The sequence below is a fragment of the Actinomycetota bacterium genome, from assembly GCA_040757835.1.
GTDB lineage: Bacteria > Actinomycetota > Geothermincolia > Geothermincolales > RBG-13-55-18 > SURF-21.
On the sequence record JBFLWJ010000007.1, the window covers coordinates 61,451 to 119,121 of the forward strand.

Genomic DNA, 57,671 nt, shown 5'->3' on the forward strand with positions numbered 1-57,671 from the left:
TCGCCCCGCCGTCCGTCGAGACGTCCACCGCCGTCACCCCGCCGGCGTCGGGGGTGGGGTCGGAGGAGGTGCCGGTCACGGTATAGGCGTGGGCGTTGGTCTGCGTCCCGCTCGCCGGGGCGGTGATACTGGAAACCGGCGGCGTGATGTCGTAGACGAATCGGGCGCGCAGCATGTCGATGTAGACATCGGTCTGGGTGAAATCCCAGATGCTGCCGTTACCGATGCCGCCGTCCACCAGCCTGAGTTGGAAAGCACCCGCGGCGCTCACGAGAGTGCGCGCCTTCGCGGCGTCCCCCACCGCAACCGTCCGGGTCCCTTCGGGGGTGGTGGGAAGGCTCCCCAGGGAGTAATAGCTTGAGTCCCAGGCTCCGGTGTCGTAGTTGTAGAACTGCACGTACCATCTCTCGGAAGCGTCGGACTGGTAACCCACCAGCTCGATCTGGATGTCGATGAGCTTGCTGCGCGAGGTCTCGGTAAAGGGCTGCCAGCCCGCCCATATCGAGTTCAGGATGCAGAAGATCCACAACCTCCCCTCGCGTACCCTCATATAGGTGCCATCGACGGTCTGGACATTGACGTAGGAACCGGAGACGATGGAGCCGTATGTGAACGTGGGGTTGGCGGTGGGCGCCTTGTAGGCGGAATCCGCTACGCCCGGGACGGTCCACAGGACCAGGGCCAGGACAATAGCCAGTATAAACGCTGACCGCGTAGCCTTTCTCCCATGTGTTTCCCTTCTTTTTTTACCCATCGTTCCTTCGCTTTCGTCATCCTCCAGGCCACTCTTGCCGTCAATGCCGTTACATTCTCGGACGTCTCCTCTGTCTTCCTCCTACATTATGGAATATTATAGCTTTTTTGCTCAGCATTAACCATGAGCCCGACAAGGCGCTGACGCCATGGTCAAGTCAGACGTAACAGGGCCTTGGGTCCACCCCGTCACCCGGTCCGATCTTCGCCAACAGTGGCGAGGCCGCCCTTGCGGGCGGCCCCTTGTTCGTCGGCCACGCTTTTGCAGGCTGCTTTGTGTGCTACGGTTTTGCCTCTCTTCCTCGCCTCCTACGTTGTTGCGAGAAACCTCTTTTATCTCAACCCTGGCGGGAGCTTTATCCGTCCCGGTCTTTGCCTCCCCCACCTGCTGGAACTCCCTTGTGTTTCCCGTTTTTATCTCTCACCCCTATTAACGTCGATATCCGCTCCCGCGCAAACAAAAATCCGGGATGCGGGTCATATGGGGTGCCGGCGGTACAATTCTGGGGGTGGATGGGACGTCAGCTAGAGGTCGCTAACCAGGGGTTTCCGGTATTCAGCGGGAGGACGGGGCTCGCGGCCCTGGCGGGCGCAGCCGTTGCGGGGTCCGGCTGCGCCGCCTCCTCCATCGTGGGAGCCGTCGCCGAGGGCGTTCCCGCGGGCGTTTCCGCATACTCCGCGCCCAGGGCTTCCACCAGGCCTTCGCATGACGCGATCAGGCGGGACCCCAGGCCACCCGCATTAGCGGGGGCGGTAGGCGCGGCCACTGGGACCGCTGAAAAAGCGACGGCGAGCGCGCAGATTAGAAAGACCGCGGTTATGGACGTGCTTGCCGCTATGTGCCTCCAGAATCCCTTCATCGTGTTCTCCAACGCTCCACCCGGTCCTTGCCACCGATGTGTTCCCGGCCGACTGGTCCTTCGGCCCGGTTCACACCTCTATCCGGTATAACGGCATGCGCCGTTCACCACCATGTACTGGGAATAACAGGCGGGCCAGGTGACCTGGCATCCGCCGAAGAAAAAGCGGTTGATACGCATCACGCTCATCTGCGGCTTCTCGTATGTTTTCTTCTCTTTGCCCACAACCTTCATCTGCAAACTCCACCACGGTGGTCAACACCCTCGGCGACCTTTGCCTCCAGGGTTCTTTCATCCCGCTCCCCTGTCTTGTTGCCGGGTTTCGGTTTCCCGTTATTTCTCGGTATACCCCGAAGAGAACTGAACGGCCGATATCACTATTAACGTCCTTTTTTTCTGCGTCTTCCCTGTAAATCTGGGTTTCGGCTTTATAGGGCAGTAAGCGGATGTTTAGCCGGGGTGAACGGGTATTGGTATTGACGGGAAAAGGAGGGGTGCTTGCCATGGGCTTCGAACAGAGGCTCTTGGAACGTTCAATCCATCCATACGCGCGGGACTCGGGCGGGTTATCCGGTGTAACGGCAGGCGCCGTTCACCACCATGTACTGGGAATAACAGGCGGGCCAGGTGACCTGGCAACCGCCGAAGAAAAAGCGGTTGATACGCATCACGCTCATCTGTGGCTTCTCGTATGTTTTTTTATCGGTTGCTTCATTCATCATGTGTCAGCACTTTCACCAGCATGCGCGTCTGCCTGCATCTCTCCCCGCTCAAGGCCATCGCCTCACCTTCCTCTAGATAAGACAAAGCCATGCAAATCGCGCATTTCTCTAAGAGATCACATCCCTTACAATCTTCTGGAAGACCTTCCTCCTTCCCTCTCAGACGCTGCAACTGCGGGGAATTCTCCCATATTTCGGAGAAATCCTTCTCCAGCACATTACCTACCACAAGCGGAAAAGCGATACAAGGATATACATCACCAAAGGGATTGATGGCGAAAGCGGTGGTGCCGCCCCCACAGTAATGCCGGTACTCGCTCTCCACCTGTGCGGGGTCGATGGCGCATTTCCGTATGAAGGCCGTGAGGTCCTCTCGAGCCGCCCTCTTCACCTCTGGGCCCATGGACTCCCCCAGCTTATCCAGCATGTAACGGGTATGGAAGCGGACGAAACGCTCCAACCCCGCATCGTCCAGGCGCATGGAGAGGGGTGCGGGGTCGCGGTCGTTGCGCGGAAAGATGATGGACGAGAACACGGCCTGCAGCCCCATGTCGTCGGCCATGCCCGCGATATCCTCCACTTCCGCGAGGTTGAAGTCGCCCACCGTTACCTTTAGCAGCAGGGGGACACCGTTGTCATGAAGCAGTCCGAGTGCACGTCGCGTCGCCGCGAAAGAACCTTCCATCCCGGTCAAGCGGTCGTGCGTTTCGGGCCTGGCGCCATAGACGCTGACGTCCACCCTTACCGTGGGAAGCCCCCCCAGCATGCGGGCCATGGCCTCATCGATGAGGACGGCGTTGGTCTGCAGGGTGATCACGTAGCCCATGGCGGCGGCCGCGCGGATGAGCTGCGGCAGGTCTTCCCTCAGCAGGGGCTCGCCGCCGGTGAAGTTCAGATACAGGCACCCAGCCGCGGCGAGGTCCTCCATGACCTTTTGCCATTGCCCGCCGTCGAGCTCGTTCCTGCCGGCGGGCTGGAACTGGTAACAGTGGCGGCAGGTGAGGTTGCAGCGGTGGGTCAGCTCCAGGCTGCCCGAATACGGGACCCTTTCCCGGAAGATCCTGTCCACGAATTCAAGGTCTATCTTCTCTATCGCCCCCGACCTCCCGCGTGGAGACCCGCTGCAAATATGGCGTGACGTCGTCACCGAGCCTTATGCTCAACCTGTATATCGGGACGGCCTCCACCAGACTTGAAAATACCTCCAGGAGCTTGCTCTCCTCCCCCCCGTAGCCCATGCGGGGCGCATTGGACGCCAGTTCGGCCAGGGCTTCCGCGGGCGACTGGCGAAAGAGCCCTTCGCCGGACCCCGGGTGCAGGTTGAAGACCGCTCGCAGGGGCGCGCCCCCGTAGGCCACCGTCCCGCCCTCCCTGCCTGGCCAGGGCGTCCCGTACAGCGTGAAGCCGCTACCCTCCCGGCGCACCGCCACCAGGTCGTCCCCGAGCACCGCCGCTACGGAGAACCCGCGGCTCAAGGTGGTCTTTCCGGCCCGTGTGTGTCCCGTGAAGACGAACCCTTCGTCCTCCCATACGATCCCCGCCGCGTGCATCAGGGTCCCCCCTTCCGCCGTGAGGCGGCACTGCAGACACGCCCGCAGGAAGGCCTGCACGGCCTCCCGCACCGCTTCCTCCTCGCCAGTACGCCCGGTCGTGCCCGGGTGCGGCACTCCCAACTCAGCCTCCACATACCCGGCGTTTATAAACCCGAGGCGCGTCCTCCCTTCCTGTAAGCCGTCGAAGGAGAGCCCGCCTTCGCGGTTCTCCAGGCCGAAGTGGGACGGGAAGGGGTGGGGGAGCGCGGTCCGCGTCTCATCCAGGTAACGGAGGGATATGGCGAGGTCGGTGGCCCCCGGCTCGCCTGCGGCGAAGGAGGGCATGTCACGGAGGAGATAGGCGGTGGGGTCCCCTATGGACGAGGAGATATCGATACGTATCCCGGCGATTTGGTACACGCTATTCCAGTTCGACAACCTCTGCCGCTCCTTGCTCCACGAGGTCGGCCGCGAAGGCGACCGTATCGGCCAGGGCGGTGTCCATCTCCACGTCGAACTCTCCGGTCATGGAACTGGCGATCTCCTCGAGGGAGGCGCGTCCGTCCAGGCTGGACCAGAGAAAGGATGCGGTGGGGTTGAGGTGAATGACCTCGTCGCTGCGCACGTTGACCAGGACCGCTTCCCCCTCGATCTCGCGCCAGGCTATGCCTTCCACCCGCCGCAGCCTGGAGCCGCGTTCAAGTCCCCTGCCCGCGAAGGTACCCTTAGCCATATCCGAGTTCCTCGAAGCTCTGCGGCGCCTCGGTCAGCGCTCGCCCTTCCACCGCCACCCAGCAGTGCCCCTCCATATCGCCGTTATCGGATCGCACGCCGAAGGCCAGGTGGGCATCGTGGCCCTCCTCGCGAAGCACGCGTGTCAGGGCGATGGAGCGCACCAGGCAGGAAGGGTGCATTCCCAACCGGCCCAGGAGGGCGAACCATTTACCTGCCCTGCGCAACACGTCATCCTCCTGCGACCTCTTCCGGTCCGAGAGCCGCCGCTCGAGCCCGCGCATCTCCAGGGCCGGGAAGAGAGCGGAGAGCAGCAGGGCTACCCCGGAACGTGCGTAGATGCGCAGCGCTTCCAGCCATTTCCTCAGCTTGATGATCCACATCTCCAGCAACCAGGATCGGTGTTCGGTTTTCATGCCACAAGTATAAACCCTCACGCTGCTGGGGGGCATATGCCAGGTCAGGTGCTCGAGGGCCTCTGCTTTTCGGGTAGAATTAGGGTACGGGCAGTTTGCGGGTGGTGCTCGGACACGGTTAAGAGATGGGAGGTATGCGGCGTGGCGGCAGGGATCGAGGACGCGTCCGCGCGCTTTACGCTCGCCGCGACCGCCTATCGCTACGGTGACCCGGGCCAGGCGGCACAGCTCAACGGGCTGGCGGACGCGCTGACTCCAGGTGAAGCCGGCCGTATCGGGGCCAACGCCGCATACCACGAGCTGGAGCCCTTCCTGCACACCGTCGCCGCGGACTGCTCCGAACAGGGGTACATGCTGCCGCTGCCGCCGGAGATGCTGGAAGGGTGGTCGCAGGCCCATACGCGGGAGATGGCGCGCACCGCCGTCATCCATTACGGCGCCGTGAAGGCGCTCGGCGCCCTGGACGCGGCGGGGGTCCGGGCTATACCCCTCAAGGGCTTCTACCTCTCCTCGCGTGTCTACACGCGCAAGAGCGCCCGCGCCTTCAAGGACCTGGACCTTCTGGTGGAGGAGGCGTCGCTGGCGGACCTCCACGCTGCCCTGCTAGACGGGGGGTTCGAGCCCGCCCCCGGGCGGCCTGCTTTCGTGCCCGCCCCCGCCTATACCGTGTACAGGCTGCCCATGGAGGACGGCTTGACCGCCATGGAGATTGACGTCCATATCGGCATGCACTGGCCCGCTGAATACGAGCGCCGCACCGCCCTGAACGCAGGGGACCTGTGGGACGGGGCCTCCCCGGTGGAGGTGGAGGGCATGCGCCTCTGGGCCCTGAGCGCGGAGCACCTCTTCATCACCACCCTGCTGGACGCCGCGGTGAACCACCGCTACGCCCGCCTGGTCAAGTTCCGCGATGCCCTGGAGCTGCTGCGGTCGGCGGAGGTCGACTGGGGCGCGGTGGAGAGCTGGAGCCGCCGCTGGGAGGTGCGCAGCTTCGTGGGCCCGGGCCTCCGGTACCTGGTGGAGATCGACCCCTCCCTCTCCATACCGAGGGAAGCGCAGGACTCTCTAATGCCTTCCTACGCGACGATGCGGGGATTCATGCGCGCGCTGCCGGCAATTGGCCTGCCCGACCACCGCTCACGCTCTTTCTCCCCCGCCAACCTGCTCTTCTTCATGCTCTCCGACACCGCTCGCGAGCGCGCAAGAGGCCTGCTCTCCACGCCATCTCACCTTATCAGGGGCCGCCACAGGTTCTAGGGTTTGTGGGGTCAGGTCTTGTTTTTTGGATCTTCTTGCGTTATGTTCTCGCAGCTAAAAGTCTGTATTTTATGCGTTAGATACCGCGGTATCCGAGAAACAAGACCTGACCCCTAGAACGCGGGGATGCCGATGGAGCAATGGGCTCCCTGCTTATGGTCCGCGGTCCACATATACATGGCCCTTTCTGCCAGGATACCCACTGGGCTTGCTCCGATGCTCTCCACTACCGTGGAGACGTCGACCCCGCTCACCATGCCGTTGACATGGACTGTCTGGCGGCTGTTGGGCATCATGCTAAAGGTTTTCTGCGCTACCGGGCCGACCTGGCTGAGCAAGGTCACCCTGACCTCCGCCGCGGCGTCGTTGGGGTTCTGTATCAGTACCCACTCGTCGAAGCCGGGGAGGGTCGTGCCCTCCGGCAGATACCAGTAGGTGCTGGTCTGATAGGCACCGATGGAATCATGGGCGCCGAGCTTACCGTCCGCGGTATTCATATACATGGCCCGTTCGGCCATGATGCCCGCTCCATCCAGGGAGGTGACCACGGTGGAGACCTCCTGGTCCGGCAGATAGTAGTTGACGTGCACGGTGCCGCGGGAATTGGCCTGCATATACATCTCGTGGGTGCCGCCCACTCCTCCGGGGGTGAGGAAGGTCACCCGCACGGTAGTCGGGAAATCGTTGGGGTTCATCACCAGCACCCACTCGTCGAAACCGGGCAGGGTGGCGCCCTCGGGCAGGTACCATTCCGGCGCCGCGGTGGCGATGCCGATGGAGTCGTGGGCGCCTCGTTTGCCATCCGCGGTGTTCATGTACATGGCCCGTTCCACGAACACCGGGAGTCTCTCACCGCCCACCTCGGTCTGCGACTCTACGCGGGTCGCGATCTCGCGGTCGGGGAAGTAGTGGGTAACAGCGATGGTGACGCGGCTGTTGGGCCCGACCTCGATGGGCAGCTCTCCGGCTATACCTCCCGCCTCCAGAAACTGCACCATGGCCTGCACCGCCACGTTGTTGGGGTTCTGGACCAGCACCCACTCGTCGAAGCCGGGCAGGGTGGCGCCCTCGGGGAGATACCATACCGGGCTGGGGGTGAGGATGCCGATGGAGTCGTGGGCTCCCCACTTGCCATCCGGTGTCCCGTACATGTACATGGCTCTTTCGGACATGATGAACGAGCCGTCGATGGCGGTGACCATGGTGGAAACATGGGTCCCGGGGGGCAGCCAGTCGTTCACGTGCACATTGGTGCGTGAGCCGGGCGGTAGCATGAGTAACGGGCCTGCCACCAGGCCCGTGCCGGTCTGGAAAGCGACTCTCGTATAAGCGATATCCTCGTTGGGGTTCATTATCAACACCCAGGTGTCGAACCCCCGTCCGGTATATCCCTCCGGCATGAACCAGCTGTAGATCTGGAACTCGTAGACCACGCAGTCACCTGCATCGTTGATCCATGCCACGTTGTAGACCTCGATACCGGAGATGTCGTAGGTGCCGGTGAAGTCGTAGCTGTAGGCCCCGTTAGCGTCGCTCTGCAACTCGACAATCACCGGATCGCGGTAGGTGTTCATAGTGATGCGCATCTGGCGGTTGGGCGGGGCGGTGCCTTGGACCATGTTGGTGAGGGGGTCCGCCATCGCCACGATGTCCGCCACGGTTATGGAACGGGGTGCGCCCATGCTGTTGGAAGAGATCTCGTCACCCGGAACGATATCATGATCGAGAAAGAGGGCATCGAAAAACCCGTCTCCGGCCGTGCCCACCTTCTGGGTGGTGCCCCCGGCGTTCACGCTCACCTCAACTCCCGGCTTGTAAAACCCCATGACCTCATCGTACTGTGGGTATACCACCAAGACGGGACCACTCCTGGCCACGCTCATCACCACGGCGCCCGCGGCGTTGGTGGAGAAGACGTAGGCAATATCCCCGTTGCGGGTGTTGGTGCCCTCGAAGCTGGCATCGAAGGTCCCTCCCGATGCGATCACCTTCTTGTGGATCATTCCCGTTGGGATGTCCCCGTAATATCCGTAGTAGGTGTTCGGGAACTTTAGGTAGACGTCGACATGGTTGCCGGACGGCGTGTTCCCAGTAACGCTGTCGTTTGCGACGTTCAGATCCGCCGTGAGGAGGCAGTCCACGGTCACGGGAGCTCCCCCGGCGAGGTCGGTGACCTTGACGGCATCTCCCGAACGTATATCCTGCCCCGCTCCGCCGAAGTCGGCGTAGAACCACGCGTTGGCATTGGTGGTGGTGTCGATGGCGTGTACCAGTACGGCGCTCCGCCACAGCTCCACTCTTACGCCGGCCTCCGCGTGGTTGGTAAAACCCTCGACTGTGTCGTAGGGTATGGTGATACGCAGGCCGGAGCGCACGCCAGCAGTGAGGTAGCCGCCCTCACCGCCTTCCTCGGTGGGCCACCACGCCTCGTTGCCCTTGAGGCGCTCATGGGCTTCCTGGGGGCTGGAGGGAAGCTGGTCCAGGGGGTCCGATTTCGCGACCCTGTCCCACGGCGCATCCTCGCCCCAGGCCACGAGTGAGGCCTGGGGGGGGATGAGGAGAAGTCCGATCATAAGGGCTGCGAAAAACGCTGAGGCGAAGCCTTTCGCCGTTAATCTCTTCCTGACCATTGAACCGAACATCATACGCCCCTCGTGCTCCAGCGTGCCTTATCCGGGCGGATTAGTTATATAGGTGATGTGCCAGATTCCGTAGTCTTTGTGCAGGTACATCTCGGCGGGAACTGTAACCCCGTTCTTTCCCACCACCGCTCCGGTGAGGATGCTCTCGCTGTCGTTGGGCCTGTCGACCGCATGGACTTCCATGTAAGCGAAGCGGCCCTCCGCCACCTTGGTAAGGAAAGGCTGCAGCTCGGCGATCTCGCGCCCGAGGTCCTCCTCGAAGCTGTCCGGCACCATGTAGTTGGTGCCACCTCCCAGGTTCCCTGAGAGCTGGTTGATGGCGGCGATCCTCCACATGCCGTTATAGAATTTCATGACGAAGGTGCACTGGCTGGTGCCGGTATCGCTGGTGATGGTGAAATAGACGTAGGATGTATCGGGTTCACCCGCCGGGCGGATATTCGTGCTGGTCACCTCCATGCGGGTCACTCTACCCTCCGCGACGGCGCGCAGGAAGTCCTGGTGGCGCTGGGTCTCGGTCACGTAGCGCTGGTCCGGAGTGGTGTAGGAGAAGTCCTCTCCGCTCTGTGTGTCCGCCGCAGCGTCGTCTACATTCGGGTCTCCTGAGTCGGCCGAAGTCGTGTCTCCGCTGCCGGCTGCATCTTCCTGGGCTGAGGTAGTCTCCTCCAGCTCGGATTGGAAAGAAGTGCCTTCCCCACCCGAAACCGCGGTACTTTCGTCTCCCTCGTCATCAGTTATCCTCCAGGCGGCCAAAGCTACGCCTCCGGCGCACACAAGCACCACCATGAGGATGACGACCACTTTTCGCATCCAAACTGCCTTTCCCATGGCTTTTATCGCTATCGAAAGTCAATATACCACAACGGCAACTGCCGCATATTAACTGATATCGTCATTTTTACCGCCGGTGATTAGTGGTAGATATGATGTACGTCAAGAGGCCTATTGTTCCCAGTTCTTCCCCGGATGCCGCGGGACGCCCTTCCCTGCGCGCCTCGTGGGGATCAGGGGGGTTCATCCGCGGTGACGGCCATCCTTACTTCGCGGTGCTGTTGTAGTAATAATAGTAGCCGTAGTTCCTGGCTTCCTCCATGTAGTTGAGGACGACGCCGATGACGTTGCTGTTCACCTGCTGAAGGAGGTCGCGCGTCTTGCGGGCGTCGTCGCGCTTGGCGACGCCCATGCCGCACACCACCAGCACCCCGTCGGTTCGCGGCGCCAGCACGGCCGCATCGGAGACCGCCAGCACGGGCGGGGTGTCGATGAGCACGAAGTCGGCCATGGCCTTGGCCCGCGCCAGCAGCTCGTTCATGCGGCGGGAGCCTATCAGCTCCGAGGGGTTGGGCGGCAGGGGGCCGCTGGTGAGCACCTGCAGGTTGCGCTTTCCCGGGCTCTTCAGGGCTTCCTCCAGGGTCATCTTCCCCACCAGCACCGTGGACAGCCCCTCGGCGTTGCTGAGGTGGAAGAACTCGTGCATGGTGGGGCGGCGCATGTCGCAGCAGACGACGATGACGCGGTGTCCGGCCTCGGCCAGGGAGACCGCCAGGTTGGCCAGTACGAAGGTCTTGCCGGCGCCGGGTCCGGCACTGGTGACCATGATCGCCTTCAGCTGCCGCTCGTAGTTCACGTACTGGATATTGGTGCGCAGGGCGCGGAACGATTCGGAGATGGGCGCTTTCGGCTCCGACACCATCACCAGGGAGGAGCGTCGCTGCTCGCCCTCGAGGTCGCGGTAGCGTGGTATCTCGCCCAGCACCGGGGCATCGTAGAGCCGCTGCACCTCCTCGCGCGATTCTATGGCGTCGTCCAGGTAATCGACGAGGAAGGCCAGGCCCAGCCCCAGGATGGTCCCCAGGAAAAAGGCCAGCACGCCATTGCGCACCGGGCGTGGGTTCACCGGGCTGGTAGGCACGTCATCGTCCACGATGACCTCCAGGCCGCCGGACATGAGGTCCTCCGAGATAGAGAGCTCGCGGTAGATGCGCTGCAGGTCGACGTAGTAGTTGTAGGCGATCTGCTGCTCCACCTTCAGCTCCTCGGGGATGGCCTGGTTGCCGAAGCGCGATTCGATCTGGCGGGACAGATCGATGGCCTCGTCCTTGGTCGACTGCAGCACCTCCCAGACCTCCGCCCGGGCCTTGGCGATCTCCTTCACGTTCTCGGAGCGCCGCCACTCCTGGTAGACGACGGCGTACTGGTTGGCGATGTCCCGTGCCAGTTCCGGGTAACGGTCGGTGGCCTTGATGGCGATGATGTTGGTGTTGCTCAGCGGTTCCACGCTTATCTTGGCCATGAGGCCGGAGGGGGAGAGTTCGAGCTGCAGGGCATCCACCACCTTCTTGGCCATCTCCTTGGTCTTCAGCAGCTCGACCTGGGTCTGCAGCGACCTCTCGGGCTGGGTTGAGAGTTCACTTATCGTCTCCTCGAGGACCGTGCTCTCCAGCGGTTTCTCCTTGATCACCACCCACGAGGTGGCCTGGTAGACCGTGTTCTGCAGGAAGAAAGAGTAGAGGAGTGCCGCGCCGGTAACCAGCAGGATGGAGCCGATCACCCACCATTTCCTCTTCTTGATGACGTTGATATAGTCCTTGAGCTCCAATTGCGCTTCTCCGTTCTTACGCCCGCCGCGGCACGGGCACCCGTGTCAGAGCCCTTCTCCCGGGGTCGCCTGCCCCAGTGCGCTGACCCGCCATACTCCGTCGTTCTTCTCCAGGAGCAGGGACACATACAAGGTGCTGCCGTCGTTTAAGGCCATGGTCCCGTAAGCCCTGCAGGTGTCCCCCTCGATGGTGTACTCCTTGAGGACGAAGTTGGCCGCTCTGCCCTCGCCGATGGCCGCGAGCACCCCCTGTGCCTCCTCGCCCACCAGGCTCTCCTCGTCCCCCACCAGCTCTGCCCTCGCGGCCGCTTCCCCTGCCGCGTATCCCTTGCTGAACTCCTCCTCCAGCCTGCCGTCACCCGCGAAACAGCCTGTACACAGCAGGCTCACGGCGGTCAGGACCAGGGCGAGCAGGCAGCCTGAAACGGCAAGCGCGAGGCGGCTCGATGGCGGGGTCTTGTTCATCTTAGCTCGGGGTGCTTCCCTGCTCGGCGGTGACCTTCTGCATGTACCACATGTTGTCGATCATGACGAGGTCGACGGTGCCCGGGACCGTGGTCCCGTCCTTGAACACCGCGGTTATCTTGACCTGCGCGGTGGTGTCCTCGACGGTAACCGCATCGACGGTCACATTGGAGACCTCGCCGTTGAGCAGTCGGCCGATACTCTCCTGGCTGGCCTCCTGTTCCTCGATCATGGTCCGTGCCAGCTGCAGCTTCTCGTCGCTCCACTTTGCCTTCTCGGCCTTGACGCCGTCCTCGTAGCCACGCTGGTACTCTTCCTTCAACTCGGCCTCGTCGCTCCCCCCGAAACAGCCGGGTACCGCGACCAGGACCATGGCGACCAGCGTCACCATTGCCGCTACGACCGTGACCTTGCGCGCCATCGACATCGTGCGTACCTCCCCGTTATCCGACAGTCGTCACCGCTTGATAATACTCAACCTGTATCGGCCCGTTCTTCCCAAGGGTTAAAGCTCTCCCATAAGGGCCCGCCTCCTGCAACCGTGCAGCAGGGTGCCCGTCTTCGCCTCGATACGCAGACATTATAGCAGGGGCCTCGTTGCATGAGCATTGACCGCTGCAGCCCTCGGTCGGAGCTTCCCTTGTCTATTCGCCCCCATCCCCGTTCTCTTCGCCCCCGTGAGCATCGTCCCTGGCCGAGCCCTCGAGTTCGGAGAGGAAGCTCCTGGCGGCCTCGCCCTCCAAGACGGGGACGACTATGCGCGCGGTCCCGATGGGGCCCGCATAGGACGGCACCGGCAGGTCGGCCCACTCCCGGGGGTGGAAACCTTCCTGCTGCAGGATACCCATGACCAGCTCCGCCTCCAGGCGGTCCCCGGCGAACACCACCGCCTGGTCAGCGGGTCTCTTGCGAAAGAAGCCAAACAATCCCATATGTAAAGTCTACACCAGGATGGTCACGCGGTCTCAGCGGGCTGCCGCTCCGCTCCCCGCACGGTCCCGGTATCCCCGTGTGGCACATTGCAGCGCCAGGTAGAAACAGGGATGGTTATTGCAGGTGATGAACGGGCATTCCCTGCAATCGTCTTCGCTTTGCATCAGGCACACCTTTGCCACCCCCCTTGTCGACGATCTGGAGCCACGCTCATTCCTTCCACACGCGGAGGGAATAACCTTCAGCCTCCGCGTGGTGGCGGAAACCCCCCGGCAGCGCGGATGGGCCTGCAGGGGGGCGGGGCGCGGTTTAAACGGGCGGCGGCTGGGTAAGAATAGGGAGATGGTGGCCGCTGAAAGGAAAGGCCGGGTGGGCACAGCCACGTGGAAGGGCTGTGTAGATCGGGGGTTTGAGATGGGAAGTCGGTCGATCCTGGTATTGTTGCTGATCTCGTTGATGCTGTCCGCCTTGATATTGGCCGGATGCGGCGGAGAATCCGGGACGGAGGCGCCGGCAGGCGATGAGACCGTGGACGGGGGGAGTTCCGACGGGAGCGGCACGTCGGAGGGCGATACCTTTACCCTGGCCGAACTGGCCGAGTTCGACGGCAAGGACGGCAGGCCGGCATACGTTGCCGTGGACGGCGTCATCTACGACGTCACCGGCTCCTCCGAGTGGCCGCAGGGCGACCACGCACCGTGCGACCTGGACGCCGCAGCGGGCAAGGACCTCTCCGAGGTCCTCGAGCAAGCCCCCGCGCGTATGCGCGCGCTCATCGAAGCCATGCCGGTCGTGGGCACGCTCGAGTAGACGACCGGCCCAACCGGGCAGCAGGACACGGAACGCGGGTCATGACCCTGGCGGAACTGGTCGCATGCAACGGGCAGAACGGAAATACAGCCTACGTGGCCTGGACGGCGTGGTCTACAACGTAAGCAACAGCGTACGCTGGCACGATGGGCACCACCACGATTGCCACCTCGACTGCAAGGCCGGCCAGGACCTTTCCGATGAGATCGCCCAGGCACCGGCCGGAATGCGAGCGAGCCTGCAGCAATTCCCTGTTGTGGGCACTTACTCGCCATGATCTGAAAACACGCTACAAGGCCCGTGCAAACGGGTAGCCGAAGACACTGCCGGCAAGCTCGCTCCCCGGCGACGTGTATGACTCCGGAGTGGAGATAGAGTGTATGGAGGGCCTGGCAATGATGGCGGTCAGGATGATCTGCTCAGGCCGCTTTCCGGGCCTGGCCCCCGGGCTTCTTACGGTGGCAGGGTGATGTTTATCTGGTAGGGGCGGGTCTGTTCCTCCACCTTGATGCCGCTGAGGATGATATCCAGCATAGGGTCGATGAAATCGACGACCTTTTCCTTGCGGCCCTTGAGGTGCCAGCGGAAGAAGTAATGCTCGATGGTCCCCAGGATCATGGAGCGCACGAGGTAGGGATCGACGCCTTCCTTGAACTCACCGGATCCGATGCCCTCCTCTATGGCCCCGAGCATGAAGGCGGCCGAGCGCTTCACAGCCCCGTAGCCCTCGGCCTCCATGAACTTGCGGTTGTGCTTGAGGTCGAGCAGCACCAGCGACGAGTAATTGGGGTTGTCCCGGTAGAGGTTGAAGTAGCCATAGGATATGGCCCTGACCTTGTTCTCCGCCCCCTTGATGTACGGGCTCATGGCCTCGAGGAAATCCACCGCCTCGCTGGTTATCTCGCCGGGGATGGCGAAGAGCAGGTCCTCCTTGCTCCCGAAGTATTCATAGATAGTGGCCTCCGATACTCCGGCGCTGCGCGCTATCTCGGAGATGGTGGCGTTGTAGAAGCCTTTTTCCCCGAAGACCTCAAGGGCTGCGTCGATGATGGTTGAGAATTTATCCTTGCTTTTACGGTTATTCCCCATTATCTTACCTTATTTTCATAGTATGACTTTGAATTTGACAACATTATTGTAATTTATCTATACTGATAAGGCAAGTTTCCAAACACGATTTTTGGAGGGGAGTGTAATGATACGCACTGTCGAGGAATACCACGACAGCCTCAAGGCCATGAAACCCAACGTCTACATGGGGGGCGAGGTGCTGGGAAGAGACGGTCTCCCGGGTACGGACATCATGGACCTGACCATCGAGCTGGCCCACGCCAAGGACGTCCAGCACCTGACCACCGCCAAGTCACACCTGAGCGGGGAGACCATCAGCCGTTTCTGCCATATCCACCAGAGTGCCGAAGACCTGCTGGCCAAGCAGGAGATGACGCGCATGGCCTGCCGCCTGGTGGGCGGCTGTATCGCCCGCTGCATGGGCATCGACGCCATGAACTCCCTGTCGGTCATCACCTACCAGTGCGACCAGGCCTATGGCACCGAATACCACCAGCGCTTCCTCGAGTACCTCAAGTTCTGGCAGGCCAACGACATCGTGGGCTGCTGCGCCCAGACCGACGTCAAGGGCCACCGCAAGCGCAGGCCGCACGAACAGACCGACCCCGACCTCTACCTGCGCGTGGTAGAGCGGCGCCCCGACGGCATCGTGGTGCGCGGCGCCAAGGCCCATAACTCCTTCGCCCCCCTGGCCGACGAGATCATCGTCACTCCCACCCGCTTCCTCACCCCCGAGGAGAAGGACTGGGCCGTGGCCTTCGGCATCCCCGGCGACTGGCCGGGCGTGAAGCTGGTATGCCGCGGCGCCAAGTACCGCGACCGTGTCCCCGAGGTGGCAACAGCTCTCTCCGGCAAGGGGGAGATCGAGTCCCTGACCATCTTCGACGACGTCTTCATCCCCTACGAGCGGGTCTTCCTCGACGGTGAGACGGAGTTCGGGGGCCAGCTGGCCCTGCTGTTCTCCCTCTACCACCGCCACTCCTACACCGGATGCAAGCCGGCCATGTCCGACGTGATCATGGGGACCACCGCCCTGGCGGCGGAGTATAACGGCATCGAGCGCGAGGGCCACGTGCGCCACGCCCTTGCCGAGCTCATCAGCGTGGCGGAGCTGGTATACGGCTGCGGTATCGCGGCGGCGGTAAAGTCCTCCAAGACCCCCTCGGGCACCCAGATGCCCGACGTGGTCTTCTGCAACGTGGCGCGAAAGCACGCCGGGGTAAACCTCTACCACGAGTACGACCTGCTCTCGGAGGTGGCGGGCGGGCTGCCGGCCACCCTCCCCTACAGCGAGGAATTGACCAGCCCCGAGGTGGGCGAGCTGGTGAAGAAGTACATCATGCGCGCTGACGGCGTCAGCGCGGAGGATGTCTATAAGTGCTTCGCGTGGATCAGCGACTTCTCCTGTTCGTCCATGGCCGGCGTGATGCAATACGCCGGCGTGCACGGCGGCGGCTCCCCCATCATGGAGGACATCGCCATCCTGGGCACTTACGATATCCAGGAGAAGAAGCAGATCGCCAAGAACCTGGCCGGCATAGAGAGCTGATACGGGAGCCGCTCGCTCGCGGACGAGAAACAGAGGCGGAAAAGGGACGTGGGAGACCCGCGTTCCTTTCGCTTCTTCTTCATGGGGGTGCAGGTACAGCGGGCTTACGCGGTACCGCCGCCGTCGCGCAGGGGCATGGTGAAACGGAATACGGTTCCGCCCTCCTCGCGCGCCTCGCACCATATCCTCCCCCCGTGCGCCTCCACTATGCGCCTGGCGATGTACAGGCCCAGGCCCAGGCCCGGGGTGGAGTGGTGGAGCACCCCCCCGGACTGGTAGAAACGGTCGAAGACGCGGTCGCGCTCTCCCTCCGGTATGCCAACTCCGCGGTCGAACACCGATACGAGCGCCTCCCTGCCGCCCTGCCCGAGGTGGACCTCGACGGGAGATTCCGGCGGCGAGTACTTCGCCGCGTTGTCGAGGAGGATGATCATGAGTCTCACGAACTTCTCGGGGTCAAGCCATGCTTCCCCGGGGTCCTCTACGCTGGAGATCTCGATGCTCCTGTCGCCTATCCTTGCCGACATCTCCTCGACTGCGCCGCGCACCAGGGGTTCCAGGGCGTGCCCGCTCCGCTCCAGGGACATGAAGCCGCGCTCGATGCGGGAAACGTCCAGCAGGTCCTCGACTACGCCGGTGAGTTTGTTCGCTCCCTTGACTATCCCCGCCAGGGAAGTCGCCAGGTCCTCGCGGGTCATCCCCATCCCGTATCTCTGCAGGGTATCCGCATAGCCCTCGATGAGCGTAGCCGGATGTCGCAGCTCGTGGGCGGCGATGTCCAGGAAGTCCCTCAGCTGGGCGGCCCTGGCCTCCAGCTCGAGCTCGTAGGTCTTTTTCTCGGTGATGTCCATGATGGAGGCCACGCTGCTGTCCATGCCCGGGAGCGTGCTGACGACGATGATGGTGTTGAGGATGCGGCCGTCGCGCCGCACCGTGCGCGCCTCGTACCTCACCGGTCCTTTCAACTCACCCTTAAGGAGGCGCAGTGAGTAGCGCTTGATGAACCCACGGTCTTCGGGGTGGACGAACTCCAGGTATTTCCTCTTGCCCACCACCTCTTCCCTGGAATAGCCCAACAGCTTGCCTATCTCCTGGTTGGCATCGAGGATGGTGCCGTCTATCCCCAGGATGACCATGGCACTGCCGGTCGATTCGAAGGTCACTCGGTATTTCTCCTCGCTTTCCCGCAGAGACGACACCAGTTCGTCGTGTTCGGTGATGTCCCGGACCACCGCGATAACCTGGTCCTCGAGGGCCGGCAGCATCCTCGCCTCGTACCTCTTCAGGGCTTGTGGTGACGGCAGGGTGTACTCGAAGGAGCGCGGCTCCCTGTTCTCGCCGACATCGCGGATGAGGTTCGCGGCGATATCACCGACCCCCGGGGGAAGCATGTCGAACACCTTCTTGCCCAGAAAGTCCTCTGGCTTCGCGTAGAGATAGGCGGAACGGCCGGCCCCGTAATCGAGGATGGTGCCGTCAAGGCTGAAGCGGAAATACAGGTCGGGCAAAGCCTGGAAGATGGCCTCGATCTCGCGGCTGCGGAGGGAGAGCTTGTCCTCCGCTTCCTTGCGCTCTGTGATGTCGCGGGAGTTGATGACCATTCCCTGCACGGCCGGATCGTCCAGGAGGTTGAAGGAGCTGGCCTCGTGGACGCGCCAACCTCCATCCATGTGCCGTATGCGCAGCTTGATATTCCCGGAGATCCCGGGGTGGCCAATTGCATAATCAAGTGCAGCCCGCGCCGCCTGCCGCTCGTCGGGGTGGATGAATCCCATCAGGTCCCTGCCGACGATCTCCCCCTGCCGGTATCCCAGCAGGCGCTCAACGGACGGGCCGGTATAGACGATCCTGCCATCGGCACTCAGCACCGTGACCAGGTCGAGGGCGTTCTCGATGAGCATGCGGAAGAAGCCCTCACTGCTGGCCAGGGCCTCCTCCGCCAGGCGCCGTTCGGTGATGTCCATGCCCACCGCGACGATGATGTCCCGCCGGCTCTTCCCGGCGCTGACGACGGCCGCCTTCCAGGATATAATCCTCTTTTTTCCATTCTTGGTAGTAATTGGCAACTCCACTGCATCGGGCAGTTCTCCCTCTCCATAGCTGTCCAGGTATGCGCCGACCGCCTCTTTGGTCGAGTCCGTGACGGAGAATTCCGAGAAAGATCTTCCCAAGACTTCCGCACTGGTGAGACCAGTTAATTCCTCCATGGCGGAATTGAAGACGAGGATGCGTCCCTCCGGGTCGAGGGCTGAGAGCAGCAGCCCAGTCTCCTCGAAGATAGCTTCAAAGGATATGCCCAAACGCTTCTTCATACCCATTCTACCCTTTCTGCACTGCTCGGCTTGCTTCGCCTACAACATATATTACTCCCGCCGCGCCCATCCTGCATGGGCGGTGCCGCGTGGAACCGGCACGTCCGGGATCAACCCCGGCCCGTGCAACGATCACGGTGCGGCGGCCACCGCGCTTTCGTGCCGTGAAGGAAAGCGCAACAAAGCCGGCGAAGAAGGCGTAGAGGCCATCCGCGAGCAAGGGGGGAGATCATGGGAATCCTTAGACACAGGCTGCTGGCGGCCGCGCTCTGCCTGGCCGTCCTGTCGCTGCTGCTCACCATGGCCCTGGGATGCGGGGGCACGACAACGGCGGAGAAGGTCAGCAGGCCGGGCGAATATTCCGGCTACTCTCAGCCCGATTACGCCTCCTGGGAGACCACCTCGCAGTACGTGCCCATGCGCGACGGCACCAGGATCGCCGTGGACGTCTACCGGCCCACACAGGGGCCGGAGGGCAAGGTCCCAGCCGTGCTCATCATGACCCCCTACCACCGTGCCAGCGTGAAGGACGGCGAGGTCATCGACCTCATGACCGACCCCGGATCCCCCACCCGCACCATCGTATCCTACGGCTACGCCGTTGTGTGCGCCGACATCCGCGGCACCGGCGCCTCCTTCGGGACGCGTTTCGGCATCTTCTCCCCCCCGGAGGTCGAGGACGGCAGCGACCTGGTGGACTGGATAGCGGCGCAGGAATGGTGCGACGGCAACGTGGGCATGATGGGCCAGTCCTATCTGGCCATCATCCAGTTCATGAACGCCTCCAACCGTAACCCCCACCTCAAGGCCATCGTCCCCCGCTACGGCGCCCTCGACCTCTACGACTTCGTCTACCCCGGGGGCATCCTAGACTTCAACTTCGTGCAGGTCTACGACATGGCAATGAAACTGCTCAACGGCAACCGCTCCGCGCCGGGCGTGGGCGTCTATCCCAGCAAGCCGGTGGACGAGGACTCGGACGGGAGTTTGCTGGCCGCGGCGACGGCGGAGCACGCGGCCAACACCGACCTGGTGGTGCTGGCGGACCAGATGGTCTACCGGGACAGCGTGGTGGACACCCCGTACGGCGAGCCCATGGGCTATCCCGCCGCCAGCCCGTCGGGGCACCTGGAGGAGATAGAGGAGTCGGGCGTGGCCATCTACAACATGGGCGGGTGGCTGGACTGCTACTCCACGGATACCATTTCCTTCCAGCAAACGCTGAGCAACGATAGAAAGTGCCTCATCGGCGACTACGACCACACACAGGGCTTCGAGGGATCGGCCATCGAGTGCGTGCGCTTCTTCGACCGCTACCTCAAGGGCATCGAGAACGGCTTCGAGGAGGAGGAGCCCTATTACATCTACACGACCGGGAGCGGCGAGTGGGGCTTCTACGAGGAGTGGCCACCGCCCGGGGCGGAAGCGACTCCGTACTATTTCGAGGGTGGCGGCTCCCTCAGCAACACTGCGCCAGCGGATGGGGAGGCCGTGGGCACCTACGAGGTGGACTACACCACCAGCAGCGGCAAGCAGACACGCTGGCTGGCCATGACCGGGGAGCCCAGCGAATACGAGGACCGGGCGGCGGAGGACGAGAAATGCCTTACCTTCACCACGGAGCCCCTTGCGCAGGATATGGAGGTCAGCGGCTTTCCCGTCCTGGTCCTGAAGGTGTCCTCTACCGCCACGGACGGCGACTTCTTCGTATACCTGGAGGATATCGACGAGGAAGGCTACGCGCAGTACAAGTCCGAGGGACAGCTGCGGGCTTCGCTGCGCGCGCTCAGCGAGCGCCCCTGGTCTCCGCTGCTGCCCTACCACCGCAGCTTCCAGGCGGACGTACAGCCGCTGGTGCCAGGGGAGCAGGCTGAGCTGGTCATAGGGCTCTTCCCCGTCTCCCATGTCTTCAAGCAGGGGCACAGCATACGCATATCGCTGGCCGGAGCGGACAAGGACAACTTCCGCACGCCGCAGCTCAGCCCTCCCCCGACCTGGCAGGTCTACGGGGGTTCGTACGTGGAGCTGCCGCTCGTCTCCTCGGACTAGCAGGCTGAGGGGTCAGGCCTATTTCCGGGCCTGACCCCTCGGCTTTTCAGGTGCCGCCGTTGAAGAGTATTGTCCCGCTCGACCCCACAGCCCACATGTGGGTGGGGTCGAGTATATCGATGTCCATGATGTCCACGCCGGAGTCGGCCACGTCCTGGACTATCCAGTCGGAGCCGTCCCAGAAGCGGATAGTCCCGTACCATGCACCCACCCAGGCCTGGCTGTCGGAGAGGGCGGCGGTACTGACCAGGCCCTCCGAGAGGCCGGAAAAATGCGTATCCCATGTAGAGCCGTCATAGTAGTAAAGGTTCACTCCCACTACCCATATATTGCCTTCGTCCGCGACCCATATATCGCCCAGATCGTCGCTGGGTGCTCCTGCCACCGGGCTCCAACTGCTTCCGTCATAGAAGATCATGGTGTCGTTGGCGCCAACCGCCCACACGTGGCTGGCATCTGTGCCCATGACGCTGTAGAGATCGTTGGCGGTGCCGCTGGCCTGGTTGCCCCAGGAGGTGCCGTTGAAGAAGCGGACGGTCCCGTTCGACCCCACCGCCCATACGTGGCTGGCGTCCGCGGCATAGACGCTGTTGAGATCGTTGGCGGTGCCGCTGGCCTGGTTGCCCCAGGAGGTGCCGTTGTAATAGCGGATGGTCCCATTATACCCGACGGCCCACACGCGGTTGGCGGCCGCGGCGTAGACGTCGTATAGCGGCATGGTAGTGCCGCTGGCCTGGTTGCCCCAGGAGGTGCCGTTGAAGAAGCGGACGGTCCCGTTCGACCCCACCGCCCATACGTGGCTGGCGTCGTACGCGGACACACCATTGAGATATTCAGTGGTCCCGGAGGACTGGGCGTCCCAGGTGCCGGGGCCTCCGCCCCCTCCGCCCGACGAGGTGAAATCCACACCGTTGGAGGTGATCTTGATCTCGAGCGGTCCCCATTTGTGGAAGATGTGGGTCACCTTGACCTTGACCGTGCCGGAGACGCCCGCCGGCACCCGGCACTTGATCTGGTTATCTGACCAGGAGACATATTCGGTCGGCTTCTTGCCCCCGAAAGAGACATAAGAGCCGTTCTCCCTCGTGTTGCCGAAGCCGGTGCCGTTTATGGTCACCAGCGTGCCCACTTCTCCCGTCGGTGGTGACAGGCTGTATATCCGCACCGACTTGAAGAGCAGCATATCCCATTCGATGGCGCGGAACTTCTCGTTCACCAGCCAGTAGGTCCAGACCCACTTGTAGATACCGACCTCGATGCCGAACTTGATCCCGATGTCGATATCCAGCGCGGCATACATGGCCAGCAGCGGGTGACCGGGGTGGGCCGTGTTGGGATCACCGGTTATCCTCTCCCCCGCCAGGATATTCAGGTAGGGGCCCAGGATATCGTAGAGAAGTATCCCCACCTGAGGACCGAAGGAGAAAGTACAGTCCGAGGCGGTGAAGGGACCCGCCAGCTCTGGATACCTGATGGTGAAAGTGCTGTCGAAGTCCTTGTCGGTCGACCAGCCAGAGGCGCTGTTCCAGGAACAGCCGGCAGAGATGGTGGAGGTCTGGGTCACCCCCGCGGTGATCCCCATGTCTATATTTCCGTCCACCCCCACGGCCAGCTGGATATACGGGGTCAGCCATACCGGGACCGGACCCGCCATGAACTTGATCCGTGTCAGGTCTATTTTAGTGCCCGGAATGGTCATCACGAATTCGTCGGCGCTGAAGTCGCCGTGGATGGTGACGTCTATGGCCACTTCCTCGGTGAAGGAAGCCCCGAAGGCCACGCTCTTCAGCTCCACCGAGGGCGGTGTGACTTTCGGCACCCAGTAAGGCACTCCCCATTTGTATTTCTTGACCCATTCCAGGTCCGGCGGCGTGTAATCGATGTCGATGGTGAAATCGAGGTCCAGCTCGATGCCCACTGAGCCGGTGAGGTCCACGTAGTTGCCCCCGGTCCCTACCTGCTGCGAGACGCTCAGCTCCTTGTCGAAGTGGACCAGGGAGGCGGTGTTGAAGGCATCGGCCGCCGCGACCCCGGCCACCTGGCTCCCGGAAAGAGAGATATTACCCTGCCAGATGGCTTCCTCCAGGCCGGCCGAGATGACGGTGAGGGTAGTCTTGCCGCCCCCACGGTCCACGCCGACGATCTTGTAGAGGAAACCGTCCGGAGCGTCCGGGGAATCGCTGAGGATGACGTCGCCCGCCATGAGGTCTGCTATGACCGAGGTGCTGCCATCGAAGGTGACGATCCTCTTGTCCCCCGACTGCACCACGCTCTCCAGGAGGTCGATCTCGGCCTGGGTCAGCACCTTGGTGGTTGCGGGGATGACCGGGGGCTCGTAGAGGGCGCCGGTGGAACAGTGGCCGCCGCTCTTCCCCTCGTAGGTGAAATACTCCGACCTCTCCGCCACCACCGGGCCATCGGCGTCCACCCAGGTGGAGACGTCGGTGCTGGCGAGGCCGGGCAGGCCGTCCAGCATGATGGACCTCCTGGTACCGGCCTCGAGGGTGAAGGAATAGGGGGCGGCGGAGGAACCGGGGGGAAGCTGGAAGTGCAGGGTCACCTGCTTGTCGGTCTCCCCCGGGTTCTGCACCAGGACATAGGTGTCGAAATCCCCGCCCGTGTAGCCCTCGGCCAGGTACCAGTCGCACTCGGGCCGGATGGCTCCGGCGCAGTCGTGGCCGTCCTTCTTGCCAAAGTAGTCGAAGTAGACGGCACGCTCCGCCACCACCGGCTTGTCCGCCGCGACCGTGGTGGAGACGTCGGTTGAGGCAAGGCCGGGCAGGCCGTCCAGCATGACCGACTGCCTGGTCCCCGCGGGCAGGTCGAAGGAGAAGGGAGGCGCGGAGGCACCCGGCGGGAGCTGGAAAGTGAAAGTGACGCGGGTGCTTTCCTCCCCGGGGTTCTGCACCAGCACGTAGGTGTCGAACCCGCCGCCGGTATAGCCCTCGGCCAGGTACCAGTTGTTCGAGGTCTTGGGGACGCCGGCCGAGTCGTGTCCCCCGGGCTTGCCGTTGTAATCGAAGTACATGGCCCGCTCCGCCACCACGCCGATGGGGCTGGAGACCTTGGTGGCCACGTCGGTTGAGGAGAGGCCGGGCAGGGTGTCCAGGTTGATGGACTTCCTGGTGCCGGCCGGGAGGTCGAAGGAGTAGGAGGGCGCGGAGGCGCCGGGCGGGAGCTGGAAATCGAGGGTGACTGTGGTATCTGCGGCACTCGGGTTCTGTACCAGCACCCAGGTGTCGAAGTCTCCGCCGGTGTAGCCCTCGGCCAGGAACCATTCGCTGGCGGGGTATTTCACCCCTATGGAATCGTGACCGCCCGCCTTGCCGTTGTAACTGAAGTACATGGCCCGCTCCGCCACCACCGGCCTGGTGGCCGTGACCTTGGTGGAGACGTCGGTGGAGGAGAGGCCCGGGAGCCCGTCCAGCCTGATGGACTGCCTGGACCCGGCGGGGAGGTTGAAGGAGTAGGGATCGGCCTTGCTGCCCGGTGGGAGCTGGAAGTTGAGGGTGACGTCGGCGGCCTCCTCCCCCGGATTCTGCACCAGCACCCAGGTGTCGAAGTCCCCGCCGGTAAAGCCCTCGGCCAGGTACCAGACGGTGGCCTCCTCGCTGGTCAGCGTCCTGGCGATCTCGGCTGCCGCCTCAACCTCGTCCGCGGAGGCTTCCGCCCGGGCGGGAGGGAGCAGGGGCGTGAGGAGAGCCAGGGCCAGAAGGAAGCATAAGAAAAGAACGGCGGCGGAATAGCCGCGCTTACCACCGCCGCGGTGTGAAACCTGTGAGACCCGCCGTGAAGACATCGCAGCCACCTCCCGCATTCGGTAGTTCCTCCCCGATTCCCTTCCTACGACGATTATTCTCTAACCCGACAAGGCGGTCAACAAAGCGCAACCCGACCCGGTGGCAGGCTCGAATCCCTGTCTTCGTGAGGAGGATCTTCGGCGGTGTTGCCTGAATACGCGCGGATCGCCGTCGGCGCATATACGACTGTAGCGACAACAGCACGATCCCGTGACAGACCAGGCTACCCTGCAGCGATCCCAGATGTGCCACGTTCGTGTTTAGCGTCCACGCGGCAGTGCAATAATTAATAAAGCGTCGGGCCTTTATGGGGCCGCAGTTAGCGAAGTAAGGAGGCGAACTCTTCCATGGACAATGAATTTCCAGGCTTCGTGAAGAAGGCGCAGGAGATACTCGACGGCGTCTCCGGGCTTGACGACATCGAGGACTACCGCGCGCTCCTCTGCACCGACTGTGCCTTCTATCACCACGGCGAGGAGGAGAACGAGGAGTGCGGGAGTTTCCTGCTGCTGAAGGCATTGCTGGAGCGCAACGCGTTCGACCTGGAGAGGGCCCTGCGTGAGCTCGGATAACGGCGGACCCCCCGGCGATCTCTTCCTCGGGCTGAGGGAAGGGTTCTTCCTCAAGCAGCTGGAGGAGCCCTGTGTCTACAACGTGGAGTCAGACGACCTCTACGAGCTATCCCCGGAAGCCATGGAGGTCCTTGTGCGCTGCGACGGCACGCACACAATAAAGGAGCTGAGACCCGAGGAGGCGTTCCTCTCCTACTGCCTGGAGGAAGGCGTGCTCGAAACCCTGGCCACACCGCGCGAGCGGGCCGTTAATATTGGCCTCAACGAGACGCCCTCCCTGCGCTACCTCATGCTCGAGGTGACCGACCGCTGCAATCTGCGCTGCCGCCACTGCTACCTGGGAGACGCGGGCGCGGCGGATATGGCATGGGAGACGGCGCGGCGCCTCCTCGACGACTTCGAGGATATCGGGGGGCTGCGCCTTATGGTTACGGGGGGAGAACCCCTGCTCTATCCCCACCTGGACATGCTCGACCGGGAGCTGGCGGGGAGGTCCTTTCGCGGCGTGCTCATCACCAACGGCACCCTCGTGGAGGACCTGGACCTGCAGAGGCTCAATTTCAAGGAGATACAGTTCTCCGTGGACGGCCTGGAGGAGGGGCACGATCACCTGCGAGGGAAGGGCGGTTACGGCAAAGTCATGGAAGCGGTGCGCCGCGCCATGGACGCTGGAGTAGACGTCTCCGTGGCCACGGTCATCCACTCCCACAACCTGCACGAACTGGAGGGCCTGGGGGAGACGCTCTACACCATGGGCGTATCGTCCTGGACCCTGGAGTACCCGGTGGAGTGGGGGCGCATGCGGGACAACCGCGAGTTCATGCCGCCGCTGGAGGAAGCAGCGCCCCTCTTCGAGCTGGAGTGGGGATGGGGCGCGCACGAGGGCGCCCCGGGGTATGCATGCGGGGCCCACCTGGCGAACGTGGAACCCGGGGGCCGCCTGGTGAAATGCGGCTACTACCGCGAGGCGAGCGGAGGTTATGTGGGCGCGGCGGGAGGCCTGCGCCGTGCCTGGCTGGAGCTGCCCAAGATGCCCATGGTGGGGGCTTGCGCGGCCTGTGAGATGCTGGAGGAATGCGGCGGCGGGTGCCGCTTCAGGGCCGAGCTGATGGCCGGCGCGGAGGGTCCCGACCCCCTGATGTGTGCCCGCATGGGACGCCCGCTCGGAGGTTGACGGTTGTGGTTTATCTACCCCCGGGCACGTGTATAATTATCTTGAGTACCACACTACCAAGGAGGTGGTGAAATGAGGATCACGAAGATCCCCAGGCGGAAGGGCGGCACTTGCAAGTGCAATAAGAGCTGTGGCTAATACGCCCTGAGCATTGAGGGGGCCCGCGGGCCCCCTCTCTCCATGGGGTCAGGTCTTGTTTTCTGGTAGTAAAATCCCTGGAACGAACTGGGAACATACCGGAGTATCCAAAAAACAAGACTTGACCCCATGTATGTCATGGCGCGGGGTTGGTGGTTTATATACTTCGTGATATATTGTATGGTGAGGTTGATTGCCGGGGGATACGAAAGAACTCTGCCGCTTCCTTGCAGCGCAAAACGCAGCTGTCTCCCAGACACGTAATCACGGGTATCGATCGAGGGGGGAGAGATGTTGCGTCACCATCCTTATAAGATCATCGCCTGTATCGTCGTCTTTCTTATGCTGGTCATGGGGTTCGGTACCATCATCGCCCCTGCCGCCGAGGAGACGCCATCCCGGGCCGGCGCGGAACTGCAGTCGGGAGGAACGCCCCAGGCCGTACCATCCCGGGTGGAAAGAATAGACGAGACCTGGACTATGCGGGACGGTGTCAAGCTGCCAGTGTCGGTATTCTACCCCGGCGGCGAGGCCGCCGAGGGGTCCGCGGCGGCCGCATATCCCGTGATCATCTTCATCCACCCCTGGGACTGCGAGAAGACCTTTTTCGAGGGAGCGGCGAGCGAGTACGCCGCCCGGGGCTACGTATGCGTCACCTTCACGGTGCGGGGATGGTTCGGCGCGGAGGGCCAGATAGGTTGCATGGATCCCGCGAACGAAGTACGCGACATCAGCGATATCATAACCCTGGTCTCGGAAGACGGGCGTTTCCCGGTGCTCTGGGACGACAAGGGGCCGGTGGTCGGCTCTATGGGTTATTCCATGGGCGCATGCCTCTCCTACCTTATCGCCCCCCGCAAGGACCCCCGGCCGGGAGACCCGGGCGACCCCAGGTTGCGCGCCGTTGTCCCCATGCATGGCGGTACGGACCTCGTCTACTCCATCCTGCCCAATGGCGGCGCCAAGGCCTTGTGGGGAGTGCTCCTTACGGCCGGCTCCTACATCGGCAACATCTCGGGCCTCTTGCTGAGCACCATCAACCTGTTACTGCGCCAGGACCTCAACGCGTGGCAGAAACTGACCGGCCTCTTCGGACAGCTGGGGAAGTTGACCTCTCCTTTCAACAACGTCGACAACACACTCGCCTGGATCGTCGGGGCGGCCCTGGAACGCAGGGTCGATGACATCGAGAAAGGCCGGCAATACCTGCGGGAGCGCTCCACCCGTTACTGGTGCGACGCGGAGTACGACGGCGTTATCGAACACCCGGTCACGGTCCCCATGCTCATGGTGGCGGGGTGGAACGACGACATCTTCTATGCCAACGAGGCCCTCAAGCACTTCTCCACCAGCATGGCCGCCCCGGCGCGCGTGATCGTTACCAACCATGGGCACCTGGGGGGCATTGGGCCCAACTTCTCCATCCCCCTCCCGGGCAACGCCGAATACGACTGGGTGAACGGCCAGATCGCGGCGTGGTTCGACCACTACCTCAAGGGCGAGGAAAACGGGGCGGACGAGGCTCCGCGCGTCTCCTTCTACCGCGGCCCCGGCGACTACGGCGCGGCCGACTCCTTCCCCCTGCCCGGCACCAGCGCCAAGTCCCTGTATCTCGACGCTTCCGCCACAGGGAGCAAGCTCTCTTCGGGCGCCCCGGCGAGCCCCGCAACCGCGGCCGACCTGCTGATCAACTTCGGGATCACCGGCTCCATCTCCCTCCCCTACTACCAGGACGTGACGGAGATGCTCGGGGGCGAGGCCATGCAGATACCCATCAGGCTGAAGATGCTCACCATCCCCCTGACGGAGCGCAGCTACCTCTCCGACCCGCTCAATGAAGACCTGACCATCATGGGCGCTCCCCTGCTGGAGGTCTTCTACCAGTCCTCGGCCCCCTTCACGCAGCTCATCCCCTGGATCTACGAGGTGGCGCCGGACGGCACGGAGACCCTGGTCAGCCGGGGGTATTACGAGGGTTACGACCCTGGGACCTGGACCACCCTGAACACGGCGGAGGAACCGGTGGAGATGCAGGCCTGCTACCACCGCTTCGCCGCGGGCAGCAGGATAAAGCTGGAGATATCCACGGCGGACCTTCTCTCCTGCCTGCCGCATTTCGGGCTCTCCTTCATCCAGCTCTTCCGCGGCCATGGGGTGGCTTCCCGTCTCATCCTGCCCGCCGTACCATGAAGGGGTCAGGCCTTGGATTTTGGATACCCTGGTATGTAATGGCATATATTGGCTGATATATCCTTGTTGTACCGCAATTCTAAAAACGGCATTCTGGCTCCTAAATCCAAAATCCAAGACCCCTTAGACGGAGATTAGAGAACGGGGGTCTTTGAGGCCGGCGGTCCAGCCGGGAAACGCGGCCGGCATCCCGCGAACGGTCCGAGGGGGCACGCGGGATGCCCGCCGCCATGCGCGGCCTGCCGCTCAGGAACCCGCGAGCACTTCCATCAGGTCCACGTGCACCCAGGGGGTGTCGTAGTAACCGTGCAGGGACCACATCTCCAGGTCCCCGTTGTCCATGAGCACGTGGTGCCCCTTGACGGACTGCGAGGTATCCGTACCGTAGTAGTCGCAGCGGGCCGGGTTCAGGAAATCGATGATCCACATGGCCCTTGCCTCGTCGATGTCCCCGTAGCCCTCGTCCAGGAGGCCGAGCATGGTGTCGTACCTCCACAGCGAAGTGCTGTCACTGCTGCAGGCCAGGGAGGGGTATGTCAGCGCCATCAGGGGGATGATGTAGTGGTTGGTCATGGCCACGAGGTCGGGGTATTCCTCCGACTGCCTGGGGAAGAAACCGCAGGCCAGGCCCGGGGGGACCGCTCCCGGAGCGTCAAACCATTCCGGATCGACGTAATCCGGCCATCTCACCATGACGCCTTTGTCCAGGCTGGGGCAGGACGGGTGCGGTGAGGGTTCCAGGAGGTCGTTGCCCACGACTTCACCCTTCACTATCTCCCACCCCCCGTCAGCGGCAGTCCCCGTGGGCGAAACGGCCTGCCCGCCTTGGTTCAGGCCGGGAAAAAACATGCCCAGCAAGCCCAGGAACAGCCGGTTGAGATATCTCTGCAGGTAGTCCCCGGGGGGCAGAAGACTCGAGGCGAAAGTCTCGAGCACCGCGGCTTCGCACTGCTTGCCGTCCGCGACGAGATAGAGCCAGGGCACCGCCCGGTCGCTGTCCCGGATAAGCGCGATCCCCTCGTCGAGGGAGCCGGCAAACTGCACCATCTCCCGGCACAGGATCATAGTGCCTTTGCCGCTTATCAGGGGCCGGGTGAAGATGGAATACACCACGTCCATGGCGCAACTGACACCCTGCGTGTTCAGCCCCGTGGGGATGCCCACGAGTCCGGGAGCGGCCGAGGTAACGAATGGATAGCCCTGCGTGGGTCTGTGCACCATGATCAGGGATTCGTCCGCCAGGACGTCCCCTCCCGTGGCGAACATCAGGTCGCGCCCATGCAGGAGGCTGCCGTCCTCCGTCGCATCCCCGAAGACCGCGAACTCGTTGCAGAACAGGGCCTGGAACCCGGTGAGCACGCTTTGCAGGGTGTCTATGCCTGCGTTCAGGGTCAGCACGTCCCTGTAGCTGACGTCGTATCCCAGGTCGCGGCAGGCGTCCGATATGCCCCGCATCTCCTGGAGGAATTCCTCGGGGACGGCGTCCTGGTTGGCCATGACCAGTATCTTGAGGATGTTCCACATCAGGTCCCATAACCATGGATACTGCCTGAAGTCCAGGTCCAGCCCAAATTCCTCGCCCATCTCCAGGAGAAAATTCTCAAGGTAGTCCCTGGTCATCCTCTGTGCGCCCTGCGGACAGAGATAGCCCTCGGCATAGCCCCTCTGGTAGGCGTCCCCCTCCAGGTACAGCAGTCTCTTTCCCGCGCTGTTCTCGGCAAGGTAGCTCTCGCCGTAGCTGGCGACGCGTTGGAAATCGTCCGGGGAGACGGGGTTGGAGAGTTCGAAGGCCGCCGACTCCGCCGGGGCTTCTCCGCTTCCTCCCTCTCCGGGACCGCGGCCTTTCTCCCCAGGTGCTTCCTTGGGGAAACCGCGCCTGGGTGTCCCCTCCGCCCCGGCCGCCGCGGCGAGGGGGATGAGCATGACCGCCAATAGCAGGGCCATGATCACGGCAAGGGCCGCAGCGGCCCTTCTTTTTCCCGGGATCCACGCGAGAAATGTGTGCGGTCTCATCGTTACCCCCCTGATCTTTGAAACGGACCGCTATCCAACCGGCCATTTTTTATGAAAAACGTACAGGAGAAAAAGATTCCCCGTTAGCATGTACCGGCTTCCCCAATAATTGCACAAGCATAGAGATATTATCATAGAGGACGCAATCCGCGCACCGGGGGGTCAGGTCTTGGGTTTTGGATCTTGGAGTCAGAATACTGCTTTTAAAATCGCTGTACAACAAGGATATAGTTGCTAATTTATGCCATTACATACCAGGGTATCCAAAATCCAAGACCCGTCCCCTTAGACGGAGGGTTCCTCGACCAGGAGCTTCCAGTAGCGCATGGGCATGTGGTTCTTCTGAAGGCGGGGGTTGCGCCTGCCGGAGACGGCGATGGTCTTGAAATATTCCCTCCACATCTCCTGGCACCGCTTCTCGCGCTCGCTCAGGCGCGGGTCGAACCCGGGCAGGTCAACGAGATGCAGCTCACCGCCGTGGCAGAGGGCGGCATGCCCGCGCCCCAGGTCATGGATGACCCAGTCCTGGTCGCCCATGCGCCCGAGAAAATACCCCACCACCAGGCAGAGCACGTCGCAACGCGTCTCCATGGGGGCGTAGTACAGACCCCCCTCGAGCTGGCGGAACCGCAGCAGCCCCTGCATTCGGTGGGCCTCGCACCCCGTGCGCCTGCTCATGCGGTGGACCGCATGCACGTGCTGGTCGCCCAGGCGGGCGTCCACGTCCGCCCCTACCTCCCAGCCCAGCCGCAGGTAACGGTAGATATGGTACCCGGCGCCCTCCTCCTCCGAGAGGAAGGCGCGGAAGGCGTGCCGGAGGGCATTGGGTGAGATGCTCTCGCGCAAATCACCGCACAGGCGCTCCGCCCGCACCGTGTCCGCTTCGACCCGCACCGTGTCGGCCAGCAGGCTCACCTGGACGGCTTTCCCGGCGGCCACGATGTCCTCGGGCTCCTCGTCTGCCTCCCGCAGCATGTCCAGCACCGTGAGCAGCCCCGGAAAGCCGTCCTCATAGAGGTAGAGCCGCGGCACGGTCACAGCTCCCCACTGGCGCTGGAGAACGCGTCCTCCACCCCAGCGAGTATGCCCGCCTGCGCGAAGAGGGACAGCTGCCGCGAAGCCGGCGGTCCCGGGGCTGCCGGATGGAAGAAGGTGGTTATGTTGCGCCTGATCTCCTCGTCCCCCACTTTCTCCCCCGAGTAGTACCTCCCCCCGCAGGTTATGAAGTACCGGGCACGCTTCAACACCACCCCGATCTTTCGCAGGGCGTCGAAGTCGAGGGAATGGATACGCCGGGCGTAGAGTATCCTCTTCGCCGACCTCACCCCGAGGCCGGGCACGCGAAGCAGGGACTCGTAGTCGGCGCGGTTGACCTCCACCGGAAAGAACTGTGGGTTGCGCAGGGCCCACCCCGACTTGGGGTCCAGCTCCTCGTCCAGTTGCGGGTTATCCTCGTCGAGGATCTCGCCCGCGGTGAAGTGATAGTGGCGCAGCAGCCAGTCCGCCTGGTAGAGGCGGTGTTCGCGCAGGAGGGGCGGCGTTTCCAGGCGGGGCAGGCGCGGGTCGTCAGACACCGGCATGAAGGCGGAGTAGTAGACGCGTTTGAGGGAGTACCTGCCGTAGAGGGCCTCGGCCAGGCTCACGATGCGCAGGTCGCTCTCGGGCGTGGCTCCCACGATGAGCTGGGTGCTCTGACCCGCCGGGACGAAAGCAGGCGCCCTCTTGAAACGTTTCCTCTCCTCCCGGTTGCCGTCGATGCGCTCCGCCACGTCCCCCATGGGGCCGAGTATGTCCTCCTTCCGCTTGTCGGGGGCAAGCTTGCGCAGGCTCTTCTCCGTGGGCAGCTCGATGTTCACGCTCATGCGGTCGGCATGGATGCCCGCCCGCCGGATGAGCTCCGGGCTGGCCCCGGGGATGGCCTTGAGGTGGATGTAGCCGTTGAAGCCTTTCTCCCGCCGCAGCTTGCTGGCGGTGAGGAGAAGCCGCTCCATGGTGTAGTCGGGGCTCACCCACACGGCGGAGCTGAGGAAGAGCCCCTCGATATAATTGCGGCGGTAGAAATCCATGGTCAGCTCGGCGAGCTCCTCGGGGGTGAAAGAAGCACGCGGCCGCGACACCGACGCCCGGTTGGCGCAGTAGGCGCAGTCGTAAATGCAGTGGTTGGAGAAGAGCACCTTCAACAGCGAGATGCAGCGCCCGTCGTCGGACCAGCTGTGACAGATGCCGGCACTGGCGCAGTCCCCCAGCCTCCCCTTGCGGCCGGGTCTCCTAACGCCACTGGAGGAGCACGATACATCGTAACGCGCCGCGCCCCCCAGTATCCTGAGTTTCTCCTCCACGTCCATGGTCCGCCCTTGTCTTTTCATACTCTCCCAGCATCAGTATGGCCGGCGGCAGTGACACGGACAGCCCGTGCGCTCCCATATGCTCCGAGCCCCACGCCTCGGGAGGCATTTCTGTCAGCGCTTGTGGGTAATATATAGGATGCATCGTCCGGGTCGGAGAGAGGCGGACGGCAAGGGAGGGCAGCACGGCGGTCATGGGTGGCGACCTCTTCAGCATCGGGGAGTTCTCCCGGGTCAGCAAGATGAGCGTGAAGGCGCTGCGCTTCTACGACGAGCGCGGCCTCTTCAAGCCGGGCCACATCGACTCCAGGAGCGGCTACCGCTACTACAGCTCGGCGCAACTCAACGAGGCCAACCTCATCCGCCTGCTGCGTTCCCTCGAGTTGCCCCTTGAGGATATCCAGCTCTTCATCAGGGAGCGCGACCCCCACATGCAACGGGCCTTGCTCGAGTCACACCGCCAAGGGCTGCAGAGGCGCCTTGAGGAATACCGCTCCATCGTCTCCTCCATCGAGCGCCTCATCGATGGAGAGGAACAGGTCCCGGGAAGGCAGGTGAGCCTCAAGGAGATGGCGGACCAGTTCATCCTGGGCGTCCGTTTTCATACCACTTATGGAGAGCTGGACGCGTCCATAGGTTCCGCCTTCGGGGACATCTTCGCCCGGCTGGGGGAGCGGGGGGAGTTCCCGGCCGGCCCACCCTTCAGCATCTACTACGGCGAGGAGTGGGACGAGAAAGACATCGACATGGAGATCTGCGTCCCGGTGGTCCGCCCCATGGGCGGAGGAGGGCGCGTCAGCGGGAGGGAACTCCCCGGCGGTCTCATGGCTTCGACCATGCACATGGGCCCCTATCACGAGGTCGCCGAAGCCTACCAGGCCCTGGACCTCTGGGTGAAGGAGAAGGGTTACGGTTATACCGGACCGCCGCGGGAAGTCTATCTTGTGGGTCCGGACCAGATCGACGACGAGGCAGACCTGCGAACGGAGGTAATGTTCCCGGTCGGGCAGGGCTGAGCCTCGAACCCGGCACACACCGCGGCCGGGCGGGTGACCCGTGACGCCTGCCGCCACGCCTCCCACAAGCGGACCGCTTGTCACTAAAACGGGCTTGACTCTCCCCCTGGGGGAGGCTCGATGCTCGGGGTGAAGGTTCAGTCGCGGATGAAAGGAGCGTGAGATGGAGAGGAAGATCGAACTGCAGGAGCAGCCCGCGCAGATGGTGCTGGGGAAGCGCTTCCGCACCTCCATGGAGAAGATCCAGGGGGACATCGGCGCGGGGTTCGGCGCCATCTTCGGCTACCTGGGTGAGCTGGGCGAGTACCCCAGCGGGGCGCCGTTCGGCCTGTATTTCGGTGATATGCAAGGGTTCGATCCCAACGATTTCGAGATGGAGCTGTGCGTGCCGGTGAACCGCCTGCTGGAGAGCAAGGGGGAGATCGAGGCGCGCGAGGTCCCCGGGGGGCTCGCGGCGGTGACCATGCACAAGGGCCCCTACAACACGGTGGAGTTGGCCTACAACGACATGGAGGCCTGGGTAAAGGAGAACGGCTACCAGTACGCGGGGCCCGCCCGCGAGGTCTGGCTCAACGACCCAAGCCAGGTGGCGGAGTCGGAGCTGCTCACCGAGGTATCCTTCCCCGTCTCCAAGGCCTGAGCGCGACCCGTACCCGGAGGTGGACATGGACCTGTTGGACGCGCTGAGGGAAGCGGCGGGGACGGAGCTGTTCGGGGTGGCGGACGCGCTGGCATATGGGGAAAAGGCGCCGCCCGGGCACCGCCCCGGCGAATACCTGGCGAGCGCCCGCTCCATCGTGCTCATGGGCATGCGCATGTTGGACCTCCCCCTGGACCAGCTGCCGGCGACGCGCAAGGAGTACACGGTGAACTTCCACATGGCCAACACGCGGCTGAACCACGCCCTCTTCGACGCGGCCGCCTGCCTGCAGGACCGCGGGCACAAGGCCTTCCCCGTCCCCTACCTGGAGATGCCGGGGTGGAACCTGGACAAGCGGCCGGCCCTGCTGCTCAAACTGCTGCGCCACCTGGCCGCCGTCCCCCGCGTCCACGACCTGCTCAACGCGAAGGTGCTGTGGGAGAACCTCTCCTTCCGGCACATGGCCGTGGAAGCGGGCCTGGGGGAGATCGGCGTCAACAACCTCCTGCTCCACCCCGAGCACGGCGCCAGGGTGCGTTTCGTGGCCCTGCTCACCGACGCGGAGCTGCCGGCGGGAAGCCCGCGCGAGGCGACGCTGTGCCGGCCCGAGCGCTGCGGCTATGCCTGCGTAAAGGCCTGCCCGGTGGGCGCCCTCAGCGAGGACGGCAGGGGAACGGACAAGGCGGCCTGCCTCAAGTACTACATCAAGCTGGGCCTGCCGGGGATGAGCGGCGTGCGTTGCGGTCTGTGCGTGGCGAAATGCCCAGTATACCGCCCACGCTTTCGGGCGGGCGAGGAAAAATAGCGGGCCCAGGGGCTTCCCGCGAGGTAATGCCCCTATCCAGGCGACCTGGAAGTTCCAGTGCGTGCCATACGCACAACCCGGGGATCCGGGCTGCTCGCGATCATGCGTGCCATCAAGTTCAACTCTTCTTGCTCACCTCGGCTACGAGGTCGTTATCGGCGGTGACCTCCCACTCCATTTCGCTTTCAGTACCGAAGGCGCGCTCGTAGAGGCCCTGGACCAGTCCCGCTACCATCGGGTGGAGGCAGGCGTTCTCCAGGCGGAAATGCAGGTGGTCTTGGTCGAGCTCGACTTCTACCAGGTTGCCCAGGCCACGGTAGGCGAACTGGGTACGGAAGTCATCGACACCCTTTATCTCCTCGCTCGAGAAGAAGCCGGTCGCGACCAGGCTGCGCTGTGCCTCCATCGCCGCCTGGATGATAGAATCGCCGAGCTCTGCCTGCAGCTCATCGATAATAGCTTCCTGGGTCGCCGTGCTTACCAGTACCATGCGGCGCTTGCTCTCCCTGTTCTCTATGACCCCCCGGTCCAGCAGCCAGACGTAATCGGCCAGGATCCCGGGGCCACCGCAGACCCCGCATCTCGGAAGTTTAAAATCCCCTTCCTTGTAGCGGGGAGCTTTCCTCTGCAGTCTCTCCGTTAATTCCAGGGGATGGCCGGAGATCCTCGCCGTGAGTTCGTATTCGTCGGGCGCGGTCTCCACGTAGGTGACCTCGATCTCCCTCCCATCCACCGCTTCCATGGCGCCGACGAAGTTTCCGCTGAAGTGGGACAGCGAGAAGGGTTCACGGATGCGCAGCTTGATATAGTCATCCTCGCCCTTCCGCCTCTTAAAAGACACCACCTCGATATCACCGCGGCCGGTCAATCTGCCGATGTTCGCGATATACCGTGATATGAGCCCGGTGCCCACATAACGGAAGATAGCCTTGACCGGTGCCGGCAGAGCATGGTCGATGGAGTCATATGTGGATCTGCGCTGGCTCTCGATAATGATCCTCGCGATGGAGATGCCCATGATGCCCTCTATACCCGAGAAAGTATCCCGCAGGCTCTCGCTCTCGATGAATACCATGCGGTGGTCGAGATTGCCGTCTTCAAGGATGGTACCGTTGGGCAACCAGGTATGGTGCTTGGTGACGCTGAGGGGCACCCCGCACTCCGGGCAGATCTTTGCTCTTGCCATATCAGATCAACTCCATCCTCGCCTGCCTGAACTACAATTTTCTGAACTGCCGCACCATACATCCCGTGACCGCGGCAGACATCTCTACAACTATCGGCAGATCGATGCGGTGGGCTGGAGGCGACACGGCGGGACGGCTCAGGCTCGGGGCCGGTTTCCCGCACGTGCCATCCGGCCTCTACGATGAGATGAAGTCGGCGCTTTGTGCGATGACGGGGGATGCCTCGGGGTCCAGGGGGTTCATGCGCGCGGCGAGGGAGAAGAGGTAAGGGTAGTTGTTCTTGAGGTGCTCCAGGTAGACCAGCCATTCCCGCAGCAGCAGGCGGTAAGCCCTGGCGATATCGTTGCAGAGGTGCTTGTGGTCCGCCTCCGGCAGATCCTCGATGAGGTAGCGGTACTTCAGCTCCTCGGTGAGGTGAAAGACGGCCCACAGCAGGTCGGTGAAGGTCTCGTGCTCCAGCAGGGTGGGGTTTTCCAGCAAGGCCAGCAGGAAGTCCCTTTCGGAGAGGAGGAACTCGCGCATCTCCTCAAGGAGTTTGTCGTCCCTGCCGATGGCGCATTCGTATTCCGAGACCGATGTCTCCGCGCGGCGGAAATCATCGTCCTTCCAGGCCTCCTTCACCTCCAGGCAGTCCTTGATCTCCTGGCAGGTGGTATCGAACTCCGCGAAGGAGCGCAATAGCTGCATGCCCATCTCGCTGAAGAAGGCGCCTATGACCATGTTCAGCTTCTCCATGCGGTTGCGCTTCTCGCGTATGTCCAGGACGCGGTGGACGATGAGCGTGACCAGCAGCACCTCGATTGGGAGGAAGGCTATGTCCCCGAGCATGTAGATCCAGATATGGTGAGCGTCCCTAAAGATAGCGTAATGGACGAGGTAGAGGACCACCGTGAGGAAGATGAGGGATGCGCCCAGGATGACATACCAGTTGCGGTACCATTTAGCGTCTTTTTCGTAATCGATAAGGCATCCTCCCTTCCGCTGTCGGAGCTGCCGGACCTCACAACGCTTATGATTTTATAACATCCGCGCCACCGTTGCGGCTGATCCTCCTCAATCGGCCCATGGCGCCGTGCCCCTAGGCTTTGCCGCGACGGCGGGATATCATAGAGGAGCAAGCGACCCGGTGATGTCGGTGATCACAGAGCCGGAAAGCGCGGCCAGGCCGTCTTCGCCCACGTACGGCTCCGCGCCCCGGCAATAGGGGAGGGGGACATGGAGGACTACGACGTCGTCATCGTGGGGGCCGGTTTCGGCGGACCGGTTGCCGCGAAAAAATGTGCCGAGGCGGGCCTGCGCACCCTGATGCTCGAACGCTCGCAGAAGGTGGGAGAAAAGGTTATCTCCGGGCTGACCATCCCCTTCTACGGCTTCCTCTTCGGTCCCGCGTTCATCCGCGACGGCAACCCACCCATCGAGAGGCCGGTGGACGGCATCATCAACTTCATCATCAAGGACGTGGACAGCGGAGATATCGAAACAGACGGCTCCCTGCGCGTCCCCAAGCCCCTCTCCCCCGTCATCAGCTTCGGATACAACGCCTACTGCCAGCCCTTCTGCCAGTGGGAGGCGGAGAAGGCGGTGGAGGCCGGGGCGGAACTGCGCACCTCCGTCACGGTAGTGGACGTGCTGCGCTCCGGTGGCTGTATCGCCGGGGTGAGGACGGACAGCGGCGAGGAGATCCGCGCGCGCATCGTCATCGACGCCGAGGGGTCCCAGGGGCTGCTGGCGGTCAAGGCCGGGGTGCGGGAGAAATATCCCCCGGAGGCCATCTCCCTGGCCGACGTCTACGACTACGAGATAGACAAGGACGAGCTGGACCGGCTCATGGGGCACACCCTGCGTTTCTGCTGGGCCTGGGACGAGCAGAAGCTGGCCCCTCCACTTGGACAGGGCAACGGCCTCATGGTGTGGCCGTACCGCGGCAGCATCCACTTCATGCAGGACCAGTGCCTGCGCCTGTCGAGCGGGGAAGTCCCCAACCTGAGGAAGCTATTCAAGGAGTACCACGACAACATCACCAGCAAGCTGCCGTGGTGGAGAGACGAGGTGGCGCCGCGCATCAAGCTGCGCGCCCGCACCTGGGAGAGCTTCGAGATCTTCGTGGGCCTGGACCGCGAGCTGCGCGAGATGCCCAACCATACCGATGGCATGATCCTCATCGGCGATGCGGCCGGGCTGGAGAGCACGGAGCTGTGCGACGGAGTCCCAGCGGCCTGGTTCTCCGCCGATATCGCCGCCGACGTGGCCATCGAGGCCCTGCGCGCCGGGGACACCTCGCGGGAGTTCCTTGCCCGCTATGACGAGCGCATCCGCGGCCACCCTATCCTGCAGTGGTCCATCACCGCCCCCAACCGCTACAACCTCCGCTTTGCCCAGGAGCACCATGACTTAGGCGAGTTCAGGGGCTACGTGCACGACGGCTGGGGACTCGGGGGCTTCGCCCACGTGAGCACACCGCTGATGCAGAACGTCCTGCGGGCACTGGCGGAGGACCCCACCGTCATCACCGCCTGGATAAGGATGTTCTTCCGCTACTACTTCAACTGGATCTACGAGCGCTATGACTACAGCGGCGGTAAGGAGCTCCCCCCGCGCGACCCTTCCTCGCAGCCACGCGTGGCACAGGCGGTATTCCGCGGCGTGCTGGCGGCGGCCGACGCCGTGCTGCGTCCGCTGGCGCCACTGGTGAGGGCGGGGGTCGGACTGGCCGAACCGCTATGCCGTTTCGCCAATCCGGCCATGAAGGCGGTGCTGCCGCTGCTGGAGGCGGCCCTCCGGGGCATGGAAAGACTCGAGGGGTTCACAGGCCCCGCGAGCGACAGGATCGTGGACTTCGTACGCCGGGCCGACCCGGCCACCTTCGACCCTCCGGGCAGGGGAGGTGTTTGAGATGGCCCGGTCTTACGAGGACCTGCCGGGAGTGGAATGGGTCGAGGGCGCCGGCGACTTCATCCAGGTCATCGCGGAGAACTGCGACGGCTGCGCCGACTGCGTACGGGTATGCCTGGGGGACTGCTTCGAGATCTCCGGCCGCAAGGCGAGGGTGAAAAGCCTGGAAAAGTGCATGGAGTGCGCATCGTGCTGGTATGTCTGTGCCGCCGGGGCCATCGCTTTCTCCTGGCCCCCGGGGGGGAAAGGCTTCCGCACCGATTGGGGATGATCGCGGCTAGGCCAGGGCTTTCCTCACTACCTCAATGACCTTCTCGGGCTGGAAGGGCTTGGTGATGAAATCCATGACGCCCCCCTGCAGGGCCTCCAGCATTAGTTGTTTCTCGCCCAGGGCGCTGCAGATGATGATCTTGGCCTGCGGATCGGTCACCAGGATGCTCTTGGCCGCGGCCATACCGTCCATCTCCGGCATGTTGATGTCCATGATCACCAGGTCGGGCTTCCAACGCTCGTAGGCCCATATCGCCTCGGTCCCGGTCTCCGCCTCCACGATGGCGTTGAAACCGTTCTCGACGAGGATATTGCGCAGCATCATGCGCGTGAAAAGGGCATCGTCCGCTATAAGTATGGTCGCGGTCATATCCTCGATCTTCCTCTTCTCCGCCACCCAGGCTGGCGGCCTCGGTTATCTCCGCAGGCCCGGCATCTACTACCATAGACTCATACAGCCCTGCCCGCAACAGTCCCTAATCTATCGTCCAAACCCATTACATGATTGAGCTGTCTTGCAGCGTTATCTCGAAGCGTGCTCCCTCTCCGCCCGCGATCCCGATGGTGCCGCCATAGACCTCCACCACCTTCTTGACGATGGCCAACCCGACCCCCGCTCCCCCGCCTCTCCCCTTGACCAGAGGCAGAAATACCCGCTCCCTGTCCTCCGGCGGTATGCCGGCACCGTTGTCCTCGACGGTATAGCGGTGTACGCCTCCCCCCAGACCCCGGTAACGGATGACCAGGCGCGGGTCCGGGCTGTCATTGTACTTCACGGCGTTCGCCACAAGGTTGCTGAAGAGCTGGTAGATATGGACGGGGTCGGCGACCACGTGTCCCAGGTCGTCGTCCACCTCCACCCTCATGTTCTTTCCGGAGATGGAAACTGACCTCTCCGCCAGCACCTGGCGCACCACCTTGCCCACGTCCACTTCCACCGGCCGCTCGGGACGTTGGCCCGCCTGCGCCAGGCTCAGGAGGTCCTCCACCAGCCGTTGCGCCGTCTCGGAGCTGCTGCGGATTATCTCCACCGCGCGCCCGGCCTGTTCCACGCTGCCTTCATGCATGGGGGCCCGGATCATCTCCCGCAGAGCGTCGCTGGCGGAGATGATGATGGAGATGGGCCCCCGCAGGTCGTGGGAGACGACGTGGGCGTACGCGTCCAGCTCCCGGTTGATGCGCATCAGTTCCTTTTCAGCCAGTTTCTGTTCGGTGATGTCCCGGGTGATGCTGCACATCATGAAACCCTCATAGGTCTGGATGGGAAAGGTCACCGCCTCGATGGTGCGCCGCTGCCCGTCTGGTCGCCATATCTCGTGTTCCCGCTTCTCCCCGAACCAGTCGGCATGGCCGCTCTCCAAGGGTTGCAGCACCAGTTCCCGGAGGCGTTCGTAGGCATGTTCCGTCCTGCGTTCCTCGGGCGCCAGGCTGAACTGCAGGTCCCACAGGTGCTTGCCCAGGGCTTCTCCCCGCGACAGCCCCACTATGTCGGCCTGGGCCTGGTTCCACCCCACGACGATTCCCTCCCTGTCCACCAGCACGATGCCGTCGTGGGACTGCTCGACGATGCTGCGGAACCTGTCCTCGCTTGCGAGCAGGGCCAGTTCCACCTGTTTGGCCTCGGTGATGTCCCGGGCCACGTTGGTGAAGGCGATAATCTTTCCCTCCTTGTCGAACAGGGGCGCGCCGGTAACGCTACCGATGGCGACGGACCCGTCCTTCTTGACGAAACGCAGTTCGTCATTGACCACCTCGCCCCGGAAGAGCCTGGCAATGTCTTCCAGCGTACGCTCGTAGTCGTCGGGGTGGAGGATGCCCAGCTCCATGATGTTACGGCCCACCAGCTCGTCCTCAGCGTAACCGATGAACTCGCAGGCCTTCCGGTTCACCCCGATGAGTACGAACTCGGTATCGTAAGTGTAGATGGCCTCACCGGTGTAGTCATAGATGAGCCGGTAGCGCTCCATGCTCTCCCGGAGGGCTTCCTCCATGCCCTTGCGCTCGGCCACCCTGCCCAGCCTCTCCGCCAGGGCGTCGATGAGGTCCCTCTCCTCCTTCAGGAAAGGCCCTTCGTCACGATCTGGCCTCTGCTCGAGATAGAAGACATCGAGGGACCCCGCCCTCTCTCCGTGGACGAATATCGCCGCCGACTGTCTCCACGGGCTCTCCGCGAAATCCCCGCTGGGATAGTCCTGCCCGAAGAGGCGTATCCTGGCGCGGGCGATATCGACGTGCCGCCAACCGGGCGGTATCACATCGGCGGCTCTGATCAGTATCTCCTCCAGCGTAAGGTCCCGTTGCTCGATGATGTTGGAGATGCCGTAGAGGCACCTCAACTCCTTCATCCTCTCCTCTAGGTCTTCCGAGTACTTGCGCAGGGCCTCTTCCGACTTCTGGCAGCTCTCGGCGAGAGCGGCGCATCGCTCCCTCTCCTCCGCCAGCTCCCTTTCCGCTTCCGCCAGGCGGCGGCGCAATCGGTCAAGCTCTTGCTCCAGCCTTCTCACCCTCCGGTCCTCGCTCGTGGACGCCGCCACTGCTTCCTGCCCGATATGCGGTGCGGCCATCCTTCCCGGTGCTCAAGAACCTTATCACCTATATGATACCCGGTTGGGGTACGCTGTATTTCTGGTAATTTTCCGGTAATATTATTCTTGGATGACTCCGCATGGAGCGCCGCGCGACGGGGAGATGACACGGGAATGAATGACGGAGAGCGGGCCGAACCGGACACCTACTTCAGGTTGCTCATCGACAACACCCTCGACATGATCACCGTCCTGGATGTCGAGGGCCTAGTCGTCTATAACAGCCCCGCGGTCAAGACATATCTCGGCTACGAGCCGGGCGAGCTGAACGGACGTTTCGCCTTCGAACTCATCCACCCCGACGACCGCGAGACCCTCCTCGCATCCTACAGCGACGGCGTCCGCTCCCCCAGCGCGGTGCAGCACTGGGAATACCGCTTCCAGCATAAGAACGGCTCCTGGCGTTTCATTGAATCCATGGGCACGAACCTCCTGGACAACCCGGACGTCAGGGGCGTAGTGGTGACCTCGCGCGACATAACCGACCGCAAGCGCATCGAGGAAGCCCTGAAACGAAGCGAGGAGTATTTCCGCGTGGTGATGGAGAACACCATGGACATCATCATGATCATCGACGCTTCCGCCTCCATCACCTATATCAACAGGTCGTCTAAGAGCATACTCGGATATAATCCCGAGGAGATGCTGGGAAGAAACGCGTTGGACTTCGTACATCCCGAGGACGCGAGCGCTGCGGCGGAGACCGTAGCGGCCGCCGCGAAAGACCCCGGCTTCTCTCCGCTGCGGGAGGTAAGGGCTATACACAAGGACGGTTCCATATGCCACCTGGAGGGCATCGGTAAGAACTTCCTCGACCACCCCGCGGTCGAGGGGATCGTCTTGAGCTTCCGGGACATCAGCGACCGCAAGCGCGCGGAGGGCGAGCTGCGGGAGTCGGAGGAGCTCTACCGCACCCTTGTCACCACGTCGCCTGACGGCATCACTGTCACCGATATGAACGCGGATATCATCTTCGTCTCCCCGCAACTTGTAAAGATGCACGGTTTTGAGCACGCCGAGGAGATGTTGGGGACCAGCGCCCTCGATCTCATCGCTCCCGAGGACAGGGAGAGAGCGACGGGAGAGCTGGCGCAGATGATGCGGTCGGGCTACGCGAGGAACGTCGAGTTGACCCTGCTCAGGAAAGACGGCTCACACTTCCAGGCCGATCTGAGCGCGGCCCTTATCAGGGATGCCGCGGGAGAGCCCCGGAGGATGGTCTCCTACACCAGGGACATATCCGAGCGCAAGAAGATGGATGCGGAGCTGCGTGAACGCAACGAGGAACTGGAGGCGTTCGCCCACACCATCTCCCACGACCTGCTCTCGCCGGTGGCCGTCGTTGAGGGTTACGCGAAGGCCGCCCTGGAGGCGGACGCGGAGGGAAGACCGGAGGCGGAGCGGGAGTGCCTGGAGGCCATAGCCAGGGGGGCGCGGCGCATGAGCGACCTCATCAACTCCCTCCTGCAATACGCGCAGGCCGGGCACATGGACATCAGAGAATCCGATGTGGACCCGGAGGAGGTCCTGCTGGAAGTGCTCATCGACCTAAAGGACGAGGCCCTCAGAAGGGGCGTCGGCATCGAGGTGGCGACTGGCCTGCCCCGCATCGCGGTGGACGCGGTCAAGCTGCGCCAGGTGCTGAGCAACCTCATCTCCAACGCGCTCAAGCACATGGGAGACAACCCGCGTCCCGAGGTGGCCATAGGCGCGACCGTGGACGGCCCCTTTGCCACTTTCTGCGTACGCGATAACGGCATCGGCATACCTCCCGAGCTGCACGAGAGGGTCTTCGAGCCCTTCAAGCATTTTTCCCTCGCCGGTACCCAGGGCCTGGGCATCGGGTTGTCGACGGTAAGGCGTGCCGTCACGGCCTGGGGCGGAAAGGTGTGGGTGCGATCGAGGCCCGGGGAAGGGGCTGCCTTCTTCTTCACCGCCCCCCTTGCGGAATGACCCATGGCAAGCCCTACGCGATGCAGGCGGTTCAACCGCCGATGCTCGGCTGTCGTCCCTTCGCATGCGTGCCAGGCCTTGCCGATCGGAATCGGCCAGGCGACTGGCACCGTCGCACCGCCCTCCGGGCGTCGCTATCGCTCACGCGATGCATTCTGTCGAGCGTTATCATATAATCCTGCAAAAGGTTGCTAGATGTGGAGGTGAGGTGTTTTGTCGGACAAACATGACAGGGCGCTCGCGGCGCTGGAGCTGCGGGAGCCTGACCGCGTGCCCGTTCTGGACCTCATGCTGGAATACACCACCGACAACGCCATACTGGGCAGGAAAGCCCACCCGCTGCACAGGATGATCGCTCTGCCGTTTTCCACGGGGTTCATGGACGCTTTCTTTCCCCGCGTCAAGAGTTTCTCCCTGCTCGACCTTGAGCTTGAGCGCTTTCTTCATCTCGGGGCCGCCGCCGCCGAAAGGATGGATTACGACGCCGCGTGGCTGCCATACTTCCCGGTGCTGCGCTTCAACGACTCCAGAACGATGGTCGACATGTACGGGCGCCTCAACGATGTCGGGATCCACGCCAGCGGCAACCTCGGCAATCCCACTTTCCGTGAAGGCCTCATAGACAGCCCGGAGGCCTGGAGGGCCTGGGATAAGAGGCCCCTGTTGCGCCTGCCCGCCAAGGTCAACGGGGCCTTCTCGCGCCTGTACAAGAAGTACGGCGAGAAGATGTTCATCCTCGGCTTCTGCTCTTACGGCATCTTCGAGAACATCTGGCAGCCCCTGGGTTTCGAGCGTTTCGTGGTGGCTTCCCGCAAAGACAGGGCCTTCCTCGAGCGCATGATCGCCTTCCACACCGACCTCTACTGCGAGCTGGTTGAGGCCATGGCCGACGCCGGCCTGCCGGCCATGGTCTACACCGACGACCTGGCCTATAAGTCGGGGCCGATGCTCAATCCCCGTCTCATCGAGGAGCTGTTCGGCGATTCCCACCGCCGCATCGTGGAGACGGCGCATACCCAGGGGATGAAGATCGTCATCCACTCCTGCGGCAACACCACCGCCCTCCTGGAATATTTCGCCGACTGCGGTTTCGACGCCGTGCACCCCCTGGAGCCCACTGCCGGCATGGAGCTGGCCACCGCCAAGGAGCTGGTGGGCGGACGCATGTGCCTCATCGGCAACCTGGACATCACCCATATCCTGGTCGACGCGAACAGGGACGAGGTCTTCGCCGCGGTGCGTCAGGCCATCGCCGACGCGGGGCAGGGCGGCGGGTATATCCTCGCTCCCGACCACTCCCATCCCGACATATCCGTCGAGAGGCTGCGCTGGATGGTGGAAGCGGCCCGGGAACACGGCCGTTACCCCCTCTCGCCTTAAAGGGGTCGGGTCTTGTTTCTTGGATACAGGGTGATGCCGGTCGATGCAAAGCCGCTGTTCGCAACGGGACTTTCAGAATAACCTCGCTTCACATACCGGGGTATCCAAAATCCAAGACCTGACCCCATAAACGGGTGAGACGATTCGCCCGCAATGCCGTTATTACTCTATGAAGAACCGGTTCCGGACTGTCGGTATATGGTGTTTGCGCGCATACCTGGAACCTTTTGCCGCCTGCCCTCTCTAATATGTCTTTAAACGGCTTACGGGAGATCGAGAGCGAGTGGGTCAAAGATGTCGGAGATAGTGGAATTCGTGACCGGAAGCCAGTTCCTGCTGCCGCTGGCCTTGCTGGCGGGCTCGCTGGCGCTGGGGTTCGCGGCGGAAAAAGTGGTGCTCAAGCTGCTCGAGAAGATCACCGCCAGAACGCAGTGGGATGCGTATGCGGCGATCAGGAGCGGTCTGCGCGGCATGGTCACCCTGCTCTTCGCCGTCGTGGGCCTGTACGGCGCTATCCGCCTCACCGCCCTGAGCCCCGTGGCGCAGGTCTACTACCATAAGGCCCTGGTGGTGCTGATCATCTTCTCGCTCACCGTGGCGGCGGCGAGGGTGACGGCGGGACTGGTCGACCTCTACGTTAGGAAGGCGGAGGGGGTCGTGCCCTCCACCACCATCCTGGGCAATATGTTGCGCATCGTCATCTTCCTCACCGGGCTCGTGGTCATCCTGTCGTACCTGGACATACCCATCGCGCCTATAGTCACCGCCCTGGGGATCGGGGGCTTCGCGGTGGCCCTGGCCTTCCAGGACACACTGTCCAACCTCTTCTCTGGTCTGCACATCCTGGCCTCCAAGCTGGTGAAGCCCGGAGACTTCATCCAGCTGGACACGGGCGAGGAGGGCTACGTGGAGGACGTGACCTGGCGCAACACCACCATAAAGACCCTGCCCAACAACATGGTCGTGGTCCCCAACTCCCGGCTGGCCTCGGCCATCATCACCAACTTCAACCAGCCGCGCAAGGAGATGTCCGTGCTGGTGGAGGTGGGTGTGGACTACTCCAGTTGCCTGGAGGAGGTCGAGGAGGTGACGGTGGAAGTCGCCCGGGAGGTACTGCGGGAGGTACCGGGGGGGGCGGACCGCTTCCAACCCTTCGTCCGTTATCACGATTTCTCCGAGTACCGGGTGGAGTTCACGGTGATCCTGCGCGTGGACGAATACGTCGACCAGTACCTGCTCAAGCACGAGTTCATCAAGCGGCTGCACCGGCGCTACAGGGAACGCGGCATCGTGATCCCCCTGCCGGTGCGCAGCATCAGCTTCTCGCGGGAACGCGAGGACGTTTTCGACGCCTCCTGAAGTGGCGCCCCGAGCCGTGCGCCGGGCGCTCAGCCCCTGACCTCACCCATGTAGTCTATCCGACCACATGGGTGAGGTGGTTCCTACCTCACGGGGTGGACCTAAGCACCGCATGCGATGGTGGGTTTGCTCCTCGCCGATAGAAGCGTTTACCCGATACCCGCCTTTTCATCCGCCCGTTAGCATGACAGAAGACGCGAGTGGACATGGACTACGGAGATATTTCCGGCCAGAGAGAAGGGGGCGATCCGGCTTTGTGTTACTGGACGGCGACTGCAAGGCCGATGAGGCACAGGGACCGTAAAGACAGGGGCGCCTGCGTGCGCTGGATGGAAGGGGAAACGGAGGAGGAGCTGGTCGCCCGGATCGTGGAGGACGACGACCAGCGTGCCAAGGAGGAACTCTTCCGCGCCTATGGGGGTGTCCTGGGCAGCCTGGCCTACCGCTACTCATCGCCCCTTCTCCCCTATAACGACGCCTTCCAGGTGGCGGCACTCGGGCTGCTCAAGGCCCTGCAGCGCTACGACGGAGGCAAGGGCGTCGCCTTCAAGTCCTTCGCCTTCCCGTACATCGAGGGGGAGCTGAAGAAGTTCTACCGGGACAAGGCGGAGATGGTCAGGCTGCCGCGCAAGCTGCAGAAGCTCAAGCGCGAGGTGGTCCTCTACGAGGAGCGCTTCCTACAGAGGACGGGGCGGGAGCCGGTGGTCAGCCAGGTGGCCTCGCATATCGGCGCGGACGAAGAGGACGTAATCGAGGCCCTGTCCGCCATGCACCATCTCGCGCCCCTCTCCATCGACTGGTGCGGCAAGAACGGGGGGGAGCAGCCGCCCCTGGCCGACGTCCTGGGAGAGTGCGACGCCTCCTTCGAGGAGCTGGAGACCTCGCTCCTCCTGGGCGACGCCCTGGGCAGCCTGCCTCGGCGCCTGAGGCGCATCGCCGAGCTCCGCCTCAAGGAGGGCTGGACCCAGAAGATGATCGCCGAGGAGATGGGCATATCCCAGATGCACGTATCCCGGTTGCAGAACGAGGCCATGCGGAAGCTGGGCGAGTTCTGCTTCGCGGATGAACTCTCCGCCTGAGGCCGGGGACGCGCCTTCCCCGGCCTCGGGGCCGCCGCCGCGCGGGCACGCTCAGAACTTGAAACCCTCCACGAACATCAGGGTAGCCGGGCTGGTGATGGTGGGGTCGGTGATGACGTTGACACAGGCGGGGCCGCCGGAATCCAGCGCACGCTGGATCGCCGGCAGGATGTCCGCATCCTTGTCCACGAATTCGGCGTGTCCGCCCAGGGCCTCGGCGATCTTCTCGTAGTGGATCACGCCCAACTCGGTACCGCACACCCGGCATTCCTCGTAACAGAGCTCCTGGTGGTGTTTGACCATCCCCCACGCCTGGTCGTTGCAGATGACCACGGTGATGGGAGCGTCGTGGCGGCAGGAGGTCTCCAGCTCCATGGCGTTGAGGCCGAAGGAACCGTCGCCGGTGAGCAGGACCACCCGCTGGTCCGGGCAGGCTATCTTGGCGCCGATGGCGAAGGGCACACCGGTGCCCAGGCACCCGAAGAGGGTGCCGCTGCCGATGACCCCCGACATCCGGGTAGCCTTCAACCCCATGAGCCCGAAGTATACGGTGTCTCCGCCATCGACCACGAAGATGGCGTCATCACCGGTGGCCTCCCTTATTGCCTGGGTGATACGGAAAGGATGGATGGGTTCCGAAGGCGTCGTCTTTGCCTGGTCCTCTCCCGCGGTGAGCGTGGCGAAGGTGCTCTTGAGGGTGTTGAGCCAATCGCTGCGGTCCTTCTCCTCTATCATCTGGTTGAGCCTGGAGAGCACCGCGCCCGCGTCCCCCACCAGCGCCAAGTCCGCCGGGCGGTTGCGATCGACCTCGGACGGGTCGATGTCCACCCTGATGACCTTGGCGGCCGCCAGGGTGTCACCGAAATTGAGGACCCAGTTGAACCGGATGCCCACGGCCAGGACGACGTCGGCCATGGACGTCGCCGCCAGCATGCCCATGAGCCCGCCGTCCCACAACGAGAGTGGGTGCTCGTCGGGTATGGCCCCGCGGCCGTTATCGAATATAAGGGTGGGGATGCCCGCCTTCTTCACCAGTTCCTTGACCTCCGCCGCGCAGCCACTCTGGGCGATGCCGCTCCCTCCGAGGAAGAGCGGCCTCTCGGCGCCGTTCAGCAGCTCGACCGCCTCCCGCAGTGAATCCTCGCCCGGGAGCACCGCGTATCTGGCTGCCGGCCTGGAAGGATACTTTATCTCCTCCTCTTCCACGGCCTGGTAAAGCGGCTCCGTGGCGAACTCGAGGAAGACCGGACCGGGCCTGCCGGATACCGCGTAGCGGAAAGCCATCTCCAGGTACTCGGGGATGCGCTCGATATGATGGCACCTGCCCGACCACTTTACCACCGGTTTCACCATGCTCTGCTGGTCCATGTCCTGTAGGGCCCCCTTGTCGAGGTCGCGCAGGGGCACCATGCCGCTCAGGACGACCACGGGGACGTTTTCGAGATAGGCATTGACCACGCCGGTGAGGGAGTTGGTGAACCCGGGGCCCGCGGTCACAAGGCACACCCCCGGCTTGCCAGTGAAGATGGACCAGGCATGGGCCATCATCACCGCCGCCTGCTCGTGGCGCACGTCGACGACCCTCACGCCTGAGTCGAGGCAGCCGTCGAAGATGGGAGCGATGTGTCCCCCCGACAACGCGAAGATGGTGTCGATACCCTCGACGTTCTTGAGATACTCCGCTACGATGTGTCCTCCATGCACCTCAGCCATTGTCCATACCTCCCTGTTTTATGCCATGTGCTTCTCTTCGTCCGATCCCGCGCCGCGCCGCCCTCCGGGCGTCGCTGTCGCTTTCGCGACGCAGCATGTGCGCAGACCACACGTGCCAGGCCTTAACCTCGCTTCGCTCCGTTAAAGCGCTGGCACCGCCGCGCCGCCCTCCGGGCGTCGCTGTCGCTTTCGCGATGCATACTGTCGAACCCTATGGTTATTTTAGAGGGTGGTAGTCGTCGCGGACCCACTTCTCTATGATCAGCTTGGCCTCTTCCCAGGGGACACGGGTCTTCCAGCCCAGTTCCTCCTTGGCGCGGCGGTTGCTGACGTCGTTGTCCGTGCCCATTATCCCCACCGCCTGGGCGGTGATGGGGGGTCGCACGCCCAGAGGCAGGAAGGCCGTCTGAATGGCCCACCCCAGCCTCCAGGCCGCCTTATAGGGTAGAGAGCCCATGGGCTTCCTGCCGACAAGGCCTCCCAGCCAGGTTATATATTCCCTCCAGGTGACATCGTAGTCGTCGCGCAGGTTATAGGTGCGCCCCGCGGCGGCGGCGCTGTCCATGGCCGCGACGATCCCGTCCACCAGGTTGTCCACGAAGACCAGGCTGGCGCTGAAGTCGCCGCCGTCCATGAGCGGCAGGGGGCCCCTGTGCATGACGTCGAGGATCTCCCGCACCCATACGCTCCCCGGCCCGGTGACGTTGGCCGGGCGGATGACCGTCGCCTCCATGTCCCCCGCCGCGGCGTAGGAACCTACCACCTGCTCCGCCTCCGCCTTGGCGTCGCCGTAATGGAGGCCCGTCTTCACCAGGGGGATATACTCGTCGAAACCCTTGAGGGGAGGACCGAAACCGTAGGCCGCGATGGAGCTCATGTACACGAAGCGCTCCACCTTCCCCCTGCATTCCTCGAGCAGGTTACGGGTGCCCCCCACTCCGAGGTCGAAGAAGTCCCTTTTCCTCCCCCAGTCGATGACCCGCATGGCGGCATGGATGACCTTGTCGCAACCCTCCGCCACCCCCGCGATGCTCGCGGGAGCTGTGAGATCGCCCCGCACTACCTCCATCCCCATCGCCTCGAGCCCGCGGTCGGCCTCGCCGGGCAGGAGCAGGCCGCGCACCTCATCTCCACGTTCCAGCAACCTCCGGGTCAGATGGGAACCTATGAAACCAGCGGCCCCGGTGATGAGGACTCTCACGGCAACCCTCCTCTGCTTAGCTGTGCCGGAGGGGCACAGCGTATCGAGCCGGCAAACGAGAAAGAAGCACATTCATTATACCCTCGGCCACTGCCGGAGGCACCAGCGAAAAAAGAGCTCTCCCTGGCGGCATGTTGTTCCTGGAGGCGCGATGAAACCCTTCCACCGTATATGAGCGGGTGCCGCGGAACTTGACCCGGGCTGCTGAGCACATAGAATATGGCGTAGTCCAGGTTGAACGCCAGGAGTGCGCGAGGAGGGACATGGAGACCGATTTGAGAAGGATCAAGAAGCTGGCGGACGCCCGCGAGGAGGAAGTGGACGCCTTCATCGCCTGGCTCAAGCTGAGGTGCGATTCGTCCGAGCGCCTGGATGCACGGCTGCAGTCGCTCATCGAGGAAGCCCTGGCGAAGTTCGACTGCACCACCTGCGCGCGCTGCTGCAAGGACGCCTACGTGGTGGTGGACACCGGCGATATCGCCCGCATGGCCAAGGCGGTTGGCATGAAGCGCTCCGCGTTCCGGGCGGAATACGTCGGCAAGAACGAGGACGGCGACACCTGCTTCAACCGCCGCCCCTGCCCCTTTCTGAAGAAGAACCTCTGCATGCACTACGAGTCGCGCCCCGATTGCTGCCGCGAGTACCCCGGTTCGCTTGCCGTGGACTCGGCCTCCAACCTGGACAACATCAACGCCAATTACCAGGTCTGCCCGGCGGTGTTCAACGCCCTGGAGGCGTTGCGCGACTTCATCTGAGGACGGTTCCCGCATAGCTCATCCGCTTGCCGGGCCGCATCATTCCAGCAGGCAAGGCCGGCGGCGGAGAAGGTCGGCGGCCCCCGGCCGACGAAGTCAATGCCAGCAGGTGCTCAGACGGTGTATGCTGTGAGCGGATATTTTCACGGGCCGCGGACGTCCAATGGTTTGCGGAAAAGACCGTCTCACGGGAGGCAGAAAGGAGACGCCATGAGAAAGGCAGCCCCGATCGTATGTATAGCGTTGCTGGTGGTGACCGTCGGCGCATCCCTGGGTTGCGGCGGTGGCGGCAGCGGAAGCTCGGGCATGACCCCCGCGGAGGTCGCGGACGCCTACATGCGGGCGTCCTTGAACCGTGATGCGGACGCGGTATGGGAGCTGATGTCCAAGACGGACCAGGAAGCCTACTCGAAAGAGGTTGTAGCAGGACAGCTATCCCAGCTCGAGAGCATGGACCTGGACTATTCAGTGGGGGAGGAGACCATCGACGGCGATACGGCCACGGTTCAAATGACATTGATCTTCACTGATCCCGCATCAGGGGAGAAGCAGGAATATACCGACTCGATGTACCTGGTCAATGAGGGCGGCGAATGGAAAGTCACCATCGGCTCCAGTTCGCAGAACACATCGCAGTAGGGTTCTCCGCGGTTATTAGCTGGTGATATCGTCCAGGTGTATGCGTTCCGCCAGGTCGCATGCGTCACGCCGCAGGCCGGATATGACCGCGACCTCGTCCGAAAGCTCGAGCGCCAGGTCCGTGGCACGCGTATAGGCCGGCCAGGCTGGAAGGCCGGGGCCGTTGGGATCACCGTCGCGGGCGAAGTTTATCCAGTAGTCCATCATCGAGGCGGAGAGTTCCATGTCGCGCTGCGTGTAACCTTCCCTCCGGTTGAGGACGCCGAAGACATAGGGTATCTCCGACCCGTGGCAGGCGCATAGGGACCTGCCGCGCTCGGTGGGCGGGATGCGCGAGAAATGGTAGAGGAAGGCCGCGCCGCCCGCCTCCCCCACGCAGCGCGCCGTGAAACGGCAGGGCGCCGTGAACTCCAGCGCGGTGAGCATGGCGCTGAGGGCGGGGTAGACCCGCCCGTCCTCCCCCACCGGGAACAGCCGCAGCGCCTCCCGCCACCACTCGCCCGCCATGCGCCGCGCCAGCTCTTCGTACTCTCCCCTGGAGATATCGAGTGCCGCCAGGAAGAAGTTGGCCTCGTCCCGGTTGGAGCCGGCGACCAGGTCCACGCGGTGCTGCCTGCCCTGCATATACAGCTTCTCCGGCCGGTCCGGGAGCACCCGGCCGTCCACCACCGGGCCGAAATGCATGCCGCCCGGCAGCAGCCCCGCGTCCAGGCGGGCGGCCGCGATGAGCTCCTCCTCGCTGCGGGAGCGCATGTCGTCCAGGGCGTCAGGGCCGGTGCCCGAACCCAGGGCCCGCGCCAGCTCCATCCCCACCCCCTCCGCCTCCTCCAGGGTGCGGCAGGCGGGGGGCAGCACATGCCTGATCCAGAAGGGAGCGCTCTCGGCGATGGCCCCCTGGAACAGCCCCGCCGCCGGCGGGCTGACCATGAGATAGAGGATGCTCACCGCCCCCGCCGACTCTCCAAAGAGCGTGATGCGTGAGGGATCGCCGCCGAATCCCGCGATATTGTTCCGCACCCAGCGCAGCGCCGCGAGCTGGTCGAGCAGGCCGTAGTTCCCGGACGCCCCCCCGGGGGACTCGCGCGAAAGCAGCGGGTGGGCCAGGAAGCCGAAGGGGCCCAGCCGGTAGTTGACGGTGACCACCAGCGCGCCGCGCCTGGCTAGGTTGCGGCCGTCGTAGAGCGGCAGGCCGCGGTCGAGCTGCAGCGAGGCCGAGCCGGAAAGGAAGGCGCCACCGTGGATCCACACCAGCACCGGCAGCGCCCCGGTGCTCTCCCCTTCCGCCACCCATACGTTGAGATAGAGGCAGTCCTCCCCCAGGCTGCCCAGGCCGTACCAGGGAGCGTCCGGCTGGGGGCAGGAGTCGCCGAACTGCTTACAAGGCCGCACGCCCTCCCAGGGAGGCACCGGATCTGGGGGCCGCCAGCGCAGCGGGCCGGAGGGCGGGGCCGCGTAGGGTATGCCCAGGAACTCCCAGACACCCCCGACCAGCCTGCCCTCTACCATCCCCCCGCCAGTCTGCACCGTGCACCGGCACGGGCCCGTCTCCTCGAAATTCATTGTCTTTGTTCGCTCCCAGGAGTACTGTTCTTCGCCGCTCAGTCACGCTCAGGTCATATGTCATCGGGGCGGATCGTCTATTGGATATATTATTGCTACACTTCCGTCCTTCAGGCCGTCATCACGCTTCATTCGAAGATATCTTACGGGGACCCCGGAAAGCGAGCAATCCTTAATTGGTTTTCGTGATACGGTCCGTACCTGTAAGCGAGGCAGAGCAATAAGCCCATGAAAAAGGGAAAGAGAAAGCAAAGCCAAAAACGGGGGCGCGCATGCCTCTAGGTATTAATATTCGGTGTCTGGGCCAGGGAGGTCTTCGTCTGGTAATTTTCCTTGACCAGGATCAAGAAAGCCTGCAGCATAAGCTCGCTGGATACGTCCTGCTCAGCCTGCTTGAAATGTGCATAGTATACCCTCCCAGTCTCCGAGAAAGTCGCTACGCCTATCTCGTCGGCTGGAGCGTCCTTATCCCTGATGATGTAGATGGTACCATAATTCTCTTCCGTCAGATCTCCCGTATCATCGATGGCGAGCATGGAGATCTCCGTCTCCGTCCACCTTGCCATGGAACTGTCTTCGTTCATGGATGACGCTACCAAACCCCGGTAACTCCCCTGTTTCCGCCCTGTCATGTCCCAATAGCTCCTGATCTCGGACAACGCGTACTCGAAATTATCCCTAGCCCTCGATTCGTATGCGTTACACTTTATGTTCGACCACACCAGGATGCCCATAACCAGGATTGATGCGGTAATCGTCACCGACAGGATGTATTCGACCAGGTAGAACCCTCCCTCGTCGCGCAGTTCCCGTCTCATCCTCAGCTCCCGACTCTCTTCTGCTTCTGGATTCGATCGATTTCACCATCAATTGTCGCCATTGCACGGCAATGAGAGTATCCCCCAGGTGGGTTACCGGCGGCAGAAATCGACCGATTTGGCCGCCCCCTACTTGTGCATGTACATCAGCATCTTCACGGGGCGGGATCCTGATCACCTTAATCAAGGGGTTCAGCTTGACGAACCCAAGCCCCCGTGTTGCCGCCAGCTTTAACGGCATGTTGATGGGGGTCCGTCTCCTCGAACCGCATCGTCTCTCCCCCGTGTCCACTGAGGGGGTAATGAATACCGCTATCTTAAGTGATTTAGGTAATTACCGATACATGACCCATATGTCGGCAGATGCTTGTATTCCGGGTGGTGAGTGAAGATGAGCGAAAGGAAGCGGAGCGGCATGGGCAAGGGCAGGTCCCGCCTCCTCTACCAGGTGACCATCCTGCTGATCGTCGTATTGCTGATCATCGGGGCGGCCGTGTTCCTGGTCGTCAACGGTACCCTGAACCGCTTGATCGAGGAGGACAAGAAAGACCGCATCGACTCGGAAGCCCGGATCATCTACAACGACGCCGTGTACATCTCCGAGATCCAGATCGCGAACATGCTGACGGACTTCGAGGACCTGGATATCGCCGATCTCATCCTGGCGGTAAGGGAGAAGAGGATCAACGATTTCATCCGCTATGCCAACGACGGGCTGAAGGGGAGCGTGGAAAGCGGGATGATGGGGGCGGAGGCGATCCTGGTGGCCGATCCGAGTTCCCGGGGGGCCCTTTCCTATCCTTACGTCCTGGCGGCCAGCGAAGACGCCCTGACCTTCATGGAGGTCCCCTCGTACCTGATCGAAGCCTTCGAGGACGGGCAGTCCTACGTCTTCCTGGAGGAGGGCGTGCCGGAGCTGGGCTTTGAGGGCGAGTACCTGGTCACCCTGATCGAACTGAAAGACCCCATCACCGGCGGCACTTTCGCTTTCATCGGCATCAGGCCCTTCGGGGAGGAGATCGCCCGCATCGACTCCTTCTACAGCAACGAGAGGAGCCGGATGACCCTGATCCTGGCGCTGGTGATCGGGTTCGGGATAATCCTCGTCTTCGTGATCACCTTCTTCATCCTGCGGCGCATGATCTACAAGCAGATCACCAAGCCCATCGACGAGCTGACCGGGGTGGCCGCCGAGGTCATGGACGGCAACCTGGACGTCGAGATCGAGGTACGCGAAGGCGAGGAGTTCGAGACCCTGAAACGGGCTTTCAGGGAGATGATAGGCAGCATCAGGTCCATGGTTAACAGGTCGCTCGGGGACGACTGAAAACGGCCGACCCTATACCCAGCCCCACTTGGCCAGCAGGTTCACCATGGGTTTGGCCATCCCCGACTTGTACATGAGCGGCAGCATCTTCACGAAGAGCGGGAGGCTGGTCACCTTCATCACCGGATTGAGCTTGCCGAAACCGAGCCCCCGCGTTGCCGCCAGCTCCGACAGCATGTTGAGGTAGTTGGCGGGCACCGGCCCCGCCGCCTTCTCCGCCAGTGACAGGGCGCGCTGCGCACAGGTGGAGACGCAGAGCCCGCACCCGATGCACCTGGCGATGTCGACCTCTATCCCGCCCTCTTTTCCGTATATCGCTTCCATCTGGCACCGTTCCACGCAGGTCCCGCATCCGTTGCACAGATCCGGGTCCTTCCTTACCTGGAAGACGGAGTGGACGAAATCGGCGGGCCGGTCGTGTGCCTTCAACATGCGCAGCAGGGCACAACAGCAGGAGCAGCAGCACATATGGACGACGTCCCTGGTGTTGGTGGGCATGAGGATCATCGCGTTCTCCTCGGCGCGGTCGATGATCCTGTACGCTTCCTCGATGCTGATCTCCCTTCCCTTGCCGATGCGGACCAGATGGTCCGCGCCGATGCCAAAGCTCAGGCAGGTCTCGTGCGGCTTCTGGCATTCGTTGCCCAGCAGGCCCTGCTCCTTCTTGCAGATGCAGGTCGCGACCGCGGCCTGTTTCTGCTTGCCGATGATCTCCCGGGCCTTGTCATAACTGGAGACGGGCGTCGCGGCATCCACGGCGACGCCCACGGGGACCACGCGGTGCTGCCTGAGGACGGTATCGCCCAGGTGTTTTTCGAACTCCAGGGCCATCTCCGAGAACTCGCGGTCGATGGTGTCCACCTGGAACTCGAGGAAGCCTATCTGGTACTGGGTGGCCTGGTAGAAAATCATCTTGCCGCTGCGTATCGAGATGATGAGGCCCTTCCTCGCCATATCCTCAAGCTTGCGGGTGGCCTCTTCCTCGGGCATCCCCCAGCGCACGGCGATGACCGCGGCCGGTTCAGGGAACAGCCGCAGCTGCGTGGTGAGCCTGGCCTCCTCCGGCGTGAACAGCTTCTCCAGCATCTTCAGTTCGACCCCGCTCGCGGTGGCAGGGAACCCCCCCGGCGTCCTGTCCAGGTATTCGCGCAACATCGTATAGGCTTCGTCCGGCATGACTATCTCCTCTCCGTTTCCGGACCCCCTCCTCGCGGAAGGGGATGCGGTCCGAACGCGATCACATCGGTCGAGCACATGCTTTCACCGTGTCCCTTCAGGACGGCACGATCGACAGCGCCGCGACCGGGCAGATGGTGATACAGGTCCCGCAACGCTCGCAGAGCTCCAGGTCTATGCGGGGGTTGCCGTTATCCATGGCCACCGCCCCGTAGATGCACGCAACGCACTTGCCGCAGCCGTTGCACTTTTCCCGGTCGAAGTCGGTGCGCAGCGACTGGGGTGGCACGGCTCCCGCGGCGAACTGCAGCATGAACTCCTCCGCGTTGTCGATGTATGGGACCCCCAGTCCCACCATGTCCGAGGCCCGCTCGTAGCCCTT

48 protein-coding genes (1 of these 48 cut by a window edge) are annotated in these 57,671 nt (G+C 63.1%); 20 read left to right on the plus strand and 28 right to left on the minus strand.

What is annotated here, in order from left to right:
• The 6 genes from AB1384_07900 to AB1384_07925 form a co-directional block, all read right to left on the minus strand.
• Window positions 1-754: hypothetical protein (locus AB1384_07900; protein MEW6554191.1), on the minus strand; the 754-nt coding region annotated here is incomplete at its 3' end.
• A 937-nt stretch (window positions 755-1,691) separates the two neighbouring features.
• Window positions 1,692-1,847 carry a hypothetical protein gene (locus tag AB1384_07905; protein MEW6554192.1) on the minus strand — a complete coding sequence of 52 codons (156 nt, stop codon included), beginning with the start codon at window positions 1,845-1,847 and terminating at the stop codon, window positions 1,692-1,694.
• Between the two features lie 477 nt (window positions 1,848-2,324).
• Window positions 2,325-3,404, minus strand: coding sequence for a radical SAM protein (locus AB1384_07910; GenBank protein ID MEW6554193.1), 1,080 nt, complete (start codon window positions 3,402-3,404; stop codon window positions 2,325-2,327).
• A gap of 4 nt (window positions 3,405-3,408) precedes the next feature.
• A complete protein-coding gene (locus tag AB1384_07915; protein ID MEW6554194.1) occupies window positions 3,409-4,305 on the minus strand; it encodes a hypothetical protein in 897 nt (298 codons plus the stop codon).
• The gene (locus AB1384_07920) at window positions 4,289-4,600 is read right to left on the minus strand and encodes a PqqD family protein (GenBank protein MEW6554195.1); all 312 of its coding nucleotides are present in this window, start codon (window positions 4,598-4,600) and stop codon (window positions 4,289-4,291) included. The genes AB1384_07915 and AB1384_07920 overlap by 17 nt, the downstream gene beginning before the upstream one ends.
• Window positions 4,593-4,982, minus strand: coding sequence for a lasso peptide biosynthesis B2 protein (locus AB1384_07925; GenBank protein MEW6554196.1), 390 nt, complete (start codon window positions 4,980-4,982; stop codon window positions 4,593-4,595). The genes AB1384_07920 and AB1384_07925 overlap by 8 nt, the downstream gene beginning before the upstream one ends.
• A 174-nt stretch (window positions 4,983-5,156) precedes the next feature.
• Here AB1384_07925 and AB1384_07930 point away from each other — a divergent pair, with 174 nt between their 5' ends.
• On the plus strand, window positions 5,157-6,272 hold the full coding sequence (locus AB1384_07930) for a nucleotidyltransferase family protein (GenBank protein MEW6554197.1): 1,116 nt from the start codon (window positions 5,157-5,159) through the stop codon (window positions 6,270-6,272).
• 113 nt (window positions 6,273-6,385) lie between these two features.
• Here AB1384_07930 and AB1384_07935 read toward each other — a convergent pair whose 3' ends face one another.
• The 6 genes from AB1384_07935 to AB1384_07960 form a co-directional block, all read right to left on the minus strand.
• Window positions 6,386-8,917: a hypothetical protein gene (locus AB1384_07935; protein ID MEW6554198.1), complete on the minus strand. Its 2,532-nt coding sequence runs from the start codon at window positions 8,915-8,917 to the stop codon at window positions 6,386-6,388.
• Between the two features lie 24 nt (window positions 8,918-8,941).
• On the minus strand, window positions 8,942-9,724 hold the full coding sequence (locus tag AB1384_07940) for a hypothetical protein (GenBank protein MEW6554199.1): 783 nt from the start codon (window positions 9,722-9,724) through the stop codon (window positions 8,942-8,944).
• 226 nt (window positions 9,725-9,950) lie between these two features.
• Window positions 9,951-11,513, minus strand: coding sequence for a polysaccharide biosynthesis tyrosine autokinase (locus tag AB1384_07945; GenBank protein MEW6554200.1), 1,563 nt, complete (start codon window positions 11,511-11,513; stop codon window positions 9,951-9,953).
• A gap of 45 nt (window positions 11,514-11,558) precedes the next feature.
• A complete protein-coding gene (locus AB1384_07950; protein ID MEW6554201.1) occupies window positions 11,559-11,978 on the minus strand; it encodes a hypothetical protein in 420 nt (139 codons plus the stop codon).
• A 1-nt stretch (window position 11,979) separates the two neighbouring features.
• The gene (locus AB1384_07955) at window positions 11,980-12,405 is read right to left on the minus strand and encodes a DUF4878 domain-containing protein (GenBank protein MEW6554202.1); all 426 of its coding nucleotides are present in this window, start codon (window positions 12,403-12,405) and stop codon (window positions 11,980-11,982) included.
• Between the two features lie 217 nt (window positions 12,406-12,622).
• Complete coding sequence (locus tag AB1384_07960) at window positions 12,623-12,910, minus strand: hypothetical protein (protein ID MEW6554203.1); 288 nt, start codon at window positions 12,908-12,910, stop codon at window positions 12,623-12,625.
• A 415-nt stretch (window positions 12,911-13,325) separates the two neighbouring features.
• Between AB1384_07960 and AB1384_07965 the strand changes: the two genes are divergently transcribed.
• Window positions 13,326-13,721: a cytochrome b5 domain-containing protein gene (locus tag AB1384_07965; GenBank protein MEW6554204.1), complete on the plus strand. Its 396-nt coding sequence runs from the start codon at window positions 13,326-13,328 to the stop codon at window positions 13,719-13,721.
• A gap of 453 nt (window positions 13,722-14,174) precedes the next feature.
• On the opposite strand, the gene AB1384_07970 is transcribed toward AB1384_07965, so the two are convergent.
• Window positions 14,175-14,810 (minus strand): TetR/AcrR family transcriptional regulator, encoded by a 636-nt coding sequence (locus tag AB1384_07970; GenBank protein MEW6554205.1) that lies wholly within the window; start codon window positions 14,808-14,810, stop codon window positions 14,175-14,177.
• Window positions 14,811-14,916: 106 nt separating this feature from the next.
• On the opposite strand from AB1384_07970, the gene AB1384_07975 reads away from it, so the two are divergent.
• Window positions 14,917-16,341: a 4-hydroxyphenylacetate 3-hydroxylase N-terminal domain-containing protein gene (locus AB1384_07975; GenBank protein MEW6554206.1), complete on the plus strand. Its 1,425-nt coding sequence runs from the start codon at window positions 14,917-14,919 to the stop codon at window positions 16,339-16,341.
• Between the two features lie 104 nt (window positions 16,342-16,445).
• Here AB1384_07975 and AB1384_07980 read toward each other — a convergent pair whose 3' ends face one another.
• Window positions 16,446-18,653, minus strand: a complete 2,208-nt coding sequence (locus AB1384_07980; GenBank protein ID MEW6554207.1) for a PAS domain S-box protein — start codon at window positions 18,651-18,653, stop codon at window positions 16,446-16,448.
• Between the two features lie 231 nt (window positions 18,654-18,884).
• Between AB1384_07980 and AB1384_07985 the strand changes: the two genes are divergently transcribed.
• Complete coding sequence (locus tag AB1384_07985; protein ID MEW6554208.1) at window positions 18,885-20,702, plus strand: CocE/NonD family hydrolase; 1,818 nt, start codon at window positions 18,885-18,887, stop codon at window positions 20,700-20,702.
• Window positions 20,703-20,748: 46 nt separating this feature from the next.
• Here AB1384_07985 and AB1384_07990 read toward each other — a convergent pair whose 3' ends face one another.
• Entirely contained in the window at window positions 20,749-24,501 is a 3,753-nt protein-coding gene (locus AB1384_07990; GenBank protein MEW6554209.1) for a DUF5719 family protein, read from the minus strand.
• Window positions 24,502-24,849: 348 nt separating this feature from the next.
• On the opposite strand from AB1384_07990, the gene AB1384_07995 reads away from it, so the two are divergent.
• From AB1384_07995 to AB1384_08005, 3 genes are all read left to right on the plus strand, one after another.
• Window positions 24,850-25,074, plus strand: a complete 225-nt coding sequence (locus AB1384_07995; protein MEW6554210.1) for a hypothetical protein — start codon at window positions 24,850-24,852, stop codon at window positions 25,072-25,074.
• On the plus strand, window positions 25,061-26,248 hold the full coding sequence (locus AB1384_08000) for a radical SAM protein (GenBank protein ID MEW6554211.1): 1,188 nt from the start codon (window positions 25,061-25,063) through the stop codon (window positions 26,246-26,248). The genes AB1384_07995 and AB1384_08000 overlap by 14 nt, the downstream gene beginning before the upstream one ends.
• A gap of 429 nt (window positions 26,249-26,677) precedes the next feature.
• On the plus strand, window positions 26,678-28,576 hold the full coding sequence (locus AB1384_08005) for a CocE/NonD family hydrolase (GenBank protein ID MEW6554212.1): 1,899 nt from the start codon (window positions 26,678-26,680) through the stop codon (window positions 28,574-28,576).
• 246 nt (window positions 28,577-28,822) lie between these two features.
• On the opposite strand, the gene AB1384_08010 is transcribed toward AB1384_08005, so the two are convergent.
• The 3 genes from AB1384_08010 to AB1384_08020 form a co-directional block, all read right to left on the minus strand.
• Window positions 28,823-30,589 (minus strand): hypothetical protein, encoded by a 1,767-nt coding sequence (locus AB1384_08010; GenBank protein MEW6554213.1) that lies wholly within the window; start codon window positions 30,587-30,589, stop codon window positions 28,823-28,825.
• Between the two features lie 285 nt (window positions 30,590-30,874).
• The gene (locus AB1384_08015) at window positions 30,875-31,621 is read right to left on the minus strand and encodes a TIGR03915 family putative DNA repair protein (protein MEW6554214.1); all 747 of its coding nucleotides are present in this window, start codon (window positions 31,619-31,621) and stop codon (window positions 30,875-30,877) included.
• Between the two features lie 2 nt (window positions 31,622-31,623).
• Window positions 31,624-32,934: a putative DNA modification/repair radical SAM protein gene (locus tag AB1384_08020; GenBank protein MEW6554215.1), complete on the minus strand. Its 1,311-nt coding sequence runs from the start codon at window positions 32,932-32,934 to the stop codon at window positions 31,624-31,626.
• A 194-nt stretch (window positions 32,935-33,128) separates the two neighbouring features.
• On the opposite strand from AB1384_08020, the gene AB1384_08025 reads away from it, so the two are divergent.
• The 3 genes from AB1384_08025 to AB1384_08035 all read left to right on the plus strand — a co-directional run bounded on the left by AB1384_08025 (window position 33,129) and on the right by AB1384_08035 (window position 35,395).
• Complete coding sequence (locus AB1384_08025; GenBank protein ID MEW6554216.1) at window positions 33,129-33,950, plus strand: MerR family transcriptional regulator; 822 nt, start codon at window positions 33,129-33,131, stop codon at window positions 33,948-33,950.
• Between the two features lie 163 nt (window positions 33,951-34,113).
• Window positions 34,114-34,590, plus strand: a complete 477-nt coding sequence (locus tag AB1384_08030; protein MEW6554217.1) for a GyrI-like domain-containing protein — start codon at window positions 34,114-34,116, stop codon at window positions 34,588-34,590.
• 25 nt (window positions 34,591-34,615) lie between these two features.
• Window positions 34,616-35,395, plus strand: coding sequence for a hypothetical protein (locus tag AB1384_08035; protein MEW6554218.1), 780 nt, complete (start codon window positions 34,616-34,618; stop codon window positions 35,393-35,395).
• A gap of 118 nt (window positions 35,396-35,513) precedes the next feature.
• On the opposite strand, the gene AB1384_08040 is transcribed toward AB1384_08035, so the two are convergent.
• Window positions 35,514-36,581, minus strand: coding sequence for a hypothetical protein (locus AB1384_08040; protein ID MEW6554219.1), 1,068 nt, complete (start codon window positions 36,579-36,581; stop codon window positions 35,514-35,516).
• Window positions 36,582-36,759: 178 nt separating this feature from the next.
• Window positions 36,760-37,410 carry a hypothetical protein gene (locus AB1384_08045; protein MEW6554220.1) on the minus strand — a complete coding sequence of 217 codons (651 nt, stop codon included), beginning with the start codon at window positions 37,408-37,410 and terminating at the stop codon, window positions 36,760-36,762.
• A 39-nt stretch (window positions 37,411-37,449) separates the two neighbouring features.
• Here AB1384_08045 and AB1384_08050 point away from each other — a divergent pair, with 39 nt between their 5' ends.
• The 3 genes from AB1384_08050 (at window position 37,450) to AB1384_08060 (ending at window position 39,745) form a co-directional block, all read left to right on the plus strand.
• A complete protein-coding gene (locus AB1384_08050; protein MEW6554221.1) occupies window positions 37,450-37,605 on the plus strand; it encodes a hypothetical protein in 156 nt (51 codons plus the stop codon).
• Window positions 37,606-37,797: 192 nt separating this feature from the next.
• Window positions 37,798-39,474, plus strand: coding sequence for an NAD(P)/FAD-dependent oxidoreductase (locus tag AB1384_08055; protein MEW6554222.1), 1,677 nt, complete (start codon window positions 37,798-37,800; stop codon window positions 39,472-39,474).
• A gap of 1 nt (window position 39,475) precedes the next feature.
• On the plus strand, window positions 39,476-39,745 hold the full coding sequence (locus AB1384_08060) for a hypothetical protein (protein ID MEW6554223.1): 270 nt from the start codon (window positions 39,476-39,478) through the stop codon (window positions 39,743-39,745).
• Window positions 39,746-39,751: 6 nt separating this feature from the next.
• On the opposite strand, the gene AB1384_08065 is transcribed toward AB1384_08060, so the two are convergent.
• On the minus strand, window positions 39,752-40,141 hold the full coding sequence (locus AB1384_08065; GenBank protein MEW6554224.1) for a response regulator: 390 nt from the start codon (window positions 40,139-40,141) through the stop codon (window positions 39,752-39,754).
• Between the two features lie 100 nt (window positions 40,142-40,241).
• The gene (locus AB1384_08070; GenBank protein MEW6554225.1) at window positions 40,242-42,308 is read right to left on the minus strand and encodes a PAS domain S-box protein; all 2,067 of its coding nucleotides are present in this window, start codon (window positions 42,306-42,308) and stop codon (window positions 40,242-40,244) included.
• 135 nt (window positions 42,309-42,443) lie between these two features.
• Between AB1384_08070 and AB1384_08075 the strand changes: the two genes are divergently transcribed.
• From AB1384_08075 to AB1384_08090, 4 genes are all read left to right on the plus strand, one after another.
• Window positions 42,444-44,282 (plus strand): PAS domain-containing sensor histidine kinase, encoded by a 1,839-nt coding sequence (locus AB1384_08075; GenBank protein MEW6554226.1) that lies wholly within the window; start codon window positions 42,444-42,446, stop codon window positions 44,280-44,282.
• Window positions 44,283-44,495: 213 nt separating this feature from the next.
• Complete coding sequence (locus tag AB1384_08080) at window positions 44,496-45,662, plus strand: uroporphyrinogen decarboxylase family protein (GenBank protein MEW6554227.1); 1,167 nt, start codon at window positions 44,496-44,498, stop codon at window positions 45,660-45,662.
• 294 nt (window positions 45,663-45,956) lie between these two features.
• Window positions 45,957-47,021 (plus strand): mechanosensitive ion channel domain-containing protein, encoded by a 1,065-nt coding sequence (locus tag AB1384_08085; protein ID MEW6554228.1) that lies wholly within the window; start codon window positions 45,957-45,959, stop codon window positions 47,019-47,021.
• 329 nt (window positions 47,022-47,350) lie between these two features.
• Window positions 47,351-48,100 carry a sigma-70 family RNA polymerase sigma factor gene (locus AB1384_08090; GenBank protein MEW6554229.1) on the plus strand — a complete coding sequence of 250 codons (750 nt, stop codon included), beginning with the start codon at window positions 47,351-47,353 and terminating at the stop codon, window positions 48,098-48,100.
• Window positions 48,101-48,151: 51 nt separating this feature from the next.
• Here AB1384_08090 and AB1384_08095 read toward each other — a convergent pair whose 3' ends face one another.
• Window positions 48,152-49,813 carry a thiamine pyrophosphate-binding protein gene (locus AB1384_08095; GenBank protein MEW6554230.1) on the minus strand — a complete coding sequence of 554 codons (1,662 nt, stop codon included), beginning with the start codon at window positions 49,811-49,813 and terminating at the stop codon, window positions 48,152-48,154.
• 217 nt (window positions 49,814-50,030) lie between these two features.
• A complete protein-coding gene (locus AB1384_08100; GenBank protein MEW6554231.1) occupies window positions 50,031-51,014 on the minus strand; it encodes an NAD-dependent epimerase/dehydratase family protein in 984 nt (327 codons plus the stop codon).
• Window positions 51,015-51,289: 275 nt separating this feature from the next.
• Here AB1384_08100 and AB1384_08105 point away from each other — a divergent pair, with 275 nt between their 5' ends.
• A complete protein-coding gene (locus AB1384_08105) occupies window positions 51,290-51,769 on the plus strand; it encodes a YkgJ family cysteine cluster protein (GenBank protein ID MEW6554232.1) in 480 nt (159 codons plus the stop codon).
• 210 nt (window positions 51,770-51,979) lie between these two features.
• A complete protein-coding gene (locus tag AB1384_08110; protein ID MEW6554233.1) occupies window positions 51,980-52,408 on the plus strand; it encodes a hypothetical protein in 429 nt (142 codons plus the stop codon).
• Between the two features lie 15 nt (window positions 52,409-52,423).
• On the opposite strand, the gene AB1384_08115 is transcribed toward AB1384_08110, so the two are convergent.
• Window positions 52,424-53,968, minus strand: coding sequence for a carboxylesterase/lipase family protein (locus AB1384_08115; GenBank protein MEW6554234.1), 1,545 nt, complete (start codon window positions 53,966-53,968; stop codon window positions 52,424-52,426).
• A gap of 278 nt (window positions 53,969-54,246) precedes the next feature.
• Complete coding sequence (locus tag AB1384_08120) at window positions 54,247-54,786, minus strand: hypothetical protein (protein MEW6554235.1); 540 nt, start codon at window positions 54,784-54,786, stop codon at window positions 54,247-54,249.
• 391 nt (window positions 54,787-55,177) lie between these two features.
• On the opposite strand from AB1384_08120, the gene AB1384_08125 reads away from it, so the two are divergent.
• A complete protein-coding gene (locus AB1384_08125) occupies window positions 55,178-56,113 on the plus strand; it encodes a HAMP domain-containing protein (GenBank protein MEW6554236.1) in 936 nt (311 codons plus the stop codon).
• A gap of 12 nt (window positions 56,114-56,125) precedes the next feature.
• On the opposite strand, the gene AB1384_08130 is transcribed toward AB1384_08125, so the two are convergent.
• Together AB1384_08130 and AB1384_08135 are read right to left on the minus strand one after the other, a co-directional pair.
• Window positions 56,126-57,289: a 4Fe-4S binding protein gene (locus AB1384_08130; GenBank protein MEW6554237.1), complete on the minus strand. Its 1,164-nt coding sequence runs from the start codon at window positions 57,287-57,289 to the stop codon at window positions 56,126-56,128.
• A gap of 97 nt (window positions 57,290-57,386) precedes the next feature.
• Window positions 57,387-57,671, minus strand: the 3' end of a protein-coding gene (locus AB1384_08135; protein ID MEW6554238.1) for a 4Fe-4S binding protein. Its footprint extends 711 nt past the window's final position; only the last 285 of its 996 coding nucleotides appear in the window; its start codon lies off the right edge, out of view; the stop codon is at window positions 57,387-57,389.

What these genes read in the sequence shown, in the direction of transcription:
- AB1384_07905 (MEW6554192.1), bottom strand. Translation starts at nt 1,847, where the DNA reads ATGAAGGTTGTGGGCAAAGAGAAGAAAACATACGAGAAGCCGCAGATG.
- AB1384_07920 (MEW6554195.1), bottom strand. Translation starts at nt 4,600, where the DNA reads ATGGCTAAGGGTACCTTCGCGGGCAGGGGACTTGAACGCGGCTCCAGG.
- AB1384_07925 (MEW6554196.1), bottom strand. Translation starts at nt 4,982, where the DNA reads ATGTGGATCATCAAGCTGAGGAAATGGCTGGAAGCGCTGCGCATCTAC.
- AB1384_07935 (MEW6554198.1), bottom strand. Translation starts at nt 8,917, where the DNA reads ATGATGTTCGGTTCAATGGTCAGGAAGAGATTAACGGCGAAAGGCTTC.
- AB1384_07940 (MEW6554199.1), bottom strand. Translation starts at nt 9,724, where the DNA reads ATGCGAAAAGTGGTCGTCATCCTCATGGTGGTGCTTGTGTGCGCCGGA.
- AB1384_07950 (MEW6554201.1), bottom strand. Translation starts at nt 11,978, where the DNA reads ATGAACAAGACCCCGCCATCGAGCCGCCTCGCGCTTGCCGTTTCAGGC.
- AB1384_07955 (MEW6554202.1), bottom strand. Translation starts at nt 12,405, where the DNA reads ATGTCGATGGCGCGCAAGGTCACGGTCGTAGCGGCAATGGTGACGCTG.
- AB1384_07960 (MEW6554203.1), bottom strand. Translation starts at nt 12,910, where the DNA reads ATGGGATTGTTTGGCTTCTTTCGCAAGAGACCCGCTGACCAGGCGGTG.
- AB1384_07965 (MEW6554204.1), top strand. Translation starts at nt 13,326, where the DNA reads ATGGGAAGTCGGTCGATCCTGGTATTGTTGCTGATCTCGTTGATGCTG.
- AB1384_07970 (MEW6554205.1), bottom strand. Translation starts at nt 14,810, where the DNA reads ATGGGGAATAACCGTAAAAGCAAGGATAAATTCTCAACCATCATCGAC.
- AB1384_07975 (MEW6554206.1), top strand. Translation starts at nt 14,917, where the DNA reads ATGATACGCACTGTCGAGGAATACCACGACAGCCTCAAGGCCATGAAA.
- AB1384_07980 (MEW6554207.1), bottom strand. Translation starts at nt 18,653, where the DNA reads ATGAAGAAGCGTTTGGGCATATCCTTTGAAGCTATCTTCGAGGAGACT.
- AB1384_07985 (MEW6554208.1), top strand. Translation starts at nt 18,885, where the DNA reads ATGGGAATCCTTAGACACAGGCTGCTGGCGGCCGCGCTCTGCCTGGCC.
- AB1384_07990 (MEW6554209.1), bottom strand. Translation starts at nt 24,501, where the DNA reads ATGTCTTCACGGCGGGTCTCACAGGTTTCACACCGCGGCGGTGGTAAG.
- AB1384_07995 (MEW6554210.1), top strand. Translation starts at nt 24,850, where the DNA reads ATGGACAATGAATTTCCAGGCTTCGTGAAGAAGGCGCAGGAGATACTC.
- AB1384_08005 (MEW6554212.1), top strand. Translation starts at nt 26,678, where the DNA reads ATGTTGCGTCACCATCCTTATAAGATCATCGCCTGTATCGTCGTCTTT.
- AB1384_08010 (MEW6554213.1), bottom strand. Translation starts at nt 30,589, where the DNA reads ATGAGACCGCACACATTTCTCGCGTGGATCCCGGGAAAAAGAAGGGCC.
- AB1384_08020 (MEW6554215.1), bottom strand. Translation starts at nt 32,934, where the DNA reads ATGGACGTGGAGGAGAAACTCAGGATACTGGGGGGCGCGGCGCGTTAC.
- AB1384_08025 (MEW6554216.1), top strand. Translation starts at nt 33,129, where the DNA reads ATGGGTGGCGACCTCTTCAGCATCGGGGAGTTCTCCCGGGTCAGCAAG.
- AB1384_08030 (MEW6554217.1), top strand. Translation starts at nt 34,114, where the DNA reads ATGGAGAGGAAGATCGAACTGCAGGAGCAGCCCGCGCAGATGGTGCTG.
- AB1384_08035 (MEW6554218.1), top strand. Translation starts at nt 34,616, where the DNA reads ATGGACCTGTTGGACGCGCTGAGGGAAGCGGCGGGGACGGAGCTGTTC.
- AB1384_08040 (MEW6554219.1), bottom strand. Translation starts at nt 36,581, where the DNA reads ATGGCAAGAGCAAAGATCTGCCCGGAGTGCGGGGTGCCCCTCAGCGTC.
- AB1384_08045 (MEW6554220.1), bottom strand. Translation starts at nt 37,410, where the DNA reads ATGCTCGGGGACATAGCCTTCCTCCCAATCGAGGTGCTGCTGGTCACG.
- AB1384_08050 (MEW6554221.1), top strand. Translation starts at nt 37,450, where the DNA reads ATGGACGAGGTAGAGGACCACCGTGAGGAAGATGAGGGATGCGCCCAG.
- AB1384_08055 (MEW6554222.1), top strand. Translation starts at nt 37,798, where the DNA reads ATGGAGGACTACGACGTCGTCATCGTGGGGGCCGGTTTCGGCGGACCG.
- AB1384_08060 (MEW6554223.1), top strand. Translation starts at nt 39,476, where the DNA reads ATGGCCCGGTCTTACGAGGACCTGCCGGGAGTGGAATGGGTCGAGGGC.
- AB1384_08070 (MEW6554225.1), bottom strand. Translation starts at nt 42,308, where the DNA reads ATGGCCGCACCGCATATCGGGCAGGAAGCAGTGGCGGCGTCCACGAGC.
- AB1384_08075 (MEW6554226.1), top strand. Translation starts at nt 42,444, where the DNA reads ATGAATGACGGAGAGCGGGCCGAACCGGACACCTACTTCAGGTTGCTC.
- AB1384_08085 (MEW6554228.1), top strand. Translation starts at nt 45,957, where the DNA reads ATGTCGGAGATAGTGGAATTCGTGACCGGAAGCCAGTTCCTGCTGCCG.
- AB1384_08090 (MEW6554229.1), top strand. Translation starts at nt 47,351, where the DNA reads ATGGAAGGGGAAACGGAGGAGGAGCTGGTCGCCCGGATCGTGGAGGAC.
- AB1384_08095 (MEW6554230.1), bottom strand. Translation starts at nt 49,813, where the DNA reads ATGGCTGAGGTGCATGGAGGACACATCGTAGCGGAGTATCTCAAGAAC.
- AB1384_08110 (MEW6554233.1), top strand. Translation starts at nt 51,980, where the DNA reads ATGAGAAAGGCAGCCCCGATCGTATGTATAGCGTTGCTGGTGGTGACC.
- AB1384_08115 (MEW6554234.1), bottom strand. Translation starts at nt 53,968, where the DNA reads ATGAATTTCGAGGAGACGGGCCCGTGCCGGTGCACGGTGCAGACTGGC.
- AB1384_08120 (MEW6554235.1), bottom strand. Translation starts at nt 54,786, where the DNA reads ATGAGACGGGAACTGCGCGACGAGGGAGGGTTCTACCTGGTCGAATAC.
- AB1384_08125 (MEW6554236.1), top strand. Translation starts at nt 55,178, where the DNA reads ATGAGCGAAAGGAAGCGGAGCGGCATGGGCAAGGGCAGGTCCCGCCTC.
- AB1384_08130 (MEW6554237.1), bottom strand. Translation starts at nt 57,289, where the DNA reads ATGCCGGACGAAGCCTATACGATGTTGCGCGAATACCTGGACAGGACG.